Source organism: Gilliamella sp. CG25 (assembly GCF_046635705.1).
GTDB classification, from domain to species: Bacteria; Pseudomonadota; Gammaproteobacteria; order Enterobacterales; family Orbaceae; genus Gilliamella; species Gilliamella apicola_I.
Genome location: NZ_JBIDFJ010000011.1, coordinates 1 through 57,671 on the forward strand (window position 1 = coordinate 1; position 57,671 = coordinate 57,671).

The 57,671-nt window shown below is 33.8% G+C and carries 42 protein-coding genes, 1 tRNA gene, 1 pseudogene and 1 CRISPR repeat array (1 of these 45 running past the window's edge); of the genes and pseudogenes, 9 read left to right on the top strand and 35 right to left on the bottom strand.

The window, feature by feature from the left end:
• From ACGH6P_RS08920 to casA, 7 genes and pseudogenes are all read right to left on the bottom strand, one after another.
• Positions 1-398 (bottom strand): annotated as a pseudogene (locus tag ACGH6P_RS08920) (hypothetical protein); the annotation flags it as partial.
• Between the two features lie 537 nt (positions 399-935).
• Positions 936-1,635: a CRISPR direct-repeat array (repeat unit 29 nt; unit sequence CGGTTTATCCCTGTGTATACAGGGAACAC).
• Positions 1,636-1,719: 84 nt separating this feature from the next.
• Positions 1,720-2,013: a type I-E CRISPR-associated endoribonuclease Cas2e gene (gene cas2e, locus ACGH6P_RS08925; protein ID WP_220216475.1), complete on the bottom strand. Its 294-nt coding sequence runs from the start codon at positions 2,011-2,013 to the stop codon at positions 1,720-1,722.
• A gap of 2 nt (positions 2,014-2,015) precedes the next feature.
• Positions 2,016-2,933 (bottom strand): type I-E CRISPR-associated endonuclease Cas1e, encoded by a 918-nt coding sequence (cas1e, locus tag ACGH6P_RS08930; RefSeq protein WP_267351532.1) that lies wholly within the window; start codon positions 2,931-2,933, stop codon positions 2,016-2,018.
• 10 nt (positions 2,934-2,943) lie between these two features.
• A complete protein-coding gene (gene cas6e / locus ACGH6P_RS08935; protein WP_411597304.1) occupies positions 2,944-3,615 on the bottom strand; it encodes a type I-E CRISPR-associated protein Cas6/Cse3/CasE in 672 nt (223 codons plus the stop codon).
• On the bottom strand, positions 3,616-4,359 hold the full coding sequence (gene cas5e, locus ACGH6P_RS08940; RefSeq protein WP_411597305.1) for a type I-E CRISPR-associated protein Cas5/CasD: 744 nt from the start codon (positions 4,357-4,359) through the stop codon (positions 3,616-3,618). It lies immediately after the preceding gene.
• 12 nt (positions 4,360-4,371) lie between these two features.
• Positions 4,372-5,436: a type I-E CRISPR-associated protein Cas7/Cse4/CasC gene (gene cas7e / locus ACGH6P_RS08945; protein ID WP_411597306.1), complete on the bottom strand. Its 1,065-nt coding sequence runs from the start codon at positions 5,434-5,436 to the stop codon at positions 4,372-4,374.
• A gap of 5 nt (positions 5,437-5,441) precedes the next feature.
• Complete coding sequence (casA, locus tag ACGH6P_RS08950) at positions 5,442-7,637, bottom strand: type I-E CRISPR-associated protein Cse1/CasA (protein ID WP_411597307.1); 2,196 nt, start codon at positions 7,635-7,637, stop codon at positions 5,442-5,444.
• Between the two features lie 871 nt (positions 7,638-8,508).
• On the opposite strand from casA, the gene ACGH6P_RS08955 reads away from it, so the two are divergent.
• Both ACGH6P_RS08955 and frdD read left to right on the top strand, forming a co-directional pair.
• The gene (locus ACGH6P_RS08955; protein ID WP_411597308.1) at positions 8,509-8,946 is read left to right on the top strand and encodes a hypothetical protein; all 438 of its coding nucleotides are present in this window, start codon (positions 8,509-8,511) and stop codon (positions 8,944-8,946) included.
• A 14-nt stretch (positions 8,947-8,960) separates the two neighbouring features.
• A complete protein-coding gene (frdD, locus tag ACGH6P_RS08960) occupies positions 8,961-9,317 on the top strand; it encodes a fumarate reductase subunit FrdD (protein ID WP_411597309.1) in 357 nt (118 codons plus the stop codon).
• A gap of 58 nt (positions 9,318-9,375) precedes the next feature.
• Here the strand turns inward: frdD and ACGH6P_RS08965 are convergent, their stop codons facing one another.
• From ACGH6P_RS08965 to ACGH6P_RS08985, 5 genes are all read right to left on the bottom strand, one after another.
• On the bottom strand, positions 9,376-10,236 hold the full coding sequence (locus ACGH6P_RS08965) for a hypothetical protein (protein ID WP_267360856.1): 861 nt from the start codon (positions 10,234-10,236) through the stop codon (positions 9,376-9,378).
• 66 nt (positions 10,237-10,302) lie between these two features.
• Positions 10,303-12,021, bottom strand: a complete 1,719-nt coding sequence (gene yejF, locus ACGH6P_RS08970) for a microcin C ABC transporter ATP-binding protein YejF (protein WP_411597310.1) — start codon at positions 12,019-12,021, stop codon at positions 10,303-10,305.
• Positions 12,018-13,049 carry an ABC transporter permease gene (locus ACGH6P_RS08975; protein ID WP_267360852.1) on the bottom strand — a complete coding sequence of 344 codons (1,032 nt, stop codon included), beginning with the start codon at positions 13,047-13,049 and terminating at the stop codon, positions 12,018-12,020. The genes yejF and ACGH6P_RS08975 overlap by 4 nt, the downstream gene beginning before the upstream one ends.
• Entirely contained in the window at positions 13,049-14,137 is a 1,089-nt protein-coding gene (locus ACGH6P_RS08980) for a microcin C ABC transporter permease YejB (RefSeq protein ID WP_267360850.1), read from the bottom strand. The genes ACGH6P_RS08975 and ACGH6P_RS08980 overlap by 1 nt, the downstream gene beginning before the upstream one ends.
• Position 14,138: 1 nt before the next feature.
• Positions 14,139-15,923 (bottom strand): extracellular solute-binding protein, encoded by a 1,785-nt coding sequence (locus tag ACGH6P_RS08985; protein WP_411597323.1) that lies wholly within the window; start codon positions 15,921-15,923, stop codon positions 14,139-14,141.
• Positions 15,924-16,468: 545 nt separating this feature from the next.
• Here ACGH6P_RS08985 and cas3 point away from each other — a divergent pair.
• Positions 16,469-19,162 (top strand): CRISPR-associated helicase Cas3', encoded by a 2,694-nt coding sequence (cas3, locus tag ACGH6P_RS08990; RefSeq protein ID WP_411597311.1) that lies wholly within the window; start codon positions 16,469-16,471, stop codon positions 19,160-19,162.
• A 482-nt stretch (positions 19,163-19,644) separates the two neighbouring features.
• Here cas3 and ACGH6P_RS08995 read toward each other — a convergent pair whose 3' ends face one another.
• The 18 genes from ACGH6P_RS08995 to yajC all read right to left on the bottom strand — a co-directional run bounded on the left by ACGH6P_RS08995 (position 19,645) and on the right by yajC (position 41,090).
• Positions 19,645-20,607 (bottom strand): TrbM/KikA/MpfK family conjugal transfer protein, encoded by a 963-nt coding sequence (locus ACGH6P_RS08995; RefSeq protein ID WP_411597312.1) that lies wholly within the window; start codon positions 20,605-20,607, stop codon positions 19,645-19,647.
• A 206-nt stretch (positions 20,608-20,813) separates the two neighbouring features.
• Positions 20,814-21,251, bottom strand: a complete 438-nt coding sequence (locus ACGH6P_RS09000) for a hypothetical protein (protein ID WP_065559001.1) — start codon at positions 21,249-21,251, stop codon at positions 20,814-20,816.
• Entirely contained in the window at positions 21,232-22,245 is a 1,014-nt protein-coding gene (gene virB11 / locus ACGH6P_RS09005; protein ID WP_081299148.1) for a P-type DNA transfer ATPase VirB11, read from the bottom strand. The genes ACGH6P_RS09000 and virB11 overlap by 20 nt, the downstream gene beginning before the upstream one ends.
• The gene (locus ACGH6P_RS09010) at positions 22,242-23,342 is read right to left on the bottom strand and encodes a TrbI/VirB10 family protein (protein WP_267351512.1); all 1,101 of its coding nucleotides are present in this window, start codon (positions 23,340-23,342) and stop codon (positions 22,242-22,244) included. The genes virB11 and ACGH6P_RS09010 overlap by 4 nt, the downstream gene beginning before the upstream one ends.
• Before the next feature lie 9 nt (positions 23,343-23,351).
• The gene (gene virB9, locus ACGH6P_RS09015) at positions 23,352-24,224 is read right to left on the bottom strand and encodes a P-type conjugative transfer protein VirB9 (RefSeq protein ID WP_267351510.1); all 873 of its coding nucleotides are present in this window, start codon (positions 24,222-24,224) and stop codon (positions 23,352-23,354) included.
• A gap of 5 nt (positions 24,225-24,229) precedes the next feature.
• On the bottom strand, positions 24,230-24,928 hold the full coding sequence (locus tag ACGH6P_RS09020; RefSeq protein ID WP_267351508.1) for a virB8 family protein: 699 nt from the start codon (positions 24,926-24,928) through the stop codon (positions 24,230-24,232).
• The gene (locus tag ACGH6P_RS09025) at positions 24,929-25,114 is read right to left on the bottom strand and encodes a hypothetical protein (RefSeq protein WP_267351506.1); all 186 of its coding nucleotides are present in this window, start codon (positions 25,112-25,114) and stop codon (positions 24,929-24,931) included.
• A complete protein-coding gene (locus ACGH6P_RS09030) occupies positions 25,111-25,965 on the bottom strand; it encodes a type IV secretion system protein (RefSeq protein WP_267351504.1) in 855 nt (284 codons plus the stop codon). Before ACGH6P_RS09030 ends, ACGH6P_RS09025 begins: the two co-directional genes overlap by 4 nt.
• A gap of 156 nt (positions 25,966-26,121) precedes the next feature.
• Positions 26,122-26,871, bottom strand: coding sequence for a type IV secretion system protein (locus ACGH6P_RS09035; protein WP_267351502.1), 750 nt, complete (start codon positions 26,869-26,871; stop codon positions 26,122-26,124).
• 14 nt (positions 26,872-26,885) lie between these two features.
• Positions 26,886-29,702 carry a VirB3 family type IV secretion system protein gene (locus tag ACGH6P_RS09040; protein WP_267351501.1) on the bottom strand — a complete coding sequence of 939 codons (2,817 nt, stop codon included), beginning with the start codon at positions 29,700-29,702 and terminating at the stop codon, positions 26,886-26,888.
• Positions 29,703-29,721: 19 nt separating this feature from the next.
• Entirely contained in the window at positions 29,722-29,991 is a 270-nt protein-coding gene (locus ACGH6P_RS09045) for a TrbC/VirB2 family protein (protein WP_267351499.1), read from the bottom strand.
• Positions 29,992-30,006: 15 nt separating this feature from the next.
• Positions 30,007-30,636 (bottom strand): transglycosylase SLT domain-containing protein, encoded by a 630-nt coding sequence (locus ACGH6P_RS09050; RefSeq protein ID WP_411597313.1) that lies wholly within the window; start codon positions 30,634-30,636, stop codon positions 30,007-30,009.
• A 382-nt stretch (positions 30,637-31,018) separates the two neighbouring features.
• A complete protein-coding gene (locus tag ACGH6P_RS09055; protein ID WP_267351496.1) occupies positions 31,019-32,749 on the bottom strand; it encodes a hypothetical protein in 1,731 nt (576 codons plus the stop codon).
• Positions 32,750-33,970: 1,221 nt separating this feature from the next.
• Positions 33,971-37,105: an autotransporter outer membrane beta-barrel domain-containing protein gene (locus ACGH6P_RS09060; protein ID WP_411597314.1), complete on the bottom strand. Its 3,135-nt coding sequence runs from the start codon at positions 37,103-37,105 to the stop codon at positions 33,971-33,973.
• Between the two features lie 516 nt (positions 37,106-37,621).
• A tRNA-Ala gene (locus tag ACGH6P_RS09065) sits at positions 37,622-37,697 on the bottom strand.
• Between the two features lie 126 nt (positions 37,698-37,823).
• Positions 37,824-38,810 carry a protein translocase subunit SecF gene (gene secF, locus ACGH6P_RS09070; RefSeq protein ID WP_411590612.1) on the bottom strand — a complete coding sequence of 329 codons (987 nt, stop codon included), beginning with the start codon at positions 38,808-38,810 and terminating at the stop codon, positions 37,824-37,826.
• Positions 38,811-38,840: 30 nt separating this feature from the next.
• Positions 38,841-40,697, bottom strand: coding sequence for a protein translocase subunit SecD (secD, locus tag ACGH6P_RS09075; protein ID WP_411597315.1), 1,857 nt, complete (start codon positions 40,695-40,697; stop codon positions 38,841-38,843).
• Positions 40,698-40,757: 60 nt separating this feature from the next.
• Positions 40,758-41,090 (bottom strand): preprotein translocase subunit YajC, encoded by a 333-nt coding sequence (gene yajC, locus ACGH6P_RS09080; protein WP_065558440.1) that lies wholly within the window; start codon positions 41,088-41,090, stop codon positions 40,758-40,760.
• Between the two features lie 515 nt (positions 41,091-41,605).
• Here yajC and ACGH6P_RS09085 point away from each other — a divergent pair.
• Positions 41,606-42,670 (top strand): tetratricopeptide repeat protein, encoded by a 1,065-nt coding sequence (locus tag ACGH6P_RS09085; RefSeq protein ID WP_267351487.1) that lies wholly within the window; start codon positions 41,606-41,608, stop codon positions 42,668-42,670.
• Positions 42,671-42,704: 34 nt separating this feature from the next.
• Here ACGH6P_RS09085 and ppc read toward each other — a convergent pair whose 3' ends face one another.
• Positions 42,705-45,350: a phosphoenolpyruvate carboxylase gene (gene ppc / locus ACGH6P_RS09090; protein WP_411597316.1), complete on the bottom strand. Its 2,646-nt coding sequence runs from the start codon at positions 45,348-45,350 to the stop codon at positions 42,705-42,707.
• A gap of 355 nt (positions 45,351-45,705) precedes the next feature.
• Between ppc and ACGH6P_RS09095 the strand changes: the two genes are divergently transcribed.
• Genes ACGH6P_RS09095 through ACGH6P_RS09115 form a run of 5 tightly spaced genes read left to right on the top strand, consistent with a single transcriptional unit; the run spans position 45,706 to position 51,725 of the window.
• Positions 45,706-46,197, top strand: coding sequence for an NADH-quinone oxidoreductase subunit J (locus ACGH6P_RS09095; RefSeq protein WP_411590593.1), 492 nt, complete (start codon positions 45,706-45,708; stop codon positions 46,195-46,197).
• A gap of 1 nt (position 46,198) precedes the next feature.
• Positions 46,199-46,501: an NADH-quinone oxidoreductase subunit NuoK gene (gene nuoK / locus ACGH6P_RS09100; RefSeq protein WP_267351481.1), complete on the top strand. Its 303-nt coding sequence runs from the start codon at positions 46,199-46,201 to the stop codon at positions 46,499-46,501.
• On the top strand, positions 46,498-48,345 hold the full coding sequence (locus tag ACGH6P_RS09105; RefSeq protein WP_411597317.1) for an NADH-quinone oxidoreductase subunit L: 1,848 nt from the start codon (positions 46,498-46,500) through the stop codon (positions 48,343-48,345). The genes nuoK and ACGH6P_RS09105 overlap by 4 nt, the downstream gene beginning before the upstream one ends.
• A gap of 17 nt (positions 48,346-48,362) precedes the next feature.
• Complete coding sequence (locus ACGH6P_RS09110; protein ID WP_267351477.1) at positions 48,363-49,910, top strand: NuoM family protein; 1,548 nt, start codon at positions 48,363-48,365, stop codon at positions 49,908-49,910.
• A gap of 6 nt (positions 49,911-49,916) precedes the next feature.
• Positions 49,917-51,725: an NADH-quinone oxidoreductase subunit N gene (locus tag ACGH6P_RS09115; RefSeq protein ID WP_411597318.1), complete on the top strand. Its 1,809-nt coding sequence runs from the start codon at positions 49,917-49,919 to the stop codon at positions 51,723-51,725.
• A gap of 83 nt (positions 51,726-51,808) precedes the next feature.
• Here ACGH6P_RS09115 and ACGH6P_RS09120 read toward each other — a convergent pair whose 3' ends face one another.
• The 4 genes from ACGH6P_RS09120 to ACGH6P_RS09135 form a co-directional block, all read right to left on the bottom strand.
• Complete coding sequence (locus ACGH6P_RS09120; protein WP_267351473.1) at positions 51,809-52,819, bottom strand: hypothetical protein; 1,011 nt, start codon at positions 52,817-52,819, stop codon at positions 51,809-51,811.
• A gap of 124 nt (positions 52,820-52,943) precedes the next feature.
• Positions 52,944-55,640 carry an inverse autotransporter beta domain-containing protein gene (locus ACGH6P_RS09125; RefSeq protein ID WP_411597319.1) on the bottom strand — a complete coding sequence of 899 codons (2,697 nt, stop codon included), beginning with the start codon at positions 55,638-55,640 and terminating at the stop codon, positions 52,944-52,946.
• A 403-nt stretch (positions 55,641-56,043) separates the two neighbouring features.
• A complete protein-coding gene (gene purF / locus ACGH6P_RS09130) occupies positions 56,044-57,561 on the bottom strand; it encodes an amidophosphoribosyltransferase (protein ID WP_411590599.1) in 1,518 nt (505 codons plus the stop codon).
• Between the two features lie 18 nt (positions 57,562-57,579).
• Positions 57,580-57,671, bottom strand: the end of a protein-coding gene (locus ACGH6P_RS09135; RefSeq protein WP_411597324.1) for a CvpA family protein. It continues 394 nt past the right edge of the window; 92 of the gene's 486 nt are visible here — the last part of the coding sequence; its start codon lies beyond the right edge, outside the window; it ends in the stop codon at positions 57,580-57,582.

Here is a 57,671-nt window from a genome sequence, read left to right on the forward strand (position 1 = left end):
GATAACACTATCTTATAATGTGCCTGCTCTTTACTGACCGATAACAAACTAAAACGGGTGATAACGCCATATATTTTACGTAAGTCACTCTCGACAGGCAGGTCACTTAGGGAACGAATCGCCGTTGCCAGTACATTTTTAACCGCAGGATTAAAGGAAAATGACGCTTTTTGATTGAGTATATCATCGGGCGATAAGGTTTTATCTGGACTGGTAAAATCAATGGTGTAATGACATGGCTGGTTGAGCTGTTCATCACCTTGTACGTGTAAAACAGAAATCGGCGAAATCAGATTATCAACCGTTAAGGTGTAGCGATTATGGCTTACCTCGCCCGTTAATTCATTCAGTAAACTTTCACCGACTTGATTGATAAGGGTGGTTATTTTGTTCGCCATGGGTTACTCCTGTATATTTCGCATTTGTCGGACTTTATGCCTGTTATTTAGACAGTCCAATATCATTTTGATAATAATGTTGTAAGTGAGTTTTGTGGGTATGATTGGTGAGCTATTAATAGCAAAAAAGAGTTAGCGAATTGACAAGATGATGATTGTAAATTGAGATACCAATCATCATGAAAATACCAGAAATTACCATAAATGGGTAATCGGTTATTTGATTGCACGTTGAAACAATCCGAAAACAACTGCCTTATATCCATATCATTCCTAGAAATTATAGGTTTTGTTTTTAATTATTTTGAAATATAAATTTTGATAACTTTTTTTAAATATGTAAACTACATTGTTTTACCATTTAATGCAAGTTTTTTAGAATGATTTTCTAATTAAATTATAAAGATAGCAATGTTAAGTGTTTAAGATTAAGCTTGGTACTAACTACTATTTATTAGTCTAGAAGAGTGTAAATTGAAGGCAGGTCGGTTATTAAAGCTTATAAAAGAAAACCTAAAAAATGACCATTCGCTAATGTGGTTTATCCCTGTATATACAGGGAACACATATTTTTATCATTCGTTGGGAATTTAGCCTCCGGTTTATCCCTGTGTATACAGGGAACACTTTCCGATAGATCTTTATAATAATTGAACGGACGGTTTATCCCTGTGTATACAGGGAACACGTGCCCCGAGTTAGTAATCATCAATATAACGGCGGTTTATCCCTGTGTATACAGGGAACACTGAGTTGGAGCGGGATATCGAATACCTGCGCACGGTTTATCCCTGTGTATACAGGGAACACATGTTGTTAGAGCTTGGTTATTCTGTACCGAGCGGTTTATCCCTGTGTATACAGGGAACACGCCCCTGTTGAGAATTTCGGCTCATTTACACACGGTTTATCCCTGTGTATACAGGGAACACGCATCATTAATCATGGCTGATTTTTGAATAATCGGTTTATCCCTGTGTATACAGGGAACACTTATAATTTCTCGTAAATTCATTATTTAGCTCCGGTTTATCCCTGTGTATACAGGGAACACACCTCTCTGCTATTGTTTGATTATTAGGATATCGGTTTATCCCTGTGTATACAGGGAACACCAACTGTGGCGCTAGAGGGAGCGAGCACAGCTCGGTTTATCCCTGTGTATACAGGGAACACCTATCAATCAAAGTATTGGTCGAGTTCATTCGCGGTTTATCCCTGTGTATACAGGGAACACTCTAAACGTAGCTATTTGTTTTATTTAAACTTATAGCGACCACGAAATTCTACCAGATTTTTTTAATTTTTAAAGAACTTTAACTTATTGATTTTCAATAGGTAAAAAAGATACCAACCTGAGTCCATCGAGTTCTACCGGCACTCTTCTGTTAGTACCATAAGTTTGGAAGTCAAATCCAGACTCAGTATTGGTTGCCCAAGCAAGTACAACATTCCCTTCTTCAGCAAGCTCGATGATTTGTTGCCAAATCATCTCCCTTACCGGTCTGGAAATATCACCTATGTAAACACCAGCTCTGATTTCTAATAACCAAATAGCTAAGCGTCCTCTTAATCTAGGTGGGACATTTTCAGTCACCACAACACACATACTCATGATTAATGGCTCCTAAAGCCACTATCGGCAAGTGATTGAGGTTCTGGAATCGCAGGTGGTAGTACATCATCAGGAGGCGGTGGAGGTTCAATACCTCCAGCGGATAATACCTCTTCAATCAGTGGAATTAATGTCGTCAATGTTTTTTGACTTCTAAAAATATCGCGACAAGCAATGCGCACTTCACGATCAGGGTCAGCTCTATTTTTAGCAGCAATTTCAAACGCTTTGGGTACCACTGTATCAAATTTTATAATATCGGCAATATCATAAACAAACGAGAGCGGTTTTCCGCTATGCACAAAACCGATAGCTGGTGCATAACCAGCTGCCAAAACCGCTGCTTCGGTAATACCATAAAGACAAGAAGTAGCAGCACTGATACATTGATTGACCGTATCGCCTTTTTGCCAATCTTTGGGATCATATTTACGTCCATGCCACTTAACACGATACTTTTTAGCTAGTAATGCATAAGTTGCACGTACACGAGCGCCTTCAACACCTCGTAATTGTTCAATAGAACGTCGGCTAGGAGCCGGCTCACCAAATCGCAGTTCAAACATTTTTTTGACAACTTTTAGACGAAGTTCATCATCCAAAGCTAATTTTGCTTGATAAAGTAATTTGTCCGAACGGGCTCCCCCAGGTTGACCTGTCGAATACATTCTGACGCCAGCCTCACCTACCCAGACTAACAGTGTCCCCACAGTTGCGGCTAATCTAACCGCTGCATGTGATACTCGTGTACCGGGCTCAAGCATGATACAAGCAATAGAACCAACGGGAATGTGGGTTCTAACGCCTGTTTTATCTATTAATACAAAAGCACCATCTAAAACATCAATTTGTCCATATTGTAGGAAGATCATTGATGTTCTATTTTTTAAAGGAATAGGATTCAGTGGAACATACACCATATTAAATATCCTATTGACAGTGTTTGATTAAAAATAGTCCACAGCCAAATCCTTTGCTTTTACCGATACCTTGATAAAGTGTAGCTAAAAATAGTTTTGGATCTGTAACAGTCAATACACCCTCAAAATCAACACTACTATAACGAATTGGTTTAAGTTCTGACTTTTTATTAAGCAGATGTCGGTTATAACTGATAACATTACAGCAGACTGCTGAATGATTATTTTGCTGTAATGAAAATCCACGTTTTTCACTTTGCTTAATCAACCAATCTATGGCCGCTTGATATTGCAGATCTTTGATCTCATTCGATGATAATCCCTGTTGTTTAGCCTGATACTTAGCATTCATCATCACATCACAACGTTTTCCTTGTTTCATGACAACAGGATTGGCACGTAATAAAAAACTTAACTTCATCCCTGTTGTTAATTGCGGTGCATAAGGTTTTGTATCGACTTTAAATAATTCATGATTGGTAAGCGGTGCAACTTCAGATAAAAGATAAAACAGAGATTTTTTAGTCTTTTGATCTTTATGAAATAAAAATGGACGTTTATTTTCATCAGGAAACAGTTGCCATAACCATTGATGCATAGCATATTCACCAGCAGACCACCTTTTTTGTTGCATCACATAAGGAAGCCGCTCAAGTTTTAGCTCGACTTTCGAAAAATACATCTATTCGCTCCTTTTTAAGTGTCCTGTATATTGCTGACGATTGATAAATTGCCAACGCTTCCGATTAATGGGCTGATCTTGTCGAAGTTGTATTTTAATTACATCAAAATGCGCTTCTTGATCAGGATGATCCCAATAGTATTCGTTAGCATCACTATCAATTAAATCTTTAAGGATTGAATCACATTGGTGATATTGACGATAATGGTCATCAGCGAAGACAAAAGCATCACTAAGCTCACCTTCATAAATCACCGGCGCTAATGGCAATGACAATGGCGAGTTTTTCCTGCCCACATAAAGTGGAAAGACAGGCGTTAATAATGCCTGCTTTATCTGCTCTACAGAATAAGGGGCGCTTTTTGTTTCGGTAATGATAATTTGATAATAGACATCGTTGTAATATTCACGCTTGGTAAGTAGAGTTTCAAGATCTTGAGGATTACGACGTATTTTATCAAAACGAGTATAAAATACGTCTTTTTTATTCGCCTTTGGCATCTGAATAGTATGAAAATCACTAAACCAACGACTCTTATCAACAAAAGGGCGAACTCCAACATAATAATGCTGATTGAAAGCATCAATACACTCATCATTACGCCGAATACCTAATGCTGCCGCCAAAAAACCTAATACAGCCGAACGAGAAGGAATAATATTGCTGTGGCGAACTTCGCCAACAGCCGGCTCTCCCCACGATGTGAGCGGTGCATAAATCTGAAAAATAAGATGTTTTATCATCTTGACCGCTCCTTATTTTTGCGCAACAAACGTTAATGCAGCAGCAAGTGTCCCTTCTCCACTTTCAATATTGAGTTTGTAGCGATCATCCGCACATTGACCATAAACATGATCAAACTTATCTAACTGTTGCTCTAATCGAGTTATGGCATCATTCACTATATCTTGGCTTTGGATAGGATTGAAATAAGCAACAGCAAGAGAACGTGGTTGATGAGTACCTTTTTCAATCAATAAATAAGAGGTATAAGCACGTGATGCAAAGCTATTTTGCATACCAGTTGGCGCCACTTTGGCAGCAGATTCGGTTAATGCTTTTAGTGTTTTTTCAACCAATGCTTCATCACCATTTAAGTTATCAAGAAGTAAATCACGACTAATACAGATATAAGTATAAAACAGTGCCGAGGCAAATCCACGTTGGCCTAAATGCCCTGAACTCGCATCTTTTTCTTTATTATTTAAATCATCAACAGCAGTGAAAAAATCATCTTCGATTGTGACTGAACTAACCCCTAGAGCATGAGAAACCTGACAGGCAGCATCCACATTAAATGCAGGACTATCCGCTAACATTCGACCAAACAAGGCTATGTCAACACTGCTATTTTGTTTGCGTAATAGTTTAACTTCGTCATCTGTTGGAATCCTTTTTTCGCTAATTAATTGTTTAACTAACGAGGCAATTGCGTGTTGTTCATCGTTACTGATATGAACTAACTGTTCAATCTCGATATTAGTCAGCGGATCTTTTGGTGTTTTTTCATTTTTAAGTTTACCAAATTGTCCTGCAATTTTAATGGCACTTTCTTTGGCTATTTTTTCAGGAATTCCGTGTTTATCCATCGGATCGTATACCCAATCTCTTGCAAATCGACGTGAACGCACACCAATATGATCACTTAAAGATTGATAAAAACAATCTGAGGTACGCCATGCTCTTTTTAAACTTTGAGAAGAAATCCGTAGACGATCGCTATTACCCATTACAGCAGTTTTAGGTCGTCCAACTTCATCACGATTTAAATTAGAAGGGGCATAAGCCGTTAGTAAATGTAATTGAATAAATGTACTCATATTAATTATTCCTTAGAAGTTTTTTTAGTTGAGTTATAATCCATTGCCCAACGAACAGAAAGACGTTTAAATGGATCAGAATTGGAAGGTAAATTTTGTTGACGTTCATGCCACTCTCTTACCCATAAAAAGATGCCATCAGCCAACGAAAAGAGATTGACACCATTATCACCACGTATTTTTATCGCTTGAATTAAACGACGACAAAACTCATCGGGCGTTTTGCTCGCTAAAAGTTGATCGAAACGAAGACGGGATAAAAAGTTACGTTCACCCCCTCTAACTTTTTCACTTAATTGTGCAGCAAAAGGCGCATTGTCATTATTGGCATTGGCAAACGAGGCTACCCATGTAAAACAAGCTAATGCAAGTAGTTCAATTCGAATATCACTAGATGATGAAATATTATGATCATATAGAGCTTTATTTAAAATAGCATAACCTTCCTGTGAGTATATATTTTCAAGCAACGTTGTACGACGTAGCTCTGCACGTAATTGTCGTCCATTATAAGTACCTCCATTAAATTCACATAATCGTTGTTGCAACATCGAAAACCAATCATCAATGATTTTTTTGTGATTTTCATTGAGAAGAATCGACTTTCTCATAAAGCTGTTTGACATCTTTTTCTCCATTTCACAAGCAAGGCTATTTGCTATTTTAATTTTCCCGAAATACGTAAGTTTAAAAAAATCAGAACACAACACTTCTCTGGCACTAATCTTAATATAATATTCTTGTTTCGTTTTATTATTTCTAAAGTGTTTTAAAGGTTGATTAGGATCGCCAAATGCGGCTTTATCATAGATTTGGATAATATAATCTAATAATGTCTTAGCCCAATCAACTAACAATGGTTGCCGACCACTAGAATTATCTTTTTGTTCAATTAATTGTTTTAACAATTGATAAAATGGCAATTCCGTTTCTTTCCAAAAGGCAATTTCAAGGATGACTGTCTGCTTATTGATTGTCGTCATCGCTTTACGCAAAATCGGTAATGTATCTTTACTGAGAGCTAAAGCTTGTGCGATTATCTCTCTTAAATCACTGTTAGGATCCGCCAAATCTGGGTAGACAGGGAATGTGTGTTCATACCAACAACGGGCTTTCATATTGTCGAAATCGTAACCAAAACACCATAAATGATAGTGTTGTTTATCTTTAAAGTTTCGATCAAGATGGGTGGTAACCACTCTAGCCGAATGCGTATCATCATTGGCACTCACCATACCTAACCAATCTCGATATACTAAGCCGCCCGGTTGCCCTTTAATAGCAAGTTGTTCACCTGTTTTTTTATCTATTCGATAGGGTGTTAGTGGATGTAGCCAATGTTGATATTGAATGCCATAATTTTTGGTTTGATATTGGGTAATCAGTTGTTTTGATAATTCACCACAAATGTCACATTGCCCCTGCTCAGTTTGATGAAAATCTAACTCAATTCGCCGAGGCATTCCCCAAAAAGCTTGGCAGTAATTAGCTTGTTCAGGAAATAGACTTAAATTTTTTGGTGGTTCACTGGTCTGCGTTGGCGCTAGCCAAGGAAAAACTGATGCATCAAACTGCTGCGGTTTTTCTCCATCATCTAAAGGGATCACATTTAACCACAATTTTTTCCATAATGGAGTCGGTTTATTCAGTTCAGGCATGATTAAAGTCGTGATAGGCCCTCCACCACGCAAACTCACTCGATGTCCTTGACCACCCGACGGAGCATTAGTTTGCAACGTAAACAGCGCCATAGCAGCACAGTGTGGGCATATTGCCTTGACGAAATCTCGTTTAATAAAGTGATCGGTATTTCGTTTTAATGCATTCTCGCCCGGGGCTTCAACCAATAAACCCGATATAGGAACTTTATTCCCATTTAACGGTGCAAAATCTTGCATAAAAGAAGGTTTTGTTGGGCCAAATTGCATAGCAGTTCTGACTTGTTCAAACGCTTCGGTTAGTTGTTGTAATGAAAAACCATTATTCCAATATTCTCGCCACTCTGAATTATCTTCGGGCGATAGTGTGGTTTGTAATAAACCAATCAAAAACTGGTAAGCCGCACCTTGAAAATCGGGTCTTAAATAAGCTAAATCTGAAATGGTTTCATCAACCAGTTGGCTAGGTTGAATTTTACTAAGATGACCATCGAAATGAACAACCGGTATCCATTTTTCGTCTAATAAAGATAAAGTAGACAAATTTTACTCCTTTATTTCATATAAAATCGATGCCGTGATCTGACACCGATTATCGTTATGAGATTATAAAATAACACACAAACAGAATTAATTTATTGATTTTAAAAATGAATGTATAACTGTATTTTTTATTTTCATCTATTTTTTTAGTGAGTTTAAAAAAACAAGATAATTCGTTAAAACGTCCGTAATTTTTAGTTTTAGTCAGTAATTGATAAAAGAATTTTAGAAAATTCACATTATCTCCTTTATAAATAATATTGTTAAAACATTAGCAATACATGTATACTCAAGGAGCACTAATCCATGGGGGTTACATGAAACGCCAAACCTGTTGGCTATCTTGTAACCAACCATGATTAATATACTACAATAAAAAATCATTGCAACAAAAAAATCAAAGACGGAAGATACGAATTAAAATTTTCTTCTCAAATTACTATCTCAGTATTGTTATGATATAATATTTAATGTTCCTTATATTAATAGGGTTAAACCAACGGAAGATAAAATTTACAATCAGTTCCCCACTATCGTGGGGATTTCCTATGTTAAAATCACCTAAACTTATTTAACCCAAAAATTACATATTTTACGATAAGTTAATGTTAAAAATGTGATCAAGCACAAATCTTTAAAAAATTTTCATTTAATAACTTGTATTGTTTGTTGATTTAATTTTTTTACTTAGCTTTCTAACAATTAAAATCACGCACATTATGTGCAACCTTAGAACGGTAAAATCTTTAACATTACTTATATTAAACTAGCGACATTAAGTCGGTTTGCCACTATAATTGCTTGTTAAAAGCTATTGTGAAACTGATATAAAAAGTAAAAGCTGGTAGATAAATCTAATGTTGAGAGAGTTATGAATTCTAAAAATAACACTAAATTTCCACTAAATAATCATCAAAATCCCCTAGACAATCCTCATCAGCTTGATAATGGGCAGGTAAAAACCAAGGTATCCTTGATATTTTCGATCTTTAGCAAAATTACGCCGTTTTCAATGTTATGGATCAGTTTTGTTTTAACTTATGGGGTAGTTTGTATGTACACGAATGCGGTTGGACAAGATGAGTTTTACCGCTTTATCTTCTTTTTACAAAAACCCGTTGTGGTTGTACTTAATTGTGTAGCACTCTTGTCGGCACTGTTACATAGCATAATTTGGTTTATAAAAGTCCCTAAAGCATTATCATTAACGACTGATAATAAGCAAACTCAAGCTTGGTTACTCATCGCCTGTTTATGGATAATCACAATTGCCGTATCAGTGTTATTAATTAAATTGATATTAAGATGAGTGGTGTTTAAATCATGAAAATTCAAGAATCCGAAACTAAACGTTCGAATAATACTGTTATCAAAGGATTATATGCCTTAGGCGGTACGTGGGCAGCTGTTTTTGTTCCGGTTGTGATGATTATCATTGGATTGATTATTCCTTTTGGCGATGCCCAAACACGCTCCTATATTTTAAAATTAGTTAGTAGCGAACAAGGTAAAATCTTTTTGCTGTTGATGATATGCTTACCCATTTGGTGCGCATTACAACAAATTTTAACGATTTTGCACCAGTTTAATATTCATCCTAAACGTGAAAAACTGTTAACTTTTGGTTTGGCGCTGGCATGGACGATTCACGCTCTTTTTATTTTGTTTGTCAGAACATAATAATTAAAATTGAAATTGCAATTAGCGTTATTAGATGATAACGCTAATGGTTTCAAGATTAATAATAAGTGATTTGTCTAACGATGTTCACTTGCTTATCTGGTTGAAGTTTATTTACTCTATTTGCCGAAAGCCAATCTTTTTTATCATTGACGGTGAGTAATTGAGTTAAATAGTTAGCTGACTCCTTACCGTCTGTAAAATTAGTAGATTGAATTGACGTTAAGCGATTATTTTCATATTGATAAGAAAAATCACTTTCATTGCTTAAACCATTACTAAATTGAGTCACTACTTTTGCGAGTTTTTGATCTTGATATTCATACGTAAATAATGAAACACCATTCAAATCATTACCGGTATAGTTACCCTGCTCATCCGTTTCTTTAAGTTGCCAGTGCACATTTTTATTAACCAAACAATGATTGGTATCATATTGATAACTATCATTTTGAATAAAAATAAAATCAACCGCTTTTTTAACTTGATGAGACTGAATAATTTTACCGTCTTTATCAGTCGTAAACTGAGTTATACTGTTAGTTTTATCTTCAAAATCTTCGATAATATTTTCCCAACCAGTATTTATTTTTTGGAGATGTTCAGAATATAATCGTTTATTTTGAGCAGAATACAGCTCATAATGACTTAACGTAATTAGTCCGTTTGGATCATATTCTAATGAATGATTGGCATTCGTTTCATTCTCCTGCATACCTATTTTTTGGGTCGTTGTCGTTCTGATTTCTTGCTTTATTCCCGTTGCTGGTGTATCAAGATAATCATAAAGTTGGAAAATATAATTATTGGCTTCAACTTGATTTTGAGTAATATCATCACGACAATTCAGTGCTATGACATTAGTTGAAAACAATATGGATAATGGTGCGATAAAAAAAGGTAGTCTTCGTTTTTGCATAATTTATTGATAAAGTTTATTTAAGATAATTTTTAAAAATGCGTGTTAATGCGTTAATTTTTATTATTACTCTTTTCGCATCAACAACGCGTCTGCCCAATTGACTTGATTTTTTAGTTTTTTATTTTCTTTTTCTTCTTGCTCATTGATTTTATCTGAATAAATCAGTGTTTTATTTTTTACTTTTAGCTTCATTGGTTTATCGAAAAAAGATAACAAGGTTTTTGTATATTCATTTTCAGGTTCAGAAAAGACTTTTTCACACAATCCTTGTTCGACAATTTTTCCTTCTTTCATAACAACAACATGATGACACATAGTATAAATTACGCTTAAATCATGGCTGATAAAAAGATAACTCAGTTGATACTTTTGTTGCAATGATTTAAGTAAATAAATAATTTGTTGCTGAATTGTATGATCTAAAGATGAGGTTGGCTCATCTAAGATGAGTAATTCTGGTCGCAAAATCAATGCTCTGGCAATAGCAATGCGCTGACGTTGCCCTCCTGAAAACTCTGTTGGATAGCGAAAACGCATTTTTGGGTCAAGACCAACTTCAAGCATGATATCAATCACAGCCTGTTCTCGTTCAGATTTACTTAGTTTTTTATGGGTTAACAATCCTTCACTAATAATCTGCTCAACATTAAAACGAGGATTTAGCGATGAAAAAGGATCTTGAAACACCACTTGAATACGACTACGGAACGGGAGTAATTTTTTAGCGGTTAAATGATCAATATGGTGACCATCAAATAAAATATCGCCGTCAGATTTTATTAACCGAAGTATCGCCATTGCCGTTGTGCTTTTACCTGAGCCTGATTCACCAACCAGCCCCACGGTTTCCCCTTGATGAATGACAAAACCGACATTATCAACAATTTTTTTCTTTTTACTGCTAAATAAGCGTTTTTGCGTTGTCACCTCAACATTTAGATGATTAACACTAAGCAGTATCCCCGGTGTTTCAGGTAAAACGATAGGTTCACCACTTGGTTCAGAGTTTAATAATGTTTGAGTATATGGATGTTGCGGACGTAAAAAGATACGTTGTTTATTATTATATTCAACGATTTGACCTTGTTGCATTACTGCCACTTTATCCGCTAATTTTTTTACAATACTTAGATTATGCGAAATAAATAGCATACTCATATTCAGTTCTGTTTTTAATTCTTTTAGTAACTGAATAATTTGCGCCTGTACAGAAACGTCTAAAGCCGTCGTTGGTTCATCAGCAATTAATAGTTTAGGATGTGTTAATATTGCCATAGCAATCATAACTCGTTGCCTTTCTCCTCCTGATAATTGATGAGGATAAGCTGACAATTTATTTTTAGGCTCTTTGATTCCAACCCGATCAAGATATTGCAATATTTCGCTTCTGGCTTCGTTACGTCGCATGCCTCGATGCAATGATAAAACTTCATAAAGCTGCTTTTCAACAGTATGTAATGGATTAAGTGATACCATTGGTTCTTGAAAGATCATACTGATTTGATTACCTCGTACTTTACGAAGTGATTTTTCGCTGGCATGCAGTAATGAATTTCCTTCAAACAAAATATCCCCAGTTGGGTAAATCACTTGTTCGTTACGCAATAAGCGTAGAATTGACAGTGCTGTCACACTTTTACCCGATCCTGATTCCCCAACTAATGCAAGTGTCTCTTGTTCATGAATATCAAAACTGATATGACTGACCACTTGCGAAGTGAGATGAGCTTGTCTTTTGAATGCAATACTTAAATCTTGTACAGATAATAAAGGTAAACTCATTGATACACTCCTTTGTTTGGATCGAATGCATCCCTTACGGCTTCACCAATAAAAATCAGAAGGGAAAGCAACGTTGCAATAATTAGAAAAGCGCTAATGCCAAGCCATGGTGCTTGCAAATTATTTTTGCCTTGTAGTAATAAACGGCCTAACGATGGTGAATCAATCGGTAAACCAAAGCCTAAAAAATCAAGCGATGTTAATGTGGTAATTGAGCCACAAAGAATAAACGGTAAATAGGTTAAAGTTGCCACCATGGCATTAGGTAAAATATGACGAAACATAATTTTATAATTTCTAACGCCCATTGCTTTTGCTGCACGGATATAATCAAAATTACGTGTACGTAAAAATTCTGTTCTTACTATGCCAGCTAATGCCATCCAACCGAACAAAACAGTAATACCTAGTAACCACCAAAAATTAAGCGGTAAAATGCTTGCGAGAAGAATAATGACAAATAGGACAGGTAATCCGCTCCAAATTTCGATGAAACGTTGCCCAATCATATCGACTTTACCACCATAATACCCCTGTATAGCCCCAATGATGATGCCGATAATCGAGGTAAAAAGTGTTAAAAGAATGGCAAAAAACATCGATATGCGAAAACCATATAAAATATTAGCTAAAACATCAAAACCTGCATCTGTTGTCCCTAGCCAATGCAATGCAGAAGGTGGCGTCGGAAAGGTACTATTAGTATCGTAAATTAATGTATTATAGGTATAACGAAAAGGTGGCCATAACATCCAACCGTTTTGTTCTATTTTTTCTTGTATTTGAGGATCTAAAAAGTTAGTTTGCGTTTCAAACTGTCCACCAAATTCAGTTTCCGGATAAAAATGAAAAATAGGTGAATAATAGTTATTCTGGTATTTGATAAAAATTGGTCTGTCATTAACGATAAAATCTGAAAATAAACTAATAACAAAAAAAATCAAAAATAGCCAAAGCGAATAATAACCACGACGATTATGTTTAAATCGTTGCCAACGTTGTTGATTAATAGAGTAGTGAGTGGTCATTAATTACGAGCCTCAAAGTCAATACGTGGATCAATCACCATGTAAGATAGATCACATAACAATTTAGTGATGAGTCCAATTAAGGTAAATATATAAAGTGAACCAAAAATTACCGGATAATCACGTTGTATAATCGCTTCGTAGCCTAATAATCCTAGACCATTAAGCGAAAAGATAATCTCTATTAACAACGAACCGGTAAATAAAATGCCAACAAATGCAGCAGGAAAGCCTGAAACAATCAATAATGTCGCATTACGAAAAACATGCTTATATAAAATTTGTCTTTCGCTTAAGCCTTTAGCACGCGCAGTAATAACATACTGTTTTCGAATTTCATCTAAAAATAGATTTTTTGTTAACATCGTCAACGAAGCAAAACCGCTAATCACCATAGCAATGGTTGGTAAGCAGATATGCCAAGCATAATCCTTTACTTTTCCCCAAAAATCGAGTTGGTCAAAATTATTTGAAATCAATCCTCGAAGCGGAAAAATATCCCAATAACTGCCACCGGCGAACAATACAATTAATAAAACAGCTAGTAAAAAAACGGGTATTGCATAACCAATGATAATTAACATACTTGACCAAAAATCGAATGCAGAACCATCTTTAACCGCTTTACGAATACCTAAAGGGATAGAAATCATATAAACGATTAACGTACTCCAAAGCCCTAAAGAAATCGAAACAGGCAAGCTTTTAGCAATCAATCCTAAAACCGATTCACTTTTAAAAAAACTATTTCCAAAGTCAAAGGAAAGATAATTTTTGAGCGTATCAATGTAACGTTCAAAAAGGGGTTTATCAAAGCCAAATTGTTTTTCTATCATCGCCACAACTTGGGGATCAAGTCCTCGAGCACCACGATAATTTGACTCATTTTTTTGATGCAGCGAAGATGATGCAGTGCTTTCACCACCCGGTAACAAACTTTGTCCACCATTGGCATCATTTTCTATCATAGCTAAGGCTTGATCAACTGGGCCACCTGGAGCTACTTGTACAATAAAAAAATTGATCGTTAAAATAACAAACAGTGTTGGAATAATGAATATCAATCGACGAATTAGATAATTGAGCATATCAATGTTCCTTATTCTTAGATAAATTAGCTGCTTTATCAGCATCATACCACCAACTATCCACGCCTATTGCATAAGTGGGTTGGATGTCTGGTTGCCCAAATTTATTCCAGTAAGCATAAAATGTTTGGCTATTATACCACATGGGGATCATGGGGTATTCTTGAGTAAGAATACGATCAAGCGCTCGTCCTAGTGGGATTAATGCTTCTTGATTATCGACATTCTTGGTGATTTCGGCGATGATACCGTCAATGGCTTGATTATGTAAACCTGAACCATTCCATGACGAATTAAGATATTCACTCCCCCAAAGAATCATCAGATCTGACGTTGGATAATTCACTGCCCCATAATTACGAGCCATCATATCATAATCACGTTCACGCATACGGCGTAAGTGTTGAGCCGAATCTAACAACGTAATTTTCATATTAATACCTAATTTTGATAAGCTTTGCTGAAATGGAATAGCATATTTAATATCTTCACCAAGGTAAGCAATAAGTTCAAATTCAAAAGGTTGCTTAGTTTTTGCATTGACAAGCACGCCATTTTCAATTTTCCAGCCAGCTTGATTGAGTAATTGGGCGGCTTTTAATAAATTTTCACGATTAAAACCCTGACCATCACTTTTAGGCAATGAATAAGCATCACCAAAAGCACGTTCAGGGATAATATCTTTATAGATATTCAGCCATTTTAGCTCCTGTTCGGTAGGGGTTCCTTTTGCAGCATAAATTGTATTTTCAAAAAAACTGGTCGGTCTTTTATAACTGTTATAGTAATAAGCACGATTTAACCATTCAAAATCGAATGCTAACGTAATCGCTTCACGAACTTTAATATCTTTAAACAGATCTTTTTGTAAATTAAAGGCTAACCATCTGGTGTCGGTTGCAGTTTTTATCGGCTTTTCCTGCTTGATGATATCGTTTGTGTCAAAATAATGACCTTGATATTGCGTAAACCAATTTTTAGGTTGGGACTCACCCCGAAAATCATATTCACCGGCCTTAAAGGCTTCTAATGCAATACTGCTATCCATATAATATTCTATGCGTTTTTCATCAAAATTATCTAAACCTCGATTAACGGGTAAATCTTTCGCCCAATAATGAGGATTACGGCGATAAATCACGTATTGCCCCATTTTATAATCACTAATAAAATAAGGCCCACTACCAACCGGTGGGGTCGTTAAGGGTTCTGAAAAATTATGATGTTGCCAAAAATGTTTTGGAATAACGCGCATATTGCCGACAAACGAAAGTAATTTTTCACGATCGGATTTTGGCAATTCAATACGAACTCGATAAGTATCTAAAGCCTTAACCGTCACGCCTTGATTATAGACTTTATATTGAGGCACACCTTCAGTCATAAATTTATTAAAGGTAAATTCCACATCTTCAGCGGTTATTGGCTGATCATCTTGAAAACGCGCATTAGGATTAATTAAAACTTCAGCCCAGCGGTAACTATCAGAATAAGTAATCGACGTTGCTATTAATGGATAAAAGCTGGTGATATCGTCTGCGGTATTCGTAAAAAGGGTATCATATAGTGCACCTGAATTTTTTTCGGGCGCACCACGACTGGCATAGCGATTGAAATTATTAAACGAACCAATCTCAGCTAGTTTAATAATTCCACCTTTCGGCGCATTTGGATTCACATACTCTAAATGTTCAAAATTGTCAGGATATTTAGGTTCGCCTAATAACGAAAAAATAGTTTTATGATAAATCTGTTCGTTCGTTTGAACTATGTCACGCATTGCCATTTGCTGACGACTATCCGAAGACTGCTCTACAGCTTGTGACGTTTGTTGCGTTGTTTTGTCTTCTGTTTGATTGGCATTAACAGATTGAGGAATAATGACAAATCCACTCATACAACAAGCAATGAGTACTGATTTTATTTTGGGTTTGATCTGACGAATCATCCTAATTTAATTCCTGTTTTAATCAATTTTAAATTTATTTGTTAGCGCAAAATTTTATTGTCATCGATAATGACTAAAATTATTTACCCTCAACAGTTAAAATATTCTATTTTGCCAAACTTCAATTAAGTGAGCAAAATCTAAATATTAGCACTAAATTCACCCAGTACAACCACCATTATAATCTGACTAATTAATTAATCATCAAAAAAGTTTAACATTTACTTTATGTTTCAGTATAAAAGATTTTGTTTCATTTTTATACTAAACAGTATTATATTAACAAACTAAATTTTTCGAAATTTAATGAAAATTATTAAGTTAAATAAGCATAAATAATAAAACGGACAAAACAGTAGCAAAACAATCAAGGAATACATTTAGTGACTCAGCCATTTTATCAATATTGGGGCAAATGCCATCAAAGTTCTGACAACAGTAGTTATCACTTACTTGCTTATCATAATTTAGATGTCGCTGCATGTGGTTATCAAATAGTTAAACAAAATTTATTTAACTCTTCGCAATTATTTGAACAAATTGGTTTTTCTGCAAAAGATGTCGATCAAGCAGCGCTTTGGTTTGCTTATTTTTTGGCTTGGCATGATATTGGTAAATTTGCGAATGGATTCCAAGCATTATTTAAACACAATCATCCGCAGCTTGTCAGCGTCGATCCATCTAAAAGCTATAATTCTAGACATGATTCGCTTGGTTTTTGGTTATGGAATAACTCACTTAAACACCAACCAAACGTTAAGCTTGAACAACATAGTGAAGATATTGATGAATTATATGACACATGGCTACTTATTATGACGGGACATCATGGCAAACCACCAGAACGAGAAGCTTATGGTAATTTATCATTTAATGAACAAGATAAACAATCGGCTTTAGACTATATTATCGCACTGAATCAATTGTTTATAGTCGATAACAATCTAGCACACCATGCTTGCCATTTTTTTGATAAAAATTATTATAAAAAATTAAAACAAATAAGTTGGTTAATTGCGGGTTTAACCGTAATCAGTGATTGGCTTGGTTCAAATGAACAATTTTTTCCGTTTTGTTCACAGCCCATGCCACTTGATGAATATTGGCATAATCATGCGATGTTGAAAGCAGAAAAAGCCATTGCCACTTTACCAACAGCATCGCCAATCACTCCTTTTAGTGATATTAAAAATTTGTTTCCTTTCATTGAAAAACCAACACCACTACAGCAACAAGCGTTAACCTGTCAACTTTCTGATAATGGTGCAGAACTTTTTATTATGGAGGATGTGACGGGTGCAGGAAAAACGGAAGCGTCAATGATTTTAGCACATCGGCTTATGACAGCTAAAAAAGCACAGGGTATCTATATCGGCTTACCAACACAAGCAACAGCTAATGCTATTTATCAGCGTACCGCTCAAGTATACGAACAATTATATCAAGCTGATAGCCATCCTTCGCTGGTACTGGCTCATGGCTCTAGCTATATGAATCCGCATTTTACTCAAACAATTTTAAATCACGATGAAATTAGCCAGCAAAAATACCCCAAGGGTGAACAATCAGTGAGTGGAGAATGTAATGAATGGTTTGTTGATACTCGAAAAAAATCGTTATTAGCTGAAGTAGGAGTTGGCACGTTAGATCAAGCGTTAATGGCAATTATGCCTTTCAAACATCAATCGTTACGTTTATTAGGATTACGCCATAAATTACTGATATTAGACGAAGTTCATGCTTATGACAGTTACATGGTAAAATTACTTGAAAACTTATTACATTACCATGCGTTACAAGGTGGCAGTGTTATTATTTTGACAGCAACATTACCTTTTTTTCTGCGTCAAAAACTACTCGATGCCTTTTATAAAGGCTTAACTGGCAACAAACAAGTTTTAGAATTAGAACAGTCATTACCTTTTCCACTTATGACACAGCTTAATCATAACGGCTTAGTTGAACAAGCGATTGAAACCCGACAAGAAGTTAAACGCCAAGTAAATATCGAATGGATTAACAATATTGAAGCAGGAATAGACAAAATCAGCAAAGCAATACAACAAGGTAAAATTATTTGCTGGATCAAAAACAGTGTACAAGATGCAATTAGTCTATATCAACAAGTTCAACTCAATTTACAACTGGATCATACACAAATCCTACTTTTTCATAGCCGTTTTGCGTATTGTGACCGTTTGGAAATTGAAGAAAAAACATTACAATGGGCTGGAAAAACATCGAATCATCAAATTCGTGCAGGAAAAGTCATTATAGCAACACAAGTGATTGAACAATCCTTGGATCTTGATTTTGATGAAATGATCAGCGATATTGCCCCGATAGATTTATTGATACAACGAGCTGGCCGTTTACAACGGCATGTTCGCGATAAACAGGGCAATATCAAGCCATATAATGAAAAAAATCAATCGTTTGATGAACGCCATCCCCCTACCCTAACCGTGCTTGCCCCAGATTGGCAAGCTGAACCTAACGCGAATTGGCTTGACGAACCAGCCTTTCGAAATACCAGTTATGTTTACGCTAATCCGGCTCATTTATGGTATACCCAAAAGATACTATCCGAGCAAGGTTGCATTAAAATGCCGGATGATGCAAGGCAATTAATTGAATCCGTTTATGAACAAGATCTTGAACCACCAGCAGGATTACAAAAAGGTTATCATGGTGCTCAAGGGGCTAATTTAAGTAAATCGTCTATCGCCAATCAAAACGTATTAAATTTGAATGAAGGTTATAAGCGTGATTCAAAAATGGGATGGGATAACGAAGTCGAAGTGGCGACTCGTTTATCAGAAGATAGCGTTGATATCTATTTAGCTTATCAACAAAATGAAAAAATTATTCCTTACTCTAGTCATAGTGAATACGCTTGGGAGCAAAGTCGAATTTCGCTAAGACGTGCCAAATGGGAAAAAATCAAAAATCAGATCCCTCAACTTGATCAAACAAGTTTAGAAAAACTCAGACAACAAATACATAGACCAACAGCGATAATTGTCTTACTCAATGAAAAATCAGACTTTTATTCTAGAAAATTGGGGTTTATCTAGGAAAAATTTTTATTCGATAAGGGTACTTATTCATTTTGACGTATTTTTTAATAATTATCTGTTTACTGATCAAAATAGGTAAAAAGGAAGTATGTATTAATTGTTTAATTTCTTTTAGCGATAGGATTCGTAGGAGATTTTAGGATTATGGTTTTAAAATTTATTTTATGTAAACCTTTTCATAATAGCTTTTAAACTACCCATTGCTGGTCATGAGTGTTTTTATGTATATAAGAAGCGACTAAAATCAGTTACGATATTGTTTGATGCAATAGATGATATTTTGTGTGTAAAAAAGATTGTGAGTTGAATATTTGATACCATTAATCATAAATTTCACTGTTATTTTAACCAACAAAGTTAATCCTTAGTGTTAAGGATTAACTTTTTAGTTTTCGTTAACAGTCATTATCAATTTTTGGTTGTTTAAATTGAAAGTTTGCTGTTTATATTTTCATGTCAGAAATCAGTTCTGAATTAGCTTAATTTTCATCTTTCCAACATTTTTTGGTAATTGGGTAATGTTTAAAATAACCATAACCAAAATTTATTTTTTCCATATGCCCTTTATTTCCTTGACTCTTCCATGCATCATATTCTTTTTTCGGATTTTTTCCTCTAATTATTATCGCACTGTAACCTCGTCGCCAATCTTTGTTTGAATAATAGGTTCCATCACAATGATAGGTAGGTAGTTTGATATCAGAATAGGCATGGTTGGCTAATGCTTCACAGTAATCTGGTAATTTTGCAATGGTTCTTATACTATCCCCTTTTTTATCTTGCAAGTTGTTTAATTCGTCAGCTGTACAATCTGTTTTTTGGTTTGGAATAATATCGTTGACTAGGTTATTTAAATTTTGGTCATCATTATCAACCGGACACATTGCTAAAAAAGATTTTCTTGCTGTTAGCGTTTTTGTCCAATTGAAAATCCCTCTGGTAATTACTTTTATTGAGAAGAATTTTTTAAGATAAGATGTACATTCACTCGGCCTTGTTATTGAAGATAAACATAAAATAACACCACAAGCTATTGCTTGATCATTAGAAAGATCTTTTTGGTTTATATTAAATCGATTTTTTTTGTCATTAGTAAAATGAGTCAGGTTATCTGATATTCCCACGTTTTCACGATAGTCTATATCGTTTGTGTTAGCAGGACTTGAGCTTGTAACTATTTTTGATTCTTTAGTTTCGGCAAGCCTATCGATTATACTTCTGTCATCTTCTTTTAAAGATGGGTTGTTTTTTTCAATAAGTTGTATTTTCTCTTTTAAATCGCTAGCTTTGAGCTGCTCTATTGGCGATATATGTTCTTTTGACATAATTGTTTTATATTCAAACCGGTATCTATCTAAGTCTTCTTTTTCATCAGCAAAACTGTTTAATGAAAAAAAAGCAGTCAATATGATAATTGTTTTAAAATAGTTTATTTTTTTCATAATATTACCTGCTTTTATAGTAATTGAATGTTATCAATTTCGTTTTTTGATATACATTTGTGTTTCATTGTTTTAATCATTGAATAACATCTTTTAATACACTTATCATTCGTTATTTTTAGATGTTATCGCTGGTTTTATTTAGTTTTATTATTTTATTGTTTTCCTATTCCCATGTTATTTTTTAATAACATATGTTTTAAATTTTATTTTGATTTTACAATCTTATCCCCCTGTTTTCCTGAAAATATAAATGTGACAAATTCATTTTTATCAACCATTTCTTCTGTTACAAATTGGCATTTAATCCCTATTTTTCTAAAATAATTTTCATAAAGATAAATATTTTTTTTGTTGCCAATTATTTTTATAGAATCGGCATGAGTTGCTAAAAAAATGACAGTTATTTTGTCTGACTCTTTAATTGGCTCGCCTACTACAGTATAAATCACTGATTTATCTTTAAAGTCCTTTATAATTTGTTCATTAGGTGATAGTCGACTTGTCGGATATCGAAATAGTTGATCTTGATATACAGATTTATAGTTGTCACTATTCAATTTAGGTGGTTTAGGTGGATTTGAACAACCTGTTAGGTATCCTATTAATATAATTAATAACCCTTTAATTAAATAACTTTTCATAATCGACATCCTTAAAATAGACTTCTGTAATTTTTCTTGAACCAGAAAAAGCTGACATTTGAATGACTACATCAATTGATAACCCTATCATTTTGGCAACAGTTTTATCACTTAATCCCACGGCTTTAGGATTTTCCATTACATTAGTCACCATTTTTTGAAAAGTCATTTCAACTGTAGGTGAATGATAAGAACATAGTGTTCCATTGTGGCCACTACCAATTACTTTGATGAGATCTAAGGCGACTTGATCTCGTATTTCAGCCAGTAGAATTCTGGTCGGTTTTAATCGTAAACATGCTTTTAGTAATTTTGATGGCGTTACCGGATCTTCTTCTTTGTATTGGCTATCATAGAAAAGTTGGGCATAGTTACCATGATTAAAAAAGGCTAATTCTTCTGTATCTTCGATAGATATTAACCGTGCATTTAATGGTATAAACTCCATTAAGCTTTTCATAAAGGTCGTTTTTCCCGATCCTGTTTCACCACAAAAAATGATGTTTTTACCCACAGCTACGGCTTTTTTTATAAAATCGACGAAATTTCTGCTAAGATAAAGTTCTTTTAACTCTTCATCATCTCTACTTTTATCACCAAATGCTTTGATATCATTAAATAAACCTTGTTCAACATACTTTTGATACGGTACATTGGTTTTATGATTTTTTCGGATATCTACAATTAAGTTTTTAGATGCGGGTGCATAAACTAATTGTATTCTTTCACCACTAATTAATGTCCCACTTAAAAAGGGGTTAGTTTCACCCAATTTTGTATTATTGTAATTTGCTGCTGTCGTGGCAAATGATTGTAAAAGTGAACCTGGTTTTTTTATATCGTTTTCAATCGATTCTTTTTTTATCCATTCATCGTCAGTAGTTTCAACCCACAATGCACCATCAGGATTGACACAAATTTCTTTTATTTTCGGATCTGATAGGTATTTTCCAAATAAAACTTCTGTATTTTCCCAAAAAATAGTATTCATCATTTTCTGTACTCTAATTTATAAACATCACTAAAATCAATATCTTGGTTAGTGTAAATACCAACACTATCACCATGATTACGATATATTGTTGGTGGAATATCAACATTTTTCTCAATTATCGATTTAGCAACATCCGTTCCACCTTGAGTGGTATTATTTAAATCAGTAAAAGTGTGTTCTTTTTGTAATCGTGATGCAGCAGCACTTGACAGATCACTCATCAAAGAAACTAACACAGCATTACCAAAACGAGTCCAAAAATGATTATCAACCCAACCACTAATACCTTGGCCACCTAATACATCACTCGCCCCTGAATCAATTCTTATTATTAAATTATTGGGTGTTCTGATCTCTTCCCATAAAACAAACACTCTATCGTCACCTTGATTAACACTGGCTCGTCTGAAGGCTCCATTAACTATTGAACCTTTTTCTATGAGTAAGGTCGTGCCATTTGCCGAATAAACATCATCACTGATAATGCATCCAACATCACCACTAATTTGGCTAATCAATGCTGTCCTTAATGAGCATTTAATAAATGTTCCCCTGTAAATTGATAAATTAGGGTTAAGTTTTAATACTTCCGCCTTAACAATCTTGGTACCTTGTTTGTTTTTTTCGTTATCGACAGAACTTTGTTGTTGAGGTATTGGTTGAACTATTGGTTGAGTTTCTTGTTGTTTTACATCTTTATCATCACCTTTAGCTAATCCAAAACGCCCTTTTATAATTACGGGTTTTGACTCTACTTCAACTTCATTTGGGATTGGATTTTCTGGATCAACACCATTTTCTGGATCATTCGGGGGTAAAAGATTATCAGGATTTCTAGTATTTCTTGTAATATTAAATGATCTATTATCAACAGTAACAACTTCGGGTTCTGCTTCATGTCTATCTGCTGTTAATGATGTTTTGAGCGATAAGATTCCCTTTGCTAACATAAATAACACAATAGCGATAACAATCATCAACATGAAAATTGTTTTAAATGATATTCCTTTTGATTTTTTCTCATTTTTCAATTCATCAGCGATATTCGATTTCAAATTTTCTTCATTTGACTCCATATTATTTTGATTGACACTCATTTTCTATCCTTACTGGTTGATCACTCTGATTACATTATCGCTTATTGTTGTTTTATATTCTGGTTTATAGGTTCCGTAAGACTGATTAAAAATCCCAACAACCTTGTTACCATTTCTTAAAATTAATTTTTCTGCCACTTTATGAACCACTAACGTTCGGTAATTATTTAATACATCGGCTCGCATATTGTAGGTGAGCATTTCTTCTGATTTATTTTTATTCACCAAAAATACACTTGGGATCTCTTTTTCATTGGAAAACCCTAAAAAGGTTAGTATGCCATCATCATAAACAAAATCCGGTACAATACTTTCACTTCCTTTATTAACAGATTTGTAATAATTCCAGTTCACAGGTGTACTTAACTTGCCTAATGATTTTGTTATAAGTTGTTTGTTTTTCTCTTCTTGATATATTTTTGCTTTTCTTATATTTTCATTTTTTATGGCTAAGGCTCTATCCTTCGGATAATTAAAGCGTACAATAAAAGAGTTATTATCTTGTTTTTCATCTATCATTAATTGGAATGAGTATTCCCTTTTATCGGTAATCACAATTAAATTGGTATTCCAATCTGGTGATGATGGTTTATAAAATGTCCCTTCCCCATTGTCGATAGGTTTGGGCATTATGATTAAATAATTATTTTGTATTTTATGTTGCCAACCCTCTTCAAAACCGGTGGTTACATATTGTATGTATTCATTATCTGAAAATTTTATGGTTGTGGTGTAACCATCTACCGCAATGATTTTAGTTACATCATCATTATTATAGTCAAGCTCTCGAACACGATAATCAAAATTAGATTTTGGGGGATCGGTTTCGGAATATGCATTAAACGTGATTAATACTATTAAAAATGTAATCAGCTTTTTCATTAAAATTACCTATTTTCTGTATCGACGGTGTAAGATAATATTTGAAATCCTAACGGATTGGACGTTCTATGATTTAACGCTAGTGATAAATTTGGTTTATAGTCATATGCTATGGTAGCAAAAATTCTTTTGCTCACTCTTTCATTGTTAGCAAGGTTTACCCTTGTCAATTCTGCCCGTGCAATTGCAGTCTTCGTGTTAGTCTCTCCTTCACTTACCCCCAAATTTATAGACAAAATTTTTACTTCGATAGCATAACCATCCCCATACAATTTGTAGGGTGCATTATCTGCGTTAAATAAGCCGATGTACTGCCGATTAACATTTGCTGATCCATATAATTGCACTCTTTCATAATCTTGTTGAAGAGTTTCATAAACATATTTTTCACGTAATTCAATATAATGAGCTATCCAAAATCGATCGAGTGCTTCATCCGGCGTAAAGGATTGATCCGTTAAGGATGGAATAATATCAGTATAGCCTGTATTGCTATCGACTCGAATAACATAGGGTTGAGTCTCTTTCAATGGTAATAAAAATGCAAATGACCCCGTTAACACTAGCGAATATAAGATAAAAATACTTGCTACTATCCATGCTAATTTTTTGGATTTTTCCTGATTCTGGATAATATTTTTTTCGAAAGTTAGACTTTCTTTTGTAAGTTCATCTATAACATGTATACTTTTTTTGTCTGACATTTACTTCGCCTTTATATTTTCTATTAGTTGATAAGTAATAATGTCACTATTTACTGCTTGTAATTGGTTATTTTCAAGAGGAACAGTATTTTTTCTTTTAACACAGCCTACCACTAACGTTAAAAATAATAGAGAAATTATAATTATTTTCATTTTTTTTCCATGTTTAATTATTTTTTGAATCATAATGCTGCTACCTTAGATGCGACATTGGCTGTAGTTTTAACTGTGTTAACAGCTCCATCCCATGCATTCAGAATTGAACCACATGTAAACCCTGTAAATGCTTGAGCTAACTTTTTTACTTCTGACATAACATAATAAAAGAAAATGGCAAAGAATAAACATGCAGCACAAATTACTCGGTATGATTGGGGATACTTACCTATGGAATCGCAAAGTGTTTTTAAAAATCCTGACATTAATGACATCATCAATCCAGATAATACCATTGTAATTATAGCCCCGACTACTGCAGACAGCCATCCTTCAAACACTTTTTTGGTATTTTCAAATGATAACGACAAAATTGCCAGTGGTGTAAAGAGCAAAGCAAACGCCAAAATAATTTCAGATGTTAATAATGCAAAAAGACAACTTCCTGCCATAATGAAGAAACATGCCCAGAAACTTACTGCAATAAAAGGACGTTCAAACATAAATGCTTTTTTAATGATCGGTTCTATGGCATTATTAAACTTATCTGTTTGACTATCTAGTTGTGCAATTGCTCCTCCCTTTTCTACTAAAACACCTTTAACTTCTTTTATTATGTCTAGAACTGTTTTTATCCACCCATCAGCATCAAAAGCAATACTCGTTACAATAGAGATTATTAATATTTTATGAATGTGTTCTCCAAGCCTGAAAGGCCTACTCCCCAGCGCAATTTCAATACTTTTATAGGTTACCCATAACAACATGATACTTCCGAATATTTCACTGATTGCACTCACCAATTCCGTAATTTTGGGGGCGGTAACTGCTGCAAGCGACTTATCAACAAACTTCTGAAGTGTAGTAAATACTCCTGCCATTTTTAATTTTCTCCAACCCTATAAGACTATTTTATAATGTAATATTAGCCTATTAGGCATTCCCCAAAAATCTTAAAATATTATCAATATATGTATTGTTAACAACGCAAATAAGCTAAATAATTGAAGAAGACCTAATTATTTTTTTAAACTTTTTTAAAAACCATCAAAACTAACATTACGATTGTTTCTATCTAACTCATCCTGAAAGAACTGAAATGTTGGTGTAGTCGGTCGTAATTCTATTTCATCGATAATTTGCTCTCTTTGCTTATTTATTAATTCTTGATTAGATTCATATTGTTTTTGTGTAAGTGCTAGTTTTCGATCTAATAATGCTAATTGGTTGTTATATAATGTGATTTGATTATTGATATCTGTACTGTTTTTAATATTTTTAGATTGTGCGACTTCATCGGCTAGTTTTCCTATTTTTTCCGAAATGACATTTATTTGTTCATTAACTTTTTCCATTGCAATATAGTTAGCCGCTAAGTTCAAATTTTCCGATTTACAAAGATTAATCAGCTCTTTAATGTTATTTCCACATCGACCATTAATATCTAATTTTGATGCTAATGCATTAGATTCTTGTGAAAATTTTCCGCTGATTATTGCGTTATAGTCAGGCATAATTTTATCAATGGCATTAATATCTTTAAGTAAGCTTTTAACATTAAAATTTCGAACTTGATCTTCGATACCTCTTAAAGTACCCAGTTGTTCCTGACCTAAAGTAAGATTACTATTATGAAAACTGTTTGTTGATTGCCATTGTTGTAGTTTTTCTTGCCACTCATTGAGTGCTCTTATACTGGCAGCACCATCAAATACAGGAACACCTCCAGATAATGCGTTATAAGATATAAAGCATAAACTTAACATTAATAATTTTGTTTTTTTCATTGTTTCCTCTCCCTTTATTGATTCATATTTTCAGCTTGTAATAATTGACCTAATTTTTTAATCCAGATTTGAGCGTCATCTGTTTCTGCTATTAGTTTATCGGCGACTGCTCGTTCTGATGAACCAATGCTCAATATACGTAAATTCTCACCTAGGCAACCTAAATTTAATCGACAAACGATACTTTCAGGTTTTCCGGTATCGACACTGGTTTTTTTCACTAAAAATTCTCTATCTGCTTTTTTCAAAGTCTTTAGCAATTGAAACTCTTTTTCAGTAAATTTTAGACGTTCAATAAAATAATCTTCCCGATATACTTTTTCTGGCATAACTATTTTAGTTTCTGTCTGTGTTAGTAGTACTTTGTATGTTTTGGTATGTTCAATCGAAGTCAGATCTTGCGTTGCACCGCCAATAAATCCTTGTAATTTACGGATAACCCTAAACAGATCATCGATCATGTTGTCAACCGTAGGACATTCTGCATATTTTTGTATTTCGTCGATAAAAACACCAATCCGTTGACCATTCAATAACAATTTTATTTTATGGAGAATGTAAAACATTAACGGATCTAAAATTTCCTTATCATCTAAAAACTCTGTACCATCAATGCCAAAAGTATTGTACTTTTCGATATCAAGATCATCTATTTCATTATCAAATACCCAACCTAAAAAACCATTTCGGCTCCATTTTTGCAGTCTTTCATGAATTGATTTTTCTCGTTTATCCTCTGCCTGCTCTATGTCCAATGTTTGAAGTAATAAAGAAATACCAAAACTTCTTTTGCTTCTTTCTCGGGACATGACTTGATTAACGGCTCTATATATCTCTTTATCTTGTAATACAGATACAGGGCCACCGTCTAATGAGCAAAGTAGTTTTATGAATGAAACTAAAAAATTAATGTTTTCTTGCGTGCTTTCAAGCGCAAAAGGATTTAGATTGGTATTGAAACCTTTTCTGAGACTAATGTATTTTCCACCTAAGGCTAACATATGCATCTGAACAGCCCTATCTTTATCAAAATAGATAAATCTAAATTTTTTGGTTTGTTCTAATACATTGGTTTTAAACGATGTTGGACTATTAAATTTTAAACTTTGTTCCAATATCCAGGATGCAAGAACCGTTTTACCGGCGCCTGTTCCACCAATGATCATGAAATTTCCGACTAGATCTTTACCTAAATCATTAGTAAATGCGTTTTCTTCATGAATATTGAAATAATAGGGTTGTCCGCCTCTAGTTTGTAATACCGTTAACGCATCTCCCCAACAATTGCCGATTCGTTTACCAGCTAAAAAATTGTGTAATCCCGTTGTTCCTGCAAAATTTTTACTGGTGATTTCAACGACGCGTGTTCGATATTTAAAATTTGAAGGCAACTGCGCAAAGAAATTAGGTTTTAATGATATTGTGCTATCTTGTGCAATAAACCCTTTATTATTTAGCGATTGTATAATTTCTTTTGATTGGTTTTGGACTTGCTCAAACGTATTGGCACGAATAAATACGTTAAAATGGTATTCTCCAATCGAAATATTACCACTTGCTAAATCATCAATAAATAAATTAAGAGTCATAACTTGAGACACACCATCATCGTTTGATGATTCAAATTGATTTTTCTTCCTTTTTATTAAATCCACTCCTTTTTTGGCTGATAAAATAGAAAAGGATTGCGTTATACAAATATCTATCGGTAAAGCGAGAAGAAAATCAAAAATACCTTGATTGGTTTCGTTGGAATAAGTTTTTATTTCAACGCATTTTATGTATTTAGTTTGATTATTTGACTTTGCGATAACTGTCTGTTCACCAAAATAATAATCAGACGTGGCTAATAGGTTGGATAACCTTGTCGGTTCGATTATTATAGGTCGATCAATACCACTTAATATTAAGTTATATAATTCAATCAATTCTGAATAAACATAGTCATTTTTCCTATATAACCCTAGTCGCCTTGAGCCAAATTCAGATAATCCTTTATCAAATCTGAAACAAAGATCTTTCATTTGTAATAAGTTATTATCAATGAAATCTTGTTTTTCTTTGATATTAATCGATTTTTTCCCTATCAATTTTGTAATTATACTGGTAATGAAGCTATCTGCTTTATCTTGTAAATCCGCGCCTTTCATCACCAAAGAAACATAAATAAAAGTCTCTTTATTCTGCTGACTTTTTAGGTAATCGAGATATCGATTATTATTTTGTTCAGCAAACCAAAACCCCGTAAAATCACCGCCTATTTTGATATCTGTATTTTTTTTGATGACATTTACATATATTGCTATGTTTTCATTTGAAAATGAGCGAATAAAATTATCAAGTTCATTTTTTCTGATATCAAGTTCATCATCACCTTTTGTTTCAAAGGAAATACCTTTTACTTCCCATGTTGCCACTAAATCACCATTTTTGTTAATAATAATGTGATTATCGATATGACTTGAGTAAGGTATGTTTTTTTCGATAGTTGAAAAATGTTTTAAATTAATATTATTATCCACTTTTATTGCCCGATAAGACGATGATGTTACATAATCTATATTATTGCCATATAGCTTTTTACTTTGTGACAAACTGGTCGTTCCGCTTGAAACCAATAATTTCTTTCCCAATATAGAAAAAAACATTTCATCCTTTTTATTTAAAGCAACACAGGTAATAAAAAGGAAAATACCTAAACCGACAAAAAAGTATGAAATAAACATACATAGCATTACAGTTATCCAAGCGATAAATATGATTAACTGTAACGGTAATCCCAACACTAGTGCGGGTCTGGTTAATGCCTTGTATAAAATATCTTTTTCCATTTATTTGACACTTTTATTTTTAAAAGAAAATACCTATTAATTCTGCCGCTCCACCTGCAAATGCAACTCCAATCACCCATTTAGAACACTCCTCCCAAGTTTTTGATCCTCGCCAAACTAAAACACCAACAATGAGTCCTGTTATAAGAAATACAACCCCTACAATGGCATGTATCGAAGTTTGCAAATTTTTCATACCACTTTCGGTTTTAGAAAGTCCGACAGCAAAACTTGGATTAGTAATCAAAATCCCAATTGACAACCAAAATAATTTTTTGATTAATTTCATTTTATTCTTTCTCCTTTAGTTCATATTGATTGTTTTTTTCAAAAACGATTCTTTTTTCTTGTGATTAGAAAAATTTTTTACTTGATTAGTATTTTTAACATTTGATGATCTAGCAATTTGTGTTGATGGTTGATTGTGATGATAATTTTCAACTTGATTTTTGAGTTGATAAAATTGGTTATAATCAAAATTGATAACAACATTTTCTTGCTTGTTAGCATAAGATGTTAAAAATCGTTCAACATAGCTATTATTAAAATCACGCTTAAAACCAGTTTTATCATTGCCACTGTAATAACAGCTCAATGCTTTTCCTATATCTTGATAATTTGAGTAACAATCTTTCAATATGACACTTGATAATTTGATGTTGTTACAAGGCTCTACCGCATCAAGAACAGGAATATTAAATCGATGAAGATTTTTGATATTGATTTGAGCAAGACCTACCGAATAATTTTTGTTTCTTTTTTCTAAATCATTAATAGTGTGCCAAAAATCATTTAAAGAAGTAGGTTGAGGAACAGAAGCGCCCACAACACCTATAGCATAAGGGTTATAACCGCTTTCTAATTGAATTAATGGTTCTAATAAATCAGAACTTACATTTAAAGCACAAGCTGTTAAAAGCGTAACTAACTCCACTTCCTCATTTCCTTCTATTCCTAATATAATGATATACGATTACAAATTATTGTAATTTTTTATTATTTTATTTTTTGTTTATAGTTATTTGATTTTTATTAATTTATTTTCAAAATCGCACAAATCGCTAATTGAAACGAATTTGTAAAGATGGGTCGTACTATAATAGCTATTTTCGATATTTTCAGTTCTAATTTAGTAAATTTTGTAATTATAATTGTTGTTTGTTAATTATTATCTTTACGAAATATAACGATTTTTTTTGGAAAAAGATAACCAAAAACTAGACAGAATAAGCTTTTCACTATAGTTATTGAAACGTAAAAATTTTTTAGTACGTACGTTACCCTTATGTTTTTTTTGAAATCGTTATCACAAATTGTTAATCTTTAATCACTTCATGATTTATAATCGTTGGTTGAGCGGTAGGATTACTTTCGATGTCAATCATTATTTCATCAGATAGGTTTTTATCTTTTTTAAGTTTGGATGCTAAAAAATCTTCTAATCCTGTAGTTTGATTAAGTAATTCTTTATCGACAGTGGTCTCATTTTTTTTCTGTTTTTTGACTGGTTGTTTTTCAACCTTGTTTTTTGGTGTTGTTTTTTTGTAGGTAAGTTCCAATCTAGGTGCTATCTGTAATACTTTATCTAATTTAGATACGATTATTGGGCTACTGTAAGCTAACTTAGGCAAGCCTTCTAATCCGATAATTAAGCCGCAGCGTTTCGGTAAATTCTGTATAACACTCGTTTCAATATAATTGGCTTTTTGTTTAAAGATGGTTGTTTCTTTGCTTGCCATTTCTACGTTTGCATCATTTAAGCTTAAAGTTCTTCTTTCTACATCTTTTAGCGTTTCTGAAGTTAAATTACTTGCCCATTCCGCACTATCTTTTATATCAAGTTTATATATCCATCTTAGTCCAACATTGTCGAGCATGATATTTTTGGTCGATGCAGGATCAAGATCTTGGCTTGCCCCAACTAAATCACCTAACGATTGGTGAGTATAGATAATATTTGCTTTTTTATCTCGTATTGTTCCCATCATTTCTAACGTGTTTTTAGATAAAATATATCGAACTTCATCAAGCATGATATTAATGTGTGTTAAATCTTGTTTTCTGTCCCTTTTTTCGATGATCTGCGTTATTCTTAACAGCAACATTTTTTGTAACATAACAACATTTTCATCTCTTAACGATCCTGTTATATATAACATGCCGGGTTTATTGCCAGATATAATGTCTTTTAAGTTAATTCCTTTATCAGTTTGAATACACTTTAATTCAGATAATTCTTCAAGCTGACCGAAAAAACTTGAACCTTGCTGTTTTAGTTCATTAGGTAGTTTATTCCATTTTTCCATAATCGTGTTGATGTTGATATTATCTGGTTCATCCTCAAACTGATTAGCCAATTCACGACATACTTTTCTATCACCAATTTTATAAAAGTCAGCATTTGTTCCTGTTCTGCCAAGTCCAAAACCGGCTACAAATAATTCATTAAGTTCTGTGACGGTAATATCTTGGAATATATTAAATTGAGGCTCTGCATCTCGATTAAGATCTATATAAAAGAACTGATCTTTCTTTGATTTATTCTTGAAAACACTATAAGCCCATTCGTCGTTTTTAGGGTCGAACCATACGTTGAAATCATTATAGTTTTCATAACATTGGATAAATACAGATGTTGCTAATACACCTTTACCACTTCCCATTTTTCCGATTATTTGTACGTTAGTTTCATTCCATATACTTTTTTTATAAAATATGGGGGTCGATTCATCATCGATACCAAGAAATAACGAATCTTTTTGTTTCGCTTCTTGATAATAATCTGATGGATCATAAATATCGACTTCATTAAATTTTAAATCTTTAACATCCAATAAACTACCGCTTCTTAAATCAGATTTCTTAATATTTGAAATCATTGATTCATTAACTTTCTTATCTAATTCTGAAAAAAACTGTTTTGTATATTTATGATAGATAATCAGATAACAAGTTACCGCTACAACAAATGCAACAAATATCCATGCAATGCCATAAATATTATATTCACTAAAAAGATAGTATTTATAGTACTTTAAATTAATCATTTTACCTAAACCCAAAAAATAAAAAACAATATTTATTAATAAGTTAGATAGAATGATAAAACAAAAAATAATTGATAAATAGTTTAAAACAACGCCAAATAGCCTGATGAAAAAGATATTGCTGACAGGGTTATCATAATTGATATATTTGAACGCAAACTTTTTTCTTTTTTTTCCATCGACTGAAAGTTCAAACTTCCCTTCATCTCTTGTCGTAGAAATCATGCCTAATTGATATATATTTTGAGTGATTTTTAATGAAAAAAATATGAATGAAAATAGGAAGAACCAGATTAAAAATAGCATTTCTGCACTATGATAAAAGAAATTCGTTGAAAAAAAGTTCAGAAAATTGGCTAGTTTTATACTGTAAAAAGATTTCATACTTTTACCCATTAAAGATTTAAAACAACTTCAATACTGCTGTTTAATGATTTTGTTAGAACGGTTATAAACAATTGTTCATTTCACTTTCAATTTATTATTTTTTTATAAATTATTACCAAATTGGTTAGCTAATCTATTGACGTAAGTCGGTTATTTTTTCGAAAAATAGGATAGGCATCAAGCTGTTTTTGGATAAGATTTGTGATGAAGTGAGTGATAAAGTAAATTTTAATGCAGTGAAATTTACTTATATTAACCTTTTGTTTTTCATACAATAGACTTAATTTCTTATTGTCATTGATAAAATTACGATATGATTATTTTGCTAGATTATTAACTTATTTCAATGCTTCCTCAATAAAATGTTGTACAAGATTAGCGTTTAAATGTTTGATGATTTCATCATTCAATCCGAATTCATTAGCTTGTTGTTCTCGTTTTTCAAGCATACACTCAAAACCTCCACTTGCGTAAATATCAGAAGTCTTCTTTTTAAATTACTGGCTTGTTTGACCTGTTCAAATCGATATGCCAAGAATTTAATGATAGTGTTATCAATATTGTTGATTTCCTTTATAAAATCATGAATTTTTTAATAATTATTAAATTAATGATAAAGGGAACATTCAATTGTCATGAATAAGATTCTAAGGTTTATATTACTTTCATCGTACAAAAACCAATAACTTTGCTGTTGTAATTAAAAAAATTATTTGTTCAACTGATCGCTCATTAAATTTCAATTAGGGGGAATATTTGGTTACGACATATATAAAAAAAGCTTATCCAATAAGGATAAGCTTATAAAGTTAGTTTGTTAGGATTTTATTGTTATTAAAAGTTGTATCGGTAACCCAAGTTGATCTGCTTTTTGTTAAACTTATTCCCTTTAGCAAAATCGACTTCACTGTAGATATGATGATTATTTTGTATGGTTGCGTTTATACCAAGTGCATTTTCAAACCAATGTCCACAATATTGATTAGATTCCTTGATATGATTTAATCGGTAAGAAGTATCACCATCAAACTCTTTAACATACCCTGTTTTTAAGTAAATATTGGTTTGATTTTTGATATTCGGTATCGCATATCCCATTATGATGCTTGTACGTCCTATCAATGAGTTATAGCGATCATATTTAACTTTGAGTGCATTGCTCGCTTTTGTTGAATCAGCGCCATTACGAGTATAAACAACTTGTAGCTGAGGTTCTGTATATATCCCTTGTTTTTCATCAGAAAGGTAAAAACGTTTCCCTGCTTCTAACGATAGACTTAGCGCGTGGGTATTCCCTTTACCCGAAATATTTTTACCTTGGCTATCTCTAACATTAAATTGATTTTTTAATTTGGATAATTTGAAAATACCGTCTAAGTAAAAATCGTTATTGGTGATATAAGTAGAATAGAGACCAACATTATAGTTTTTTCCTGAACCACTTCCTTGTTTAAAATCTTGATCTACATCATAGTAGCCAATCATACCACCTAAATAGAAACGACCATTTTCAGATTCATAAACCAGTTTATCAATACCACTTTGTAGCCCCCGATAATTCATTTTATAATCATTATAATCAACTGATGCAAATGAGTTTAATTGACCAACGACGCCTCTAATCCAAAAATCGCCTTGATGATCCGATATATTCCGTAAATCACCTATTCGTTGTAATAAAGTTTGGATATCAATATAAACAAGCAGATAGTTAGTATTTGCAAAGCTTAGCGTTGCTTGAGCCGTTGAAGTTTTTGATGGTTTTGAAGGTTTCTGTTTTGAACCTGTACTATATAACTCCCAACCACCAAGTTCGTCTGAATCAGGATCAGTAATTTGTCTGAGATCATATTCATAACCACCTAATTCAACTTTATTGATTAATTTGAAATCGGCATGATTTCCATTAGTTTCAATGATGTCAATTTTTTCTGTTCCTGTCGTACTTTGCGATCCATCATTTTTTACAATGACATAATGTTGCCCATTCGTCCCATCTTTATCGGTTATTATTAATTTATCTGTTTTTTGGTTAACAATATCAGTTTGGAAATAAAAACGACTATTATTACCCGTTAGTTTATTTGTCTCTAAGACGGTATAATTTGAAGGTTGGTTAGCATTTTCAAGTAATTTACCTTGCTCATCTTTCCAATTGTCATAGCGATTGAGATAAATTTCACTATCTTGGACATTTAAATTAGTCACATTTGAATCACGTTGAATGTACCATGTAGATTGATTATTCAAGCTTATGTTGGATTGACTTGTTTGATTGTCTTTGTCTAAGGTTTTATCCGTAAAGATACTCCCTTTTAAGATCGATGCATTAGACGTCAAATTAAAACTACTTGAAACCTTATCAGTCACTTTAGCCGTTCCACCACCATAAGTAACATTTAATAGATCGGTATTTTCAGCCGCTGTTGCCGAACTATTTTTTAATAACAGCACACCATTTTTTACTGAATCAGCCACAGTCATAGCTAAATTATTATCGTTGATATGCGATAACATACCGACATCAAGGCTGTGATCCCCGACCTGAATTAAATTACCGCTAGCATAGGTATTATTTCCATTTTTGTCACAACCACCAAGTTTACAGATAAAACTGTTATTATCACTGGTATTAATCAATTCGAACTTGCCTGATTTTCCATCACTGGTAATGTCTACATTTTCGAGCATCATATTTTGGGCAAGATCTTTTGCCGAAGAACCATCTTCATTCAGACTGTAACCATTGCCAAAATTAAAACGTATTGCTGTGGTCGCTGAATGAATCGTACTACGACCTTGTCCATCCAACGCATGCATTTTTATGCTTGCTCCATCACCAATAAGTCGAAGACCATAAGAATTTTCTGAATCTGTTTTTATATGAGTTTCACCATAAGTTTCAATGCTTGAAGACGCGAGTTCCGATCCTATTTCACCGCCATGCTTAAAGATTTTTCCATCCTTATGCATTGTCCCTAATCGACCAGCGTTAATACCATCAGAAATGCTTCCTGTAGTATGAATTTGCGTGACAAAATTACTGTGTTTGTCGTTATTTAAAATGACAGATGAACCACCCGTTGCTCGAATACCCCGTGAATCCGTTCCATTAGTCTGTATAATTAAAGATCCTTTATCATAACCTTTGGCAATAACCTGTGACTGTTCCAATGTTCGAATTGCTGAACCGGCCCGACTAGCAAGGCTACCAATTTCACCTCCAGCAAATGTGACGGTTGACCCTTTATTTTTAGTATAAACCCCCATGACATAATCTTGAGAAGAATCAGTATTAATTTTAACAAGATCAAGATCTATCGTTCCTTTGCCTTCTGCCCATATGCCGGCACTTGATCCACCAGTGTTAGAAATTGTCGCAATTGACAATCCATTATTACCTTGGATTTTTATACTACCGTTGTTGACACCAATTGTTCCATAAGGTGTTGTGGCATTTTCAACTGATAAATCTAATTTATCAGCAAAAATAGTTAATTGACCGCCAGAGCCTGCCCATAATGCATTGTTTGCATTCCAATCGTTGGTATATTTATCCTTTGATTTGATTGTCACGTTATTTGCTTTAACGGTTGCTGTGGCACCTTTTTCAACAGAAATACCTCGACCTCTTTGATTTTTATTGTCGCCGATATCGATTGTTATATCTTTTGTTGTATCGGAAGCGTTTAATAAATAATTCGCATTACTACCAGTTACATTAATTCCGTTACTATTTGACTCAATCCCAGGATTATTGATAATTAAGCTACTAGCGGTATCATGGTTAACTGTCGCCCCTGCGTTAACATTAATATTGGTAAGATTATTCTCATTCGTCTCGCAAGAGTTAGTGGCATTAATTTGACCATTTGCGATACTACATGGTAAAGCATTAACATAAGTCGCGCTGGAAAGCGTTATTAATGCTATAGTTTGATATACAACAGAAAACTTATGATTTTTCATATAAATTAATAGCCTATAAAATATTTAACCTAAAATTAAATCAAAAAAAACATGATGTAATTTTCATTACATCATGTCGTTCTATTTTTTATTTTTCATAAAAACAGAATGTCAGTTCTAAAACATATTGATCTATTCATCGTTTAAAATAGATGTTTTGTCAGGGAGATTCACAAAATCAACCTTACATAATTATTATAAATTAAATATTATTTACTTACTATATACATTTCTTTACTATTCTTTAACTTTATATGGTTTTCTTGCGAATTTTGGCATAGTAACGGTATATATAATCTTTTAGGATTATTAATAAAGCCTTATGCAATCAAGATAGTTAAATTTTCGTTTTAGCTTTTGCCTATTTTAATTATAGATGTATTCAGTTATTTACTTGTAGGTATATGCCTTTAGGAGAATGAGTAACGCGATAACAGGAATGATAATGAAGTAGGATTTAATATCTTTAGTGTCATCGTTTGTGTTTGATTAACATTGACACATGAATTTAAAAAGTGGTGGAGCCAAGGGGGATCGAACCCCTGACCTCAACGCTGCCAGCGTTGCGCTCTCCCAGCTGAGCTATGGCCCCAAGTAGAAAGGGATAAAACTGTGGCTAATAATATTCAACTCGATAATAGGTGTCAATCTATTTAATATCATTTGTTTAAATAACAGTCTGATATAACTCTGCTGGGCATCCAGCAGAGTGTAAAAGTTAGCGCATAATTGAAGGTTGATCTGCACCCTCAGCTTCACTTTTTTGCGGCATAAAGTGTTCTCGTTTAACGCCTAATTTTAGTGACATGTAAGCTGCTACATAAATTGACGAAATAGTGCCTAAAACAATACCAACGCCCAATGTTTCTGAAAAACCTTTTAGCATTGAACCACCGAAAATATAGAGAATAATGACTACAGCCAAGGTTGTACCTGATGTCATTAAAGTTCGGTGTAAGGTTTGAGTCAATGAGATATTAATCACATCATAAGGCGATGCTCGACGAATTTTCCTGAAGTTTTCACGAATTCTGTCAAATACTACAATGGTATCATTAAGTGAATAACCGATAATTGAAAGCATGGCAGCAATTATGGTGAGATCCAACTCCCGATCAAACAGTGATAAATAGCCTGCAGTGATGATGACATCATGCGCAAGCGCAACAACCGCACCTGTTCCAAATCGCCATTCAAAACGAAATGCAATGTAAATTAATATGCAAACCAATGCCGCGCAGATAGCTAATATCCCATCTTGAGCAAGCTCAGAACCAACGGTTGGTCCAACAAATTCAATTCGTTTTATTTCTGCATTTGCATCAATATCTTTATGAATTAAATTTGAAATGTTGACTCCTAACGCATTATCAATAACTGAAGATACGCTACCGTCATCCTTTTTTTCTGAAGCAAGTCGAATGATAATATCTTTACTGCTTCCATAATATTGAACAACGGGCTCATGATAGCCAGCATTGCGTAAACTGTCACGGATGTCGTCAAGATTTACTGGTTTGGTCACCGTAATTTCGACTGTTGTACCACCTGTAAAATCTTGTCCCAAATTAAATCCTTTGGTCAAAATTACATAAATTGATCCAACAACAAGTAACATTGATATTGCAAAAGCAATAAAACCAAACTTTAAGAAGTCGAGGACTCTGCGACCATGATTTAGTTCTTTAACATCATGATTTTTTATATCATTACTAGTAACAATCACAATAAACCTCTAAATTGATAACTTGTTGACACGACGACCGCCATAAATAAGATTTGCTAATGCTCGAGTACCGACGATAGATGTAAACATTGATGTTACTATACCGATACCTAATGTAATCGCAAAACCTTTGATTGAACCGGTACCGACTGCATAAAGGATAACCGCAGTAATTAATGTAGTGATATTTGCATCAAAAATACTGCTCCAAGCACCTGCATATCCTTCATTAATCGCATGTTGAACATTACGACCGTTACTCAGTTCTTCTTTTATTCGTTCATTGATCAGTACGTTTGCATCAACAGCCATACCGACAGTTAATACAATACCAGCTATACCCGGCATACTTAACGTCGCACCAGGCAATAATGACATCGCACCAACAATTAATATTAAGTTAGCAACTAACGCTAAACTCGCAAATACTCCAAACAGCCGATAAACCACTAACATAAAGATAACTGAGATTAATAATCCCCATACACAAGATTCTAATCCTTGAGTAATATTTTCTTGCCCCATTGAAGGACCAACGGTACGTTCCTCAATGATTTGAATTGGCGCTATTAATGCGCCGGCACGTAGTAAAAGTGACAAATTTTTAGCTTCATTAATGTTACTAATGCCTGTAACCTGAAAACGATCACTGAAGATGCCTTGAATTGTTGCAACATTGATAACCCGTTCAAGTCGTTCAAAAATTGGTTTATCATTTTCATCACGTCTACCAGTATCTTTATATTCGACAAATAAAGTAGCCATTGATTTATGCAGATTTTTTTGAGTAAAATCGAGCATAGTTTTTCCCCCTGAACTATCAAGGGTAATAGAAACCTCTGGTTGGGAATATTCATTCAATCGGTAAGAAGAATCCGTTATATGGTCACCAGTCAGGACAATGCGTTTATATAACAGTACCGGACGCCCGTTTTCCATATATTTTATTTCTGAACCATAAGGAACACGCATTTGACCGTTAATGATAGCAGCCAAATCCGCTGAATTGTTTTCATTTACTTGTCTAAACTCAAGTGTAGCGGTTGCACCAATAATGCGTTTAGCCAATGCGGTATCTTGAATTCCCGGTAATTCAACAACAATTCGATCCGAACCTTGACGTTGTACAATCGGTTCAGCAACACCTAGTTGATTAACTCGGTTACGTAAAATCGTTGTGTTTTGCTGAACAGCATCGTTTTTAGCTTGTTGTAAGCGTTGTTCACTTATATTGATTATGATGCTGTTGTCGTTTTGAGAGTCAATCTTGTAATCTTGTAAATTATTGATTTTAGCAATGGCTTTGTTTCGATCTTGTGTATTAACAAACTCCATGACGATTTGTTGCTCACTATTGCGACTCAAGGATTTAAAGTTTAGTTTGCTATTATTAAAATCAGACTTTAGGTTTTCAATTGATTGCTCTACGAGTTTGTCTAATGCCGTTGTCATATCCACTTCCATCAAGAAGTGAACTCCCCCACGCAAATCTAGTCCTAATTTCATAGGTGAAGCACCAAATATGGAAAGCCACTTTGGCGTTGCGGGCGCTAGATTTAAAGCAACAATATAATTTTCACCTAAATCTTTTGAAATAAGTTCTTTGGCTTTAAGTTGCGTATCGTTATCAGCAAATCGAATTAAAATGGTTCCATTTTCGTAAACAATTGACTTGATATCGATGTGATTTTCAGCTAGCAATTTTATTACATTGCTTTGCGTAGCCGTTTCAATTTTGGCACTATCCGAGCCAGAAATCTGTATAGCTGGATCTTCACCATAAATATTAGGAAGCGCATAAAGTAGGCCGACACAAATTATGACGACCAACATAATGTACTTCCACAAAGGATAGCGATTTAACACGACATATTCTCTTGTGGGGTTAGACTATTAACACAATGAATTATCATAATAATATTGTTATTATAATGATTTCATTGTACCTTTTGGTAATACAGATGTAATAAAATCACGTTTGATTATTACTTCAGTTGAATCATTTAATTCTAATGCAATATAACCATTTTCGTTCACTTTAGAAACACGACCGATCAATCCACCATTGGTTAACACTTCATCACCTTTTGAAATGGATGACATTAATTCACGGTGTGCTTTAGCACGTTTTTGTTGTGGACGCATGATCATAAAATAGAAAAATAATCCAAAAACAACAAGCATGATCGGTAAAAAATAAGGATTGCTTTCAACGGCTTGTCCGTCAGCTGCGTACGCTTGATTAATAAAAAAGTCCATATTGATCCTCTGAATTCAAATTTATTTTATAAAGGTCGAAATTGTATCATAAAAAAAAGGTTAAATATGTACTATTTGTTGCCCCTATGCCTAAGAAAGCATAAAGATTAAAATATATTTAAATTATTCACTACTAAATATTTTAAATAGAATAAATAAGTTAATAAGGTAATTTATACCTAAAACAAAGTAATATTTGTCGATTTTTTAATTAAATTTTATCAGAAAGTACTTGAATTCTTTATCCGATCAATAGAAACTAAACAGAAAGTTAACCCACCTTTTGTATGTTAGTAACCGTATTATGTACGTTTAAAAGTTATGTGATTTGATAACTAAATTTTTGAATTATAATATAATAGTATGATTTAATTGATTAATAATAAATTAATTTTGCTCAGAACTTAATTTTTTTATATAGAATCTATCGATTATATCTATCAAAAAACATATAAACTATTTATTTTTATCTTGTTAATATATACTTAATAACACTTTTATTATGAATAAAAACTATGAAGACATTTCAATTATTATTGGTATTAATGTTATCTTTTTCATTTAGTGTCAAAGCTAATGAAAATGGTGCATCAAAAGCTCCAGAACTAATAATGACTGATCCTAGCTCATTGATTCCTTCTTTAAAGCTTTCGGCAGAAAAAGGGGATGCACAAGCACAATACACTTTAGGTAATATTTATAAACAAGGTTTAGGCGGTATTGAAGTTAATCATGTTCGCGCGCTGTTTTGGTTTAAAAAAGCGGCTGACCAAGGATTAGCTAAAGCCCAAAATAATTTAGCATATATGTATCAAAATGGTTTAGGAACTAAGCGTAATTTATCGAAAGCATTTAAATATTTTAAATTGGCAGCGGATCAAAATTACAGTTTTGCACTTTATAATTTAGCTTTAATGTACAAAAATGGGGAAGGTGTCGCCAAAAATAACGATAGTGCTATTAACTATTTTATTTTAGCTGGTGATCAAGGCGTGTTTGATGCTTACCTAAACCTAGGCATTATGTACTTTTTTGGTGATGGTGTAGAAGAAGATCGTATGCAAGCAGCCGATTGGTTTAGTAAAGCAGCGAAATATAATGTGCCTGAAGCCTTATATTATTTAGGATTAATGTCGGAACACGGCGATGGTCTGACTCAAGATTATGTTGCTGCAACCTATTTTTATACGCAAGCGGCAGAATATGGTAATGTACTTGCAATGTATAATTTAGGCATTATTTATGCCACAGGTACAGGCACTAGACCTAATAACCAATTAGCAGCCCATTGGTTCTCTAAAGCAGCAGAAGCGGGTAATGCAGATGCACAATATAATATTGGCGTAATGTATGATGTCGGCGGTGGTGTTCCCAAAGATATTAAAAAAGCGATTGAATGGTATATTAAAGCCGCTGAACAAGGCAGTGCTGATGCTCAATACAATTTAGCCATTAAATATCTTGAAGGTGAAGGTATCAAGAAAAATAAAGATACGGCAATTTACTGGTTTACTAAAGCGAGTGAGCAAGGTGATCGAGATGCTAAAACGTATTTAGATGAACTTTTAGCAGATAAATAAAAAAGGGCGATTGCCCTTTTTTATTTTTATTAAGTTATCCAGAATTTCTCATTCCAGCAGCAATACCTGATATTGTGATCATTAATCCTTGTTCAACTATTGTATTTTCTTCATCATTACGTTGACGAGAACGATTTAATAGTTCTGCTTGTAATAAATTCAACGGTTCAATATAAATATTTCGTAAAGCAACGGATTGCGCAATCCAAGGTAGATCGGCCATTAAGCTATCATCGTCAGTAATGGTTAAAACGGTATTAATATCATCCGTTAATAAATTACGTAACTCTTCTCCTAATGGCCACATGCTAGCATCAACTAAACGTTGTTCATAATACTCATGAATTTTTGGTGCAGCTTTAGCGTATACCATTTCTAACATACCTAATCGTGCATTAAAGAAAGGCCAGTTGTGATACATGTCTTTGAGCAAATCTTTTTTCCCCTCTTCAATCACTTTTTTTAAGGCACAGCCAGCACCAAGCCATGAAGGAACCATTAAGCGATTTTGTGTCCAAGCAAAGATCCATGGAATAGCTCTAAGACTTTCTATTCCGCCACCTGTTCGCCGTTTTTGAGGCCTTGAACCAAGAGGTAATCTTCCTAATTCTGCTTCGGGTGTGACCGTTCTAAAATAATCGACAAATTCTGCTTTTTCACGAACATAACGTCGATAGCACTGACATGAAATATCTGACATTTCATCCATGATATTGCGCCATGCTTGTTTCGGCTGTGGAGGAGGTAATAAATTTGCTTGAAGTATAGCTGAAGCATATAACATTAAGCTACTGAGCGCGACTTCCGGTAAACCAAGTTTAAACCGAATCATTTCACCCTGTTCAGTGACACGAAGCCCTCCTTTTAATGAACCAGGTGGCTGAGAAAGGAGTGCCGCATGTGCTGGCGCCCCACCACGCCCAATTGAACCGCCTCGCCCATGGAATAAAACAAGATTGATATTATATTTTTCAAATAAGGCGACTAATTCTTCTTGCGAACGATATTGTGCCCATGATGCCGCAAGGGTTCCTGCATCTTTAGCTGAATCCGAGTAACCTATCATGACCATCTGTTTACCTTGGATTTTTTGTCGATACCAAGGAATATCCAATAATTTTTGCATGACAGTCTTCGCATTATTCAAATCTTCTAATGTTTCAAATAGCGGTGCCACCGGGATATTTTTTTCACAATCGACTATTTTTAAAAGCAAATATACCGCTAAAATATCCGAAGGTGCTTTTGCCATTGAGATAACATAAGAAGCAATCGACTCTTCACCAGCTTTTTTAATTACACGACAAGTGTCAAATACTTCTTTAACGATTTGACTAGGTTGCCAATGATAGGGTAATAATGGACGATTAGATTGAAGTTCGGTTAATAAAAATGCTTGTTTCTCTTCTTCAGACCATTGTGCATAACTTCCTATATTAAGTTCTTTCGTTAATTCATCAAGTGCTTCAGTATGAACAGAACTATCTTGACGTATATCTAATTTGACTAACTGTAATCCAAAGCTTTTTATTCGACGTAATGTATCAAGTAAAGGTCCGTGAGCAATAGTTGACATCCCATTATCAATTAATGATTGGTAACAAATATAAAGTGGATCCCAAAGTTGGTTATTTTTAATTAAAATATCAGCTGGAGCTAGGACTTGTTCATTATTGAGTACTGATACTATGTAACTGTGCGTTTTAACTAAACGGGCTCGTAGCTGCTTCATCACCGCTCGATAAGGTTCTGATGCTGTTTTATTTGGCTCATCTAACAGATCAATAACAGATTGGTTACACTCTGTCATCGATAACTCTCGCACTAATATTTGAATATCTGCTAAAAATAATTCAATTGCTTTTAATTTAGCTTGTAACATGACTTTTTCTGTCACATCAGCTGTGACATTAGGATTACCATCACGGTCTCCCCCCATCCATGAGGTAAATTTTATTGGAACATGTTCAACAGATAGTTGTTGATTAAACGCATCAACGAGTTGATCATTAAATTCCCGTAAAAAGAGAGGAACACCTTGCCATAAACTGTCTTCTATAACAGAAAACCCCCATTTAGCTTCATCGAGAGGTGTAGGCCGTTTTTTACGTATTTCATCCGTATACCAGGCCTGACAAACTAGCTGTTTTAATCGGCGCATAATACGTTCAATTTCGTAATCAGCAAGATCATTATGATCCAATTGCGATAAGCAATTATTTATTGCGGTATAGGTATTAATCATTGTACGACGATTAATTTCGGTTGGGTGAGCAGTCAATACTAATTCAATCGATAAATCGTTAATGGCTTGTGTGATAGTTTGCTCAGAAAAGTTTAATTTTTTTAGGGTAGTAAATAAGTCTGTCATTTTTTTTGGACTGCTCGCCGCTTCCCCGTGCGGCGAAATGCCATAATATTCTGCCGCAATATTCACTAAGTTTAAAAACTGGTTAAATGCTCGAGCAACATGTAATAAATCTTCATCATTGAGATGTTCTATTAATTTGAGTAACTCTTGATGAGATTGCTTATTTCCTTGTTGAGCCGATTTTGATAGCTTCCTTATTTTTTCGACTAAATCAAAAGTTTCGTTACCGGTCGCTCGTTTTATTGCATCGCCAAGGAGGGTACCTAACATATTAACATTACTTCGCATAGAGGAGTATTCACTGTTCATTTTAATCTCATTTTATGTATTTAAAAATTAGGGTTAAGCAACTTTAAGCTGTAAGGGCATGTTCACAATTTAAAGAAATAAGTATAAATAATGGTTAATTTGCTCAAGTTATATACTTTATATCAATGCTTAATTGAATTTAAATAATAAAATTTTATGGTTTTTATTTTTTTTTCTGTTTTAATTATATTGAAAATATAATGCACTTATCTTTAAATTCTTAGCTAATATTAAAAAATAACGTTCTATTTTTTATTAAATCACTGTTTTTCAATGAATAGCTCGCCTGTAATCTGTATCTTGCTTTAATTTGGGTATATACTAATAAGATTGAGAATATATATTGGATTATTTAATGATCGCTGTTTTTTATATTGCGTCGATTATAGCTATTTTTGCTAGCATGAAAGTGATTAGTTGCTTACAAATAGATAAAGCTATTTTGTACCTTATTGTATCGCTTTTTGCTTCAGCGTTGATATTGATTCTACTTAATACTTATTTATCAGCTGTGCTTTATATCGTGTTCTTTATTGGCGGAACAGTAACGCTTTTTTTATCCATTGCAAGTATACTTAAAATTCGTAAAGACAATGTAGAAAATGATAAACATGGTATTAGCCCTAAAATATGGTTAGTCCCGCTAATGTTAGCATTTGTTTTACTGGTCATCCTTATTTATGGAGTAGTAAGCACTGACTATTCACAGCTAAAAGAGCCACATGAATTAACCCATGAAATTTCAATACATGCCTATATTTTAATGGCAGAATTGGGAATATTTTTATTATTAGGTGCAGCGGTCATTGCTTATCATTTTATGCATCGTTTGTCGTCGGAGAGCTAATATGATTCCATTAATGCATAGCCTTATTTTAGCTTCTATCTTATTTGTCCTTGGTTTACTAGGCGTGATGATTCGGCGCAATCTCTATTTTTTGCTCCTTAGCCTAATCATAATGAATAACGGTGCCATTATTGCTTTAATTGCTGCAAGTAGCCATTGGCAACATACAGATGGGCAAGTACTGGCTATTTTAGCGATTGTTGCGGTACTTGCCGAAGTGTGCGTTGGACTTGCCCTTTTTAGAAAGCTAGTTTACCGAAAGAAAATTTTTAATATTGACTCATTAAGCGAAATGAAAGGATGAATTTACTCTATTTAACTATCATTGTTCCTTTGCTTTCTTTTTTAGCCCTTGTTAGCTTAGGAAGACAAATACGATCAATTAATATCATCATTATCGGCATTAGTACTATGCTGATTGTGGTATTAATTACCATATTTTCTTGTATTGATTTTGTTACTAACTCAGTCCCTGATATGTCATTAATTTATAGCAGACCATTATGGAATTGGTTTTCTATAGGGGATTTTGTTGTTCCCATTACTTTAACCTTAGATGGTTTGTCATTAACTTTTCTTGTGTTAATTGCTTTTTTGGGCATGCTTATCTATTTTTTTGCTGCGTATTATTTAACATCTCAAAAAGATATTTATACTTTTTATGCTTATAGCAATTTGTTAATAGCAAGTATGTTAACAATTATTTTAGTCGATAATCTGTTGGTCATGCTAATTGGTTGGGAAGGTGTTACATTAAGTATTTACTTACTTATTGGCATTTACTATAAACAAATCCGCAATGGTTTTGCAGCAGTTAAAGCGTTTGTAATCATGCATTTGACCGATGTTTTTTTACTCATCGGTGTATTTTTAATTTATCAAACGCTTCATACGTTAGATATTCGTAATATATTGACTCTCGCACATGCTAATTTAGCTATCGATTCAGATATCATCTATTGGATAACATTGATGCTATTGCTTGGTGCAATGAGTAAATCAGCGCTATTTCCAATGCAATCCTGGTTTACTGAAAGCACCTTAGCCCCCATGCCTGCAATGGCGTTAATGCAAAGTTCAACGGTAATCTTAGCGGGTGTTTATTTAATTTTAAGACTCAGCAATTTGTTTATGATGTCAAGCGATGTACTTTCTATCATGACAATGATTTCATCGCTAACAGTTTTATTTGCAAGCTCTATTGCTCTTGTACAATACGATATTAAACGTATAGTCACTTTCATAAACCTAACACAAATTAGTTATCTGTTTTATGCATTTTCAACTCAACATTGGAGTTTATCACTTAATTGTTTAATCAATTATACAATGACAAGTACGTTACTCATATTAGCCTCGGCAATACTTATCAAAAAATGCCAAAGTGAGCGTGATATAAGTAAAATTGGTGGTTTATATAAAAAATTCCCCGTTTTATTTATCATTTTTTTAGTCATTCTGTTATCGCTTAGTGCAATGCCATGGATTTCAGCTGCCTTTTACATTAAAGGTGACATTATTTGGGGATTAATGGCTCAAGATAATTTAATGAATGGAACCATTGGGTTATTAGGTATTTTGCTCTCGAGTGTTAGTATATTACGTTTAATATTTATGGTGTTTTATCATAAACCTAAAATTAAACAATTTGCCAAAACGAATTGGATGAGTTATTGCCCTATTTTCTTATTGTTAATATTTACCTCATCATTAGTTATCTATTTTCCGTTACCCATAAAAGGAATAATTCCAATTGCTGCATTAGATACTAATGTAAAATTGTCATTCCAGCTTCTTTTTGCTGCGGTAACGTTACTTAGCATTATCATCGCTTATACACTATTTGCTCATCCTAATAGTGAAGTGAAAGAAGTGTTAAACACGCCCATAGTGAAATTTTTTACACGACTGTGTAAAGCAGAATGGCGATTTGATTATTTACTCAATATTGTTTTTGTTAAGCCTTTCATCTTTTTAACCAGTAAATTGAAAAAGGATCCATTAGCAACTTGGGACAATTGGGTTATGCTGGGTATAAAAAAAATCAATTCATATATTGTCGGCTTCGAAAATGGACATCTCAGATGGTATATGGTTTCAATTGTAATGGGTAGTATTATTATATTAATGTTACTTGTGTTTATTTAATAAAGGTGCAATCTTTCATGTTGTTATGGCTTATTTTCTTACCTGTGACAGGTGGATTTATCGGTTGGTTATGTCATCTTTTTTTACAACGAATGGTAGCATCTGTTGATGCGCAATCACGTTGGAATAAACTGCCAATTTGTATCGCATTCATGACGATTATCATCTCGCTAATATTGGTGATCAATTTTTGGCTGGATGCGCAAGCTATTATGGATCAAGGAAATAGTTGGGTAGAAGAAGTCAATTTTGAATGGATTCCGTTATTAGGTATTCGTTTTCACTTAATTTTAGATGGGCTATCTATCATTGTTATTACTTCAACACTCATTATTGTTTTATTCACTATCGCCTATTCAAGCAAAGAAAGCATTAATAATACTGGATTATATTATCTGTGTATTTTAGCAATGACATCAGCTGTCATGATGTTATTTACAGTTACGGATCTCTTTTTGTTATTCTTTTATTGGGAAGCTGTTGCGATTCCTATCTATTTTTTAATTTCTTTATGGGGAAGACGAGATTCCAATTCTCAGCTACGCTTTAATGGTGCAAGTAAATTTCTTATTTATACGCAAATCAGTAGTTTGTTAATGTTAATCTCGATTGTTTCATTAGCTCTCATTAATTGGAATTTAACGGGTCATTGGACTTTTGATTATCAAATCCTAACCAAAACGCCTATATCAAGTAAAACAGAATATTTATTAATGCTTGGATTCATGGCTGCCTTTATTGTGCGTATTCCTTTTGTTCCATTTCACAATTGGTTTATTGAAGCACATATCGAATCGTCAACAACCGGTTCAATGATGATTAGTGGTTTATTACTTAGTACTGCCACTTTTGGGTTATTGCGTTTTGTCATACCATTATTTCCTAATGCTTCTGCAACAATTGTACCTTTAATTTTAATACTTGCATTAATCACCGTTTTTTATTCTGCACTACTTGCATTTAATCAAACGGATATTAAAAAACTAATTGCTTATGTTCATATTGCATTGATGGGCTTTGTGACCGCTATCATATATAGTGGTTCATTAATCGCCTACCAAGGAGTGGTCATACAAATTATTGCGATTAACTTAGCGATTGTCGGTATGTTCATGATTAGTGGTTTATTAGTTGAATGTTATTCAACACGTAACATCAGTCAATTTACTGGATTGAAAGAGCGAGTCAAATATTTATCATCATTTACGTTATTTTTCATATTGGCCGTATTGGGTATACCTGGCACAGCTAACTTTATAGGAAATTACCTGATGTTACTTGGAAGTTTCACAACATTTTCTTATTCTACAATTTTATTAGCACTAGGATTACTTATGCTATCTATTTCATTCATTATTCGTATGCAACCTATTTTTCATGGCGGTCACGATAATAATGAAACCATGAAAAAGTGTTTTCTTAATATCAAAGAGCTTTTATTGTTAAGTAGTTTATTGGCTGTTCTTATTTTTATCGGATTATATCCTAAAGTCATTTTAGATATGTCATATTCTGTCATGAATCAAACTCAACACTATATAACAACAGAGCGCATGGGAGAGTAATAAGATATGATAGCTTTATCACCTATTTATATATTAAGTCTTACTATTATTGCGCTAATGTTTGCATTATTTCGTTTCAAAGTAAGTACAAAATACTGCGCTATTTTATCTTTATGTGGTTTGATATTCGCATTAATTTGCGCTTCTGTCATGGGATATAAAATTTCAGCCAATGATCAGAAAATTTCAGATATCAGCAGCGATAATATGCAAATATTTATCTCTTCTTTGCCACTGACTTCTCCTGATTTTCAGAATGCAAAATTGTTAGCAGTGGATGCCGCACCAACTCAACCAGATCCACAAACTAATCAGACAGAAGCACTGAGTGACAATAATAATGATGCAAGCGTAGAATCAGCGACTCAAGTCCGCCAACCTCAGTTAGACGAATCCAATTCGGAACAGACTATAACATCTGAAACACCGAAAAATGAAGACATTGCGGATAACCAAGAAAAAAATCAATCCCATTCAGATATTCAACAACCGAATAATGTAAATAATTGGAACTCCCAAGAAATTACAGTACTTTTCACCTGTGATGGCTATGGTTTACTTTATACCAGTTTGATTTTATTAATTTCAATTATCGTCAGTTGCTTAGCATATCGTTGGTTTAAGCAAGAACAAAAGTCTCATGGATTATTTTATATAATATTACTTTTCATGGCATTAGGTGGAGTGACCTTAGTCTACGCCAGCCATTTAATCGCTTTCTTTATTGGTATTGAGTTGCTTTCCATTCCTTTTGTGGGTTTAATAGGATATCAATATATTCAAACCCACTCCCTTGAAGCAGCAATTAAATATATGATTTTATCCGCCGTTGCAAGTGCTTTTTTGCTAATGGGTATTGTTTTTTATTATGCATCCACCGGTGAATTAACGTTCAGTGGTTTAAGTTATCAGTTATCCACTATGACCTACCCAAGCACACTGTTATTAATGGGGGTCTGTTTAATGCTTGTAGGTGTCGGTTTTAAATTATCACTTGTTCCTTTCCAACTTTGGTTACCCGATGTTTATCAAGGTGCACCAACGGTTGTCGCACTTCTTTTATCCACAGTGGGTAAAGTTGCGATATTTTGCGCTATCGCAAGACTATTTTTATTAGCTCCTATTGTAAACAATGAAACCATCCGAATTATTTTAGTTGTGATGGCATTTTGTTCTATTTTATGGGGTAATTTATTTGCTTTTATGCAAAGTAATTTAAAACGTCTTCTTGCATATTCCTCAATCGCACATTTTGGTTATTTATTAATTGCATTAATTGCTGTGCAATATCAAGTTTTGGCCTTAGAAACAATCGGCGTTTATTTGATAGGTTATATTCTTGCAAATATTACTGTTCTGGGCGTAATTAGTTTAGAATCTCACTCAAATGAGCTTCAAGATCATGAAAATGAGCTAGATTTGTCGGGATTATTTTGGCGACGCCCTATCCTTGCATTATCTATGGGAATAGGCTTGCTTTCATTAGCTGGCGCACCTTTAACTCTCGGTTTTATTAGTCGATTTTTATTAGTCCTATTAGGTGTCACCGCTGAACTATGGTGGTTAATGGCAGCAGTTGTAGTCGGTAGTGCGCTAGGCCTATATTTTTATGCTCGTTTAGTGATCAACCTTTATATCAAACCAACTTGTCTAGATGATCAATTTATCAATAATTCAGTAGTAAGTTTTAAATGGCATAAAATTGGAATGAGTGAGTTACTCATCACCCTTTCTGCTTTACTTATTATGATTTGCGGAGTCTATCCTAAATGGGTATTTAACTTAATGAGTATGGCACAATACTTAACGGCTTAAACTAATTTAAAAAGATGTTCAAACTAATTTATTTATAAAAAAACCACTCGTTTGAGTGGTTTTTTATCTGTCTTAAATAAGCATTATTTTGCGGTTGCGGTAACTTTGAGTTTATAACCTTGAGCACCTGCTTTGTAGGTCGTACTGTACATTGAATCGTTGTTAAGTTGACCTAATGTTATATTTTGATTTTGTGCTAACGAATCTGTTGTCGCTCCAACACCGGCATAAGTACCGTCTAACTCCCAAGTAAAGTTGTAATTTGCAGATAAGTCAGCTTCACCACTATCTAAAGCACCATTGCCATTAGAATCTAACCATACCACAGCTCGATATTTTCCGCCTTGTTTAGGTACGAAAGTACTACCCGCTATACTATAGTTATCATTTGAATCAGCAGCTAAAATGTAGACCCTCATGTCATCAGATTCAATTGGTCCACTTGTAATTTTATTCGGATCTTTTTGTTCACCTGGACCATCATTAGGGTTACTACCTATTTCGTCTTTATTCGGGCCATTAGTATCATCAGTAGGGGCTTTACTTGGATCTGTCGGATCTAATGTATCCACTTGTCCTGGTGCTTGCGTACTCCAAATATCAGCAACTTTTAACCATTTATTTGTATATGGTAAACCAAACTCAGTTTTTTCTAATACTTTGAAACCAATTCGTGTTGCACCAGCAAACTCATTTGTAATTTTAAACGTAATTTTACCATTACTGAACTTAATATCTGAGTCAGCTAAACTGGCTTCTTTCCATTCACCAGACGCACTTTTATAAAATGCTTTAAACGTTTCTTTTACTACTTTACCTGAAGGATCGCTGTCACCATCTTCATCATGTAAAGTATACTCGATAACGACATAATCATTAACTTTTGCAGCTCGACCACCCACGGTATTGTTACCATCAGCATCAGAGGATACTGACACTGTTAAACTGTGATCTTGACCGCCAAGACTTTTAATTACAGGTGCATTACCCACTATATATTTAGCACTCACACCGCTAAGTGCATATGCGTTACTTGCTGCACATCCAGCGATTAACAGACCTAAAGCAATATTTTTTATCATTAAACTTTTCATGTTTAACTTCCTATTTTTCATTTATTAATTATTGTATATCAAAAATAATATACACCGTTTTGTATTTAACTTTTAGATAACCCTTATAAATGGGTTATCTAAAACACTTTTTTAATTAACCATTCTATTTAACAAATACTTGTAATCTAAACCCTTGATCACCTGCACATGCTGAAGGCGTTGCGTTTATCGGATCAAGATTTAACTCTTGTGGAGCATCAGCATTAGCGATAATGCTCGAACCAGAAGTTGCATAACTACCTGTTTTTATACTTCTAATTTTATAATGTGCGTTATATCCCATTGCGACATTAAACCAAGGCCCATTTGGTTTGTTGCTTGCATCAGGTAATGCTGCTGTTGCCGCTCCATTAGGACATGCAACCGCATTAGACCCTACAAGAGACCAAATCACATATGGACTATTCATTTCAGTGACACCATCTGCCGCATATGCTTTGACATAATATTCATTATCAACTTTCCACTCTTTTGAACCATTAGGATCAAACTCTAATAAGTTTCCAGCTTGAGTCGCAACCAATACCCCATCACTTCGATAAACTTTAATTAATCCGGCTTGACCACCAGCAAAATCTATGGATACTTTATTGAACGATGCACCAAATTGATCTATTGAAGTGCAAAATTCAACCACCCCTTCAATATTAGAAGCGACATCTAATGCATAACTATCACCAATTGCATCCATGCCTCCAGCAGTAGCTGCCTTAGCAGAAATTTTTTGACCCATTTTGATTTTTTCAAAGGATTTCACAATGACACAAGGTTCTTGTTTAGGACAAGACGTTACTTGACCCGAAGTACCATCAATTAAGGTGATTTTTTTGCCATTACTTGTTGCTGTCCAGCCTTTAAGTACAGAATCAAATGAGTCTGGAATTCGGTTCATGAGTTGTTCATCACTAAAACCAACTGCATCCTCTATTGCCGAAATTGTTCCATTTGGTACCTTCGGCTTTACAAGGCTGGCAATCAATGTTATAGCACTGAGACCATCGGCTGAATTAGAAGCCATTGTGGTTTTATTGCCGTTACGATCAACAGCCCAAAGACCAATCTTACGCATGACAGGATCGGGGATAACTTCAAATGACACTTGATTTGATGTTGCTGAACGACCTTTTTTATCGGTAACGGAAACAGATAAGGTATATTTACCATTAGATTGAATTGGATGACGTTTACCATTTTCATCTACATAACTTGGTGCAACAATTTTCCAATTTTGAGTATCTGCTTTTGGTGTAGCCCATGATGAAGATGTACAAATACCTGTTGTATAACAAAGGAATCCACCATTTGCATCAATTTCAAACATATCACCATTCCATTTTACACTGCTTAATCCTTTCGCATTATAAACAGCGATACTAACATCATAACTTTGTCCTTCAACGAGTTGTAAAGATCCAAGTCCTAAATCAACACTTAATTTTTTCTCTTTATATTCAAGAACGATATAGTTGTTACGATCAACTAAGTCATAACGACTACCAGCTAATGAACGTGCTGCTTGAACCATATCGGGATCTAACTGATCTTTTAAAGGAACCCCCATACGATAATTCATCGTCAATGAAGCAGAAGTGGCTTTTTGATTATTTTGTCCTCGCTTATGTTCCGCTTTGAGGGTAAAAAGTGGCACAGGTGTGTAATCAACGCTTGCTGTCACTGCTCTAGGATTTTTTTGTAGGTTATCTTTACCAAATAATGCCACTTTATCACCAAAGTATTGTTCATACATTAATGAACCACCTAAATGAGGGTACTGTGGTAAATAACCTTGAAAACGAACATCAAAACCTTTTGCAGCACGTTCTAAATAATCATCAAAATCACGAGATTGTTTCCAATTTGATAATGGATGATAATAGTTAGCTGCAAGTTTCATGTAGTCACTCCAAGCCTCAACACCTAAACCTAAACGATTGTGTGAACGTTGAAAGTCATGATCCAAAAATACGTTATAGCCTAATAACCATTTTTTATCTGCAAAGTCCCAACGTTGACCAATACCAATATTTCCAATACGTCGTTTATGTTCATATTCTTGAAATGATATTTGACTAAATATCAAGGTATTTTCTGTATCATACCAAGGACTAAATAGTTTAACGTTGACGTTACTAAATTGTCCTTTATCACTAACGTCAAAAGATAATTGAGCCGTACCAAAACGCCCTAAGAAGTCTTGGGCAGCGGTACGAAGTGGATCAACAACATGATTTTTCACACTACTGCGTAAATAATCCTCTGCGTAATCCTTACCTCGATTGGCCAATTGACTTGATAAGCCACCATTTTCAGATGATAATAGTTGTTTCCAATCTTGTGTTGCTAATGTCTGTAAAGCATAAGCAACATGAGTTGCAAGCTTATCTTTATCTGCCTGTACATCATAATTTTCATCTGATCCTAAATCCGGTAAATTTGTATATTTGCTTTGTTTAGTATCTTCAGCTTTACTTGTACTGATGGCAGGTAGTAGTGGGGAGTTTTCAGGAAGCACGAGAAGCTCACCTTCTTCAATCACATCCTTTTTATCAAAGCGCCCATTGTTCATTTTGCGTAGTTGGTCAACATTTATACCACTTATTAATGCTATTTGGTAAAGGCTAGCCTTTTTATTGTTAACCATTTCTCGAACTTTAATACCATTTTTAAGTTCAATAACTTTACTGTTGTCTACAGCAACAGTAGAAGTGCCTTGTTTCGAATCCAATGCCATAGCTGTCTGGCAATTTAATGCCAGAACAACTAAGGTTGAAACAATTTTTAAATTAAGATTTGTTTTCATCTTAATCATTCCTCATATTTCACTTTATTGATAATATATGTATCAAAAACACGTTTTATTCAGCTTTTTGATAAAAAAGCTTCTTTGTTTAGAATAAAAAACGATAGCATTTTTATTGTCTTTAAAATTCTTTACAAAAAATTACTTTTTTTAAGATTATATTACAAAGAAGTCATTGTTCAATAACTTTTTTAAAATATTTGTAAAGATTTGATGAAAATGTCTTCAGAATATGAGGAGAGATAGATTAAAATAAAACGTGGGATTTATTTATCAATTTGATAATATTAATAATACATTAGTTCTCTTTATCTAATACTAAATAAAGCAGATAAAAAAGATAGAAATATTAGAATATTAGTATCTTTTTTTATAAAAATGTCATTTTCAGCAAGAATACTAATTATTGTTCTTCATTATATATTTCAAGATTTTCTGATTCTTTACTATTAAAAGCTTTTTGATTTTGATTTCTTGTTTGTTCTAATTGAAGCAAATAGCTTTCATCAATACCGTCTGTAATATATTGCCCATCAAACACTGAACACTCGAAATGATGAATCTTAGGGTTCTCTTCACGGATTGAGTCGATTAAGTCAGATAGATCCTGAAAAATTAGTCTATCTGCACCAATATCTTTAGCAATTTGCTCGACTGTGCGATTATAAGCGATAAGCTCACTGGCTGTTGGCATGTCAATTCCATATACATTAGGATGCCTAATCTCTGGCGCAGCCGAAGCTAAATAAACTTTTTTAGCACCAACAGAGCGAACCATTTCCAAAATTTTTTCCGAAGTTGTACCTCGAACAATAGAGTCATCGACAAGAAGGACATTCTTTCCTTCAAATTCAATGCGATTAGCATTAAGTTTACGTCTTACAGAAAGTTTGCGTGTAGCTTGACCTGGCATAATAAATGTTCGTCCAACATAACGATTTTTGACAAAGCCCTGCCGATAGGGTTTATTTAAAATTCTAGCAATCTCAAGCGCAGCATCGCAAGATGTTTCAGGAATTGGAATCACAACATCAATATCAACATCTTTCCATTCTCGTGCTATTTTTTTACCTAATTTTTGTCCCATCAATATACGTGATTGATAAACCGATACCCCATTCATGAACGAATCGGGTCGTGCAAAATAAACGTATTCAAAGATACATGGATAATATTGGGGATTGTCTGAACATTGTTGTGAATAAAATTGCCCATCTTGTGTAATGTAAATCGCTTCGCCGGGTTCGACATCACGTATAAATTCGAAATCAAGTATATCTAAAGCAACACTTTCAGAAGCAACCATATACTCCACTTTTTGATTATTTAAAATGCGTTTACCAATAACTAAAGGACGAATGCCATAGGGATCACGAAATGCAACCAATCCATGCCCAATAATCATTGCGACACAAGCGTAAGCGCCTTTAATAATATTATGTACATGACGTATAGCGGTAAAAATATTATCTGCAGAAAGGGGATAAGTTGGAAATTTGTCTAATTCACTGGCGAAAATATTAAGTAGCACTTCTGAATCAGAATTAGTGTTAATATGGCGTCTTGCTAATTCAAATACTTTATTTCGTAATTCGTTAGCATTGGTTAAGTTACCATTATGTGCAAGTGCTATGCCATAAGGCGAATTAACGTAGAAGGGTTGAGCTTCTGAAGGACTTGAACTTCCTGCTGTAGGATACCGTACATGTCCAATTCCTAATGTACCTTGCAAACGTTGCATATGATGTTCTTGAAAAACATCTTTAACTAAACCATTTGCTTTACGTAAACGAAAGCAGTTTTGTTCATCAATGGTTACAATACCCGCTGCATCTTGACCTCGATGCTGCAATACAGTCAATGCATCATAGATAGATTGGTTAACTGTGCTACATCCTAAAATACCAACAACACCACACATACAATGATTACCTCAAAATTACTGCACTAAAAATGAAGACGAATGTTGTATAAAATCAAAAAACCAACGAATAATAACATGAAAATGAGGAATAAGTTGTGATTCTTTCC

Coding starts and splice junctions, on each gene's coding strand:
- cas2e (WP_220216475.1), bottom strand. CDS start 2,013: ATGAGTATGTGTGTTGTGGTGACTGAAAATGTCCCACCTAGATTAAGA.
- cas1e (WP_267351532.1), bottom strand. CDS start 2,933: ATGGTGTATGTTCCACTGAATCCTATTCCTTTAAAAAATAGAACATCA.
- cas6e (WP_411597304.1), bottom strand. CDS start 3,615: ATGTATTTTTCGAAAGTCGAGCTAAAACTTGAGCGGCTTCCTTATGTG.
- cas5e (WP_411597305.1), bottom strand. CDS start 4,359: ATGATAAAACATCTTATTTTTCAGATTTATGCACCGCTCACATCGTGG.
- cas7e (WP_411597306.1), bottom strand. CDS start 5,436: ATGAGTACATTTATTCAATTACATTTACTAACGGCTTATGCCCCTTCT.
- ACGH6P_RS08955 (WP_411597308.1), top strand. CDS start 8,509: ATGAATTCTAAAAATAACACTAAATTTCCACTAAATAATCATCAAAAT.
- frdD (WP_411597309.1), top strand. CDS start 8,961: ATGAAAATTCAAGAATCCGAAACTAAACGTTCGAATAATACTGTTATC.
- ACGH6P_RS08965 (WP_267360856.1), bottom strand. CDS start 10,236: ATGCAAAAACGAAGACTACCTTTTTTTATCGCACCATTATCCATATTG.
- yejF (WP_411597310.1), bottom strand. CDS start 12,021: ATGAGTTTACCTTTATTATCTGTACAAGATTTAAGTATTGCATTCAAA.
- ACGH6P_RS08975 (WP_267360852.1), bottom strand. CDS start 13,049: ATGACCACTCACTACTCTATTAATCAACAACGTTGGCAACGATTTAAA.
- ACGH6P_RS08980 (WP_267360850.1), bottom strand. CDS start 14,137: ATGCTCAATTATCTAATTCGTCGATTGATATTCATTATTCCAACACTG.
- ACGH6P_RS08985 (WP_411597323.1), bottom strand. CDS start 15,923: ATGGCAATGCGTGACATAGTTCAAACGAACGAACAGATTTATCATAAA.
- ACGH6P_RS08995 (WP_411597312.1), bottom strand. CDS start 20,607: ATGAAAAAAATAAACTATTTTAAAACAATTATCATATTGACTGCTTTT.
- ACGH6P_RS09000 (WP_065559001.1), bottom strand. CDS start 21,251: ATGAAAAGTTATTTAATTAAAGGGTTATTAATTATATTAATAGGATAC.
- virB11 (WP_081299148.1), bottom strand. CDS start 22,245: ATGATGAATACTATTTTTTGGGAAAATACAGAAGTTTTATTTGGAAAA.
- ACGH6P_RS09010 (WP_267351512.1), bottom strand. CDS start 23,342: ATGAGTGTCAATCAAAATAATATGGAGTCAAATGAAGAAAATTTGAAA.
- virB9 (WP_267351510.1), bottom strand. CDS start 24,224: ATGAAAAAGCTGATTACATTTTTAATAGTATTAATCACGTTTAATGCA.
- ACGH6P_RS09020 (WP_267351508.1), bottom strand. CDS start 24,928: ATGTCAGACAAAAAAAGTATACATGTTATAGATGAACTTACAAAAGAA.
- ACGH6P_RS09025 (WP_267351506.1), bottom strand. CDS start 25,114: ATGATTCAAAAAATAATTAAACATGGAAAAAAAATGAAAATAATTATA.
- ACGH6P_RS09030 (WP_267351504.1), bottom strand. CDS start 25,965: ATGGCAGGAGTATTTACTACACTTCAGAAGTTTGTTGATAAGTCGCTT.
- ACGH6P_RS09035 (WP_267351502.1), bottom strand. CDS start 26,871: ATGAAAAAAACAAAATTATTAATGTTAAGTTTATGCTTTATATCTTAT.
- ACGH6P_RS09040 (WP_267351501.1), bottom strand. CDS start 29,702: ATGGAAAAAGATATTTTATACAAGGCATTAACCAGACCCGCACTAGTG.
- ACGH6P_RS09045 (WP_267351499.1), bottom strand. CDS start 29,991: ATGAAATTAATCAAAAAATTATTTTGGTTGTCAATTGGGATTTTGATT.
- ACGH6P_RS09055 (WP_267351496.1), bottom strand. CDS start 32,749: ATGATTAATTTAAAGTACTATAAATACTATCTTTTTAGTGAATATAAT.
- ACGH6P_RS09060 (WP_411597314.1), bottom strand. CDS start 37,105: ATGAAAAATCATAAGTTTTCTGTTGTATATCAAACTATAGCATTAATA.
- yajC (WP_065558440.1), bottom strand. CDS start 41,090: ATGGACTTTTTTATTAATCAAGCGTACGCAGCTGACGGACAAGCCGTT.
- ACGH6P_RS09085 (WP_267351487.1), top strand. CDS start 41,606: ATGAAGACATTTCAATTATTATTGGTATTAATGTTATCTTTTTCATTT.
- ppc (WP_411597316.1), bottom strand. CDS start 45,350: ATGAACAGTGAATACTCCTCTATGCGAAGTAATGTTAATATGTTAGGT.
- ACGH6P_RS09095 (WP_411590593.1), top strand. CDS start 45,706: ATGATCGCTGTTTTTTATATTGCGTCGATTATAGCTATTTTTGCTAGC.
- nuoK (WP_267351481.1), top strand. CDS start 46,199: ATGATTCCATTAATGCATAGCCTTATTTTAGCTTCTATCTTATTTGTC.
- ACGH6P_RS09105 (WP_411597317.1), top strand. CDS start 46,498: ATGAATTTACTCTATTTAACTATCATTGTTCCTTTGCTTTCTTTTTTA.
- ACGH6P_RS09110 (WP_267351477.1), top strand. CDS start 48,363: ATGTTGTTATGGCTTATTTTCTTACCTGTGACAGGTGGATTTATCGGT.
- ACGH6P_RS09115 (WP_411597318.1), top strand. CDS start 49,917: ATGATAGCTTTATCACCTATTTATATATTAAGTCTTACTATTATTGCG.
- ACGH6P_RS09120 (WP_267351473.1), bottom strand. CDS start 52,819: ATGAAAAGTTTAATGATAAAAAATATTGCTTTAGGTCTGTTAATCGCT.
- ACGH6P_RS09125 (WP_411597319.1), bottom strand. CDS start 55,640: ATGAAAACAAATCTTAATTTAAAAATTGTTTCAACCTTAGTTGTTCTG.
- purF (WP_411590599.1), bottom strand. CDS start 57,561: ATGTGTGGTGTTGTTGGTATTTTAGGATGTAGCACAGTTAACCAATCT.